Source organism: Streptomyces sp. NPDC020780 (assembly GCF_044334475.1).
GTDB lineage: Bacteria > Actinomycetota > Actinomycetes > Streptomycetales > Streptomycetaceae > Streptomyces.
On the sequence record NZ_JBIRTB010000015.1, the window covers coordinates 1 to 57,671 of the forward strand.

At 71.7% G+C, this 57,671-nt stretch carries 48 protein-coding genes and 1 pseudogene (1 of these 49 running past the window's edge); 31 read left to right on the forward strand and 18 right to left on the reverse strand.

Annotated features, from left to right (window positions below):
* Window positions 1–140 precede the first annotated feature (140 nt).
* Both hrpB and ACH4VO_RS25740 read right to left on the reverse strand, forming a co-directional pair.
* Entirely contained in the window at window positions 141–2,687 is a 2,547-nt protein-coding gene (hrpB, locus tag ACH4VO_RS25735) for an ATP-dependent helicase HrpB (protein WP_360997665.1), read from the reverse strand.
* A 59-nt stretch (window positions 2,688–2,746) separates the two neighbouring features.
* Window positions 2,747–3,571, reverse strand: a complete 825-nt coding sequence (locus ACH4VO_RS25740; RefSeq protein ID WP_360997663.1) for a class I SAM-dependent methyltransferase — start codon at window positions 3,569–3,571, stop codon at window positions 2,747–2,749.
* 396 nt (window positions 3,572–3,967) lie between these two features.
* Between ACH4VO_RS25740 and rpsA the strand changes: the two genes are divergently transcribed.
* From rpsA to ACH4VO_RS25760, 4 genes are all read left to right on the forward strand, one after another.
* Window positions 3,968–5,482, forward strand: a complete 1,515-nt coding sequence (gene rpsA, locus ACH4VO_RS25745) for a 30S ribosomal protein S1 (RefSeq protein WP_014045325.1) — start codon at window positions 3,968–3,970, stop codon at window positions 5,480–5,482.
* Window positions 5,483–6,208: 726 nt separating this feature from the next.
* A complete protein-coding gene (locus ACH4VO_RS25750; RefSeq protein ID WP_360997662.1) occupies window positions 6,209–7,147 on the forward strand; it encodes a PAC2 family protein in 939 nt (312 codons plus the stop codon).
* A gap of 53 nt (window positions 7,148–7,200) precedes the next feature.
* Entirely contained in the window at window positions 7,201–7,803 is a 603-nt protein-coding gene (gene coaE, locus ACH4VO_RS25755) for a dephospho-CoA kinase (RefSeq protein WP_360997660.1), read from the forward strand.
* A 141-nt stretch (window positions 7,804–7,944) separates the two neighbouring features.
* Window positions 7,945–8,328, forward strand: a complete 384-nt coding sequence (locus ACH4VO_RS25760) for a tetratricopeptide repeat protein (protein ID WP_360997658.1) — start codon at window positions 7,945–7,947, stop codon at window positions 8,326–8,328.
* 30 nt (window positions 8,329–8,358) lie between these two features.
* On the opposite strand, the gene ACH4VO_RS25765 is transcribed toward ACH4VO_RS25760, so the two are convergent.
* Window positions 8,359–8,649 carry a DUF6343 family protein gene (locus ACH4VO_RS25765; protein WP_360997668.1) on the reverse strand — a complete coding sequence of 97 codons (291 nt, stop codon included), beginning with the start codon at window positions 8,647–8,649 and terminating at the stop codon, window positions 8,359–8,361.
* Window positions 8,650–9,070: 421 nt separating this feature from the next.
* Window positions 9,071–9,436 carry a hypothetical protein gene (locus ACH4VO_RS25770; protein WP_360997657.1) on the reverse strand — a complete coding sequence of 122 codons (366 nt, stop codon included), beginning with the start codon at window positions 9,434–9,436 and terminating at the stop codon, window positions 9,071–9,073.
* A gap of 218 nt (window positions 9,437–9,654) precedes the next feature.
* On the opposite strand from ACH4VO_RS25770, the gene ACH4VO_RS25775 reads away from it, so the two are divergent.
* The 3 genes from ACH4VO_RS25775 to ACH4VO_RS25785 all read left to right on the forward strand — a co-directional run bounded on the left by ACH4VO_RS25775 (window position 9,655) and on the right by ACH4VO_RS25785 (window position 15,152).
* Window positions 9,655–10,758: an SPFH domain-containing protein gene (locus ACH4VO_RS25775; RefSeq protein ID WP_360997655.1), complete on the forward strand. Its 1,104-nt coding sequence runs from the start codon at window positions 9,655–9,657 to the stop codon at window positions 10,756–10,758.
* A 147-nt stretch (window positions 10,759–10,905) separates the two neighbouring features.
* On the forward strand, window positions 10,906–13,872 hold the full coding sequence (locus tag ACH4VO_RS25780) for a DEAD/DEAH box helicase (RefSeq protein ID WP_360997653.1): 2,967 nt from the start codon (window positions 10,906–10,908) through the stop codon (window positions 13,870–13,872).
* Window positions 13,869–15,152: an SWIM zinc finger family protein gene (locus ACH4VO_RS25785; RefSeq protein ID WP_360997651.1), complete on the forward strand. Its 1,284-nt coding sequence runs from the start codon at window positions 13,869–13,871 to the stop codon at window positions 15,150–15,152. The genes ACH4VO_RS25780 and ACH4VO_RS25785 overlap by 4 nt, the downstream gene beginning before the upstream one ends.
* A 7-nt stretch (window positions 15,153–15,159) precedes the next feature.
* On the opposite strand, the gene ACH4VO_RS25790 is transcribed toward ACH4VO_RS25785, so the two are convergent.
* Entirely contained in the window at window positions 15,160–15,468 is a 309-nt protein-coding gene (locus tag ACH4VO_RS25790; RefSeq protein WP_360997650.1) for a hypothetical protein, read from the reverse strand.
* Between the two features lie 457 nt (window positions 15,469–15,925).
* Window positions 15,926–17,137, reverse strand: a complete 1,212-nt coding sequence (locus ACH4VO_RS25795; protein ID WP_360997649.1) for a pyridoxal phosphate-dependent aminotransferase — start codon at window positions 17,135–17,137, stop codon at window positions 15,926–15,928.
* A gap of 86 nt (window positions 17,138–17,223) precedes the next feature.
* On the opposite strand from ACH4VO_RS25795, the gene ACH4VO_RS25800 reads away from it, so the two are divergent.
* The 3 genes from ACH4VO_RS25800 (at window position 17,224) to ACH4VO_RS25810 (ending at window position 19,707) form a co-directional block, all read left to right on the forward strand.
* Window positions 17,224–17,907, forward strand: a complete 684-nt coding sequence (locus ACH4VO_RS25800; protein WP_360997647.1) for a helix-turn-helix domain-containing protein — start codon at window positions 17,224–17,226, stop codon at window positions 17,905–17,907.
* 68 nt (window positions 17,908–17,975) lie between these two features.
* A complete protein-coding gene (locus tag ACH4VO_RS25805) occupies window positions 17,976–18,470 on the forward strand; it encodes a cupin domain-containing protein (RefSeq protein WP_360997666.1) in 495 nt (164 codons plus the stop codon).
* A 595-nt stretch (window positions 18,471–19,065) separates the two neighbouring features.
* Window positions 19,066–19,707, forward strand: a complete 642-nt coding sequence (locus ACH4VO_RS25810) for a uridine kinase (protein ID WP_360997645.1) — start codon at window positions 19,066–19,068, stop codon at window positions 19,705–19,707.
* A 202-nt stretch (window positions 19,708–19,909) separates the two neighbouring features.
* Here the strand turns inward: ACH4VO_RS25810 and ACH4VO_RS25815 are convergent.
* The 4 genes and pseudogenes from ACH4VO_RS25815 to ACH4VO_RS25830 all read right to left on the reverse strand — a co-directional run.
* Window positions 19,910–20,098: pseudogene (locus ACH4VO_RS25815) on the reverse strand (pseudouridine-5'-phosphate glycosidase); the annotation flags it as partial.
* A gap of 61 nt (window positions 20,099–20,159) precedes the next feature.
* Window positions 20,160–21,437 carry an MFS transporter gene (locus ACH4VO_RS25820; RefSeq protein ID WP_360997643.1) on the reverse strand — a complete coding sequence of 426 codons (1,278 nt, stop codon included), beginning with the start codon at window positions 21,435–21,437 and terminating at the stop codon, window positions 20,160–20,162.
* Between the two features lie 122 nt (window positions 21,438–21,559).
* On the reverse strand, window positions 21,560–22,105 hold the full coding sequence (locus tag ACH4VO_RS25825) for a methylated-DNA--[protein]-cysteine S-methyltransferase (RefSeq protein WP_360997641.1): 546 nt from the start codon (window positions 22,103–22,105) through the stop codon (window positions 21,560–21,562).
* A gap of 157 nt (window positions 22,106–22,262) precedes the next feature.
* Window positions 22,263–23,135 carry a glycerophosphodiester phosphodiesterase family protein gene (locus ACH4VO_RS25830; RefSeq protein ID WP_360997640.1) on the reverse strand — a complete coding sequence of 291 codons (873 nt, stop codon included), beginning with the start codon at window positions 23,133–23,135 and terminating at the stop codon, window positions 22,263–22,265.
* Window positions 23,136–23,347: 212 nt separating this feature from the next.
* On the opposite strand from ACH4VO_RS25830, the gene ACH4VO_RS25835 reads away from it, so the two are divergent.
* The 5 genes from ACH4VO_RS25835 (at window position 23,348) to ACH4VO_RS25855 (ending at window position 30,545) form a co-directional block, all read left to right on the forward strand.
* Window positions 23,348–24,217: an MHYT domain-containing protein gene (locus ACH4VO_RS25835; protein ID WP_360997638.1), complete on the forward strand. Its 870-nt coding sequence runs from the start codon at window positions 23,348–23,350 to the stop codon at window positions 24,215–24,217.
* Between the two features lie 39 nt (window positions 24,218–24,256).
* A complete protein-coding gene (uvrB, locus tag ACH4VO_RS25840) occupies window positions 24,257–26,416 on the forward strand; it encodes an excinuclease ABC subunit UvrB (RefSeq protein ID WP_360997637.1) in 2,160 nt (719 codons plus the stop codon).
* 131 nt (window positions 26,417–26,547) lie between these two features.
* The gene (locus ACH4VO_RS25845; RefSeq protein ID WP_104789925.1) at window positions 26,548–27,126 is read left to right on the forward strand and encodes a TerD family protein; all 579 of its coding nucleotides are present in this window, start codon (window positions 26,548–26,550) and stop codon (window positions 27,124–27,126) included.
* 132 nt (window positions 27,127–27,258) lie between these two features.
* The gene (locus tag ACH4VO_RS25850; RefSeq protein ID WP_360997635.1) at window positions 27,259–29,211 is read left to right on the forward strand and encodes a TerD family protein; all 1,953 of its coding nucleotides are present in this window, start codon (window positions 27,259–27,261) and stop codon (window positions 29,209–29,211) included.
* Between the two features lie 317 nt (window positions 29,212–29,528).
* Window positions 29,529–30,545, forward strand: a complete 1,017-nt coding sequence (locus tag ACH4VO_RS25855; RefSeq protein WP_360997633.1) for a TerC family protein — start codon at window positions 29,529–29,531, stop codon at window positions 30,543–30,545.
* A 136-nt stretch (window positions 30,546–30,681) separates the two neighbouring features.
* Here the strand turns inward: ACH4VO_RS25855 and ACH4VO_RS25860 are convergent, their stop codons facing one another.
* Both ACH4VO_RS25860 and ACH4VO_RS25865 read right to left on the reverse strand, forming a co-directional pair.
* Window positions 30,682–31,338 (reverse strand): MBL fold metallo-hydrolase, encoded by a 657-nt coding sequence (locus ACH4VO_RS25860; protein ID WP_360997631.1) that lies wholly within the window; start codon window positions 31,336–31,338, stop codon window positions 30,682–30,684.
* A gap of 10 nt (window positions 31,339–31,348) precedes the next feature.
* Window positions 31,349–32,038 (reverse strand): maleylpyruvate isomerase family mycothiol-dependent enzyme, encoded by a 690-nt coding sequence (locus ACH4VO_RS25865; RefSeq protein ID WP_360997629.1) that lies wholly within the window; start codon window positions 32,036–32,038, stop codon window positions 31,349–31,351.
* 174 nt (window positions 32,039–32,212) lie between these two features.
* On the opposite strand from ACH4VO_RS25865, the gene uvrA reads away from it, so the two are divergent.
* The 14 genes from uvrA (at window position 32,213) to ACH4VO_RS25935 (ending at window position 49,006) form a co-directional block, all read left to right on the forward strand.
* Window positions 32,213–35,230 (forward strand): excinuclease ABC subunit UvrA, encoded by a 3,018-nt coding sequence (gene uvrA, locus ACH4VO_RS25870; protein ID WP_360997627.1) that lies wholly within the window; start codon window positions 32,213–32,215, stop codon window positions 35,228–35,230.
* 585 nt (window positions 35,231–35,815) lie between these two features.
* Window positions 35,816–36,244: a Rieske (2Fe-2S) protein gene (locus ACH4VO_RS25875; RefSeq protein WP_360997625.1), complete on the forward strand. Its 429-nt coding sequence runs from the start codon at window positions 35,816–35,818 to the stop codon at window positions 36,242–36,244.
* Between the two features lie 106 nt (window positions 36,245–36,350).
* Window positions 36,351–38,522, forward strand: coding sequence for an excinuclease ABC subunit UvrC (gene uvrC, locus ACH4VO_RS25880; RefSeq protein ID WP_360997623.1), 2,172 nt, complete (start codon window positions 36,351–36,353; stop codon window positions 38,520–38,522).
* Window positions 38,519–39,607, forward strand: coding sequence for an RNase adapter RapZ (rapZ, locus tag ACH4VO_RS25885; RefSeq protein WP_360997621.1), 1,089 nt, complete (start codon window positions 38,519–38,521; stop codon window positions 39,605–39,607). The genes uvrC and rapZ overlap by 4 nt, the downstream gene beginning before the upstream one ends.
* Window positions 39,604–40,638: a uridine diphosphate-N-acetylglucosamine-binding protein YvcK gene (gene yvcK / locus ACH4VO_RS25890; RefSeq protein WP_360997619.1), complete on the forward strand. Its 1,035-nt coding sequence runs from the start codon at window positions 39,604–39,606 to the stop codon at window positions 40,636–40,638. Before rapZ ends, yvcK begins: the two co-directional genes overlap by 4 nt.
* A complete protein-coding gene (gene whiA / locus ACH4VO_RS25895; protein WP_069172156.1) occupies window positions 40,629–41,618 on the forward strand; it encodes a DNA-binding protein WhiA in 990 nt (329 codons plus the stop codon). The genes yvcK and whiA overlap by 10 nt, the downstream gene beginning before the upstream one ends.
* A gap of 651 nt (window positions 41,619–42,269) precedes the next feature.
* On the forward strand, window positions 42,270–43,280 hold the full coding sequence (gene gap, locus ACH4VO_RS25900; RefSeq protein ID WP_360997617.1) for a type I glyceraldehyde-3-phosphate dehydrogenase: 1,011 nt from the start codon (window positions 42,270–42,272) through the stop codon (window positions 43,278–43,280).
* 112 nt (window positions 43,281–43,392) lie between these two features.
* Window positions 43,393–44,604: a phosphoglycerate kinase gene (locus ACH4VO_RS25905; protein ID WP_360997615.1), complete on the forward strand. Its 1,212-nt coding sequence runs from the start codon at window positions 43,393–43,395 to the stop codon at window positions 44,602–44,604.
* Window positions 44,605–44,610: 6 nt separating this feature from the next.
* A complete protein-coding gene (tpiA, locus tag ACH4VO_RS25910) occupies window positions 44,611–45,387 on the forward strand; it encodes a triose-phosphate isomerase (RefSeq protein WP_360997614.1) in 777 nt (258 codons plus the stop codon).
* Window positions 45,388–45,500: 113 nt separating this feature from the next.
* On the forward strand, window positions 45,501–45,737 hold the full coding sequence (secG, locus tag ACH4VO_RS25915) for a preprotein translocase subunit SecG (RefSeq protein ID WP_307127593.1): 237 nt from the start codon (window positions 45,501–45,503) through the stop codon (window positions 45,735–45,737).
* Window positions 45,738–45,846: 109 nt separating this feature from the next.
* Entirely contained in the window at window positions 45,847–46,182 is a 336-nt protein-coding gene (locus ACH4VO_RS25920) for an RNA polymerase-binding protein RbpA (RefSeq protein WP_073747820.1), read from the forward strand.
* Window positions 46,183–46,335: 153 nt separating this feature from the next.
* Entirely contained in the window at window positions 46,336–47,988 is a 1,653-nt protein-coding gene (pgi, locus tag ACH4VO_RS25925; protein WP_360997611.1) for a glucose-6-phosphate isomerase, read from the forward strand.
* Window positions 47,989–48,349: 361 nt separating this feature from the next.
* Window positions 48,350–48,478: a hypothetical protein gene (locus tag ACH4VO_RS25930; RefSeq protein ID WP_360997609.1), complete on the forward strand. Its 129-nt coding sequence runs from the start codon at window positions 48,350–48,352 to the stop codon at window positions 48,476–48,478.
* Window positions 48,479–48,562: 84 nt separating this feature from the next.
* Entirely contained in the window at window positions 48,563–49,006 is a 444-nt protein-coding gene (locus ACH4VO_RS25935) for a PPOX class F420-dependent oxidoreductase (RefSeq protein WP_360997607.1), read from the forward strand.
* Between the two features lie 141 nt (window positions 49,007–49,147).
* Here the strand turns inward: ACH4VO_RS25935 and pgl are convergent, their stop codons facing one another.
* From pgl to tkt, 5 genes are read right to left on the reverse strand one after another with little or no spacing between them, the layout of a single operon-like run.
* Entirely contained in the window at window positions 49,148–49,930 is a 783-nt protein-coding gene (pgl, locus tag ACH4VO_RS25940; RefSeq protein WP_360997605.1) for a 6-phosphogluconolactonase, read from the reverse strand.
* On the reverse strand, window positions 49,927–50,958 hold the full coding sequence (opcA, locus tag ACH4VO_RS25945; RefSeq protein ID WP_360997603.1) for a glucose-6-phosphate dehydrogenase assembly protein OpcA: 1,032 nt from the start codon (window positions 50,956–50,958) through the stop codon (window positions 49,927–49,929). Before opcA ends, pgl begins: the two co-directional genes overlap by 4 nt.
* Window positions 50,955–52,487: a glucose-6-phosphate dehydrogenase gene (zwf, locus tag ACH4VO_RS25950; protein WP_360997601.1), complete on the reverse strand. Its 1,533-nt coding sequence runs from the start codon at window positions 52,485–52,487 to the stop codon at window positions 50,955–50,957. Before zwf ends, opcA begins: the two co-directional genes overlap by 4 nt.
* A 5-nt stretch (window positions 52,488–52,492) precedes the next feature.
* Complete coding sequence (gene tal, locus ACH4VO_RS25955) at window positions 52,493–53,611, reverse strand: transaldolase (protein WP_360997599.1); 1,119 nt, start codon at window positions 53,609–53,611, stop codon at window positions 52,493–52,495.
* Between the two features lie 34 nt (window positions 53,612–53,645).
* Window positions 53,646–55,733: a transketolase gene (tkt, locus tag ACH4VO_RS25960; protein WP_360997597.1), complete on the reverse strand. Its 2,088-nt coding sequence runs from the start codon at window positions 55,731–55,733 to the stop codon at window positions 53,646–53,648.
* A 286-nt stretch (window positions 55,734–56,019) separates the two neighbouring features.
* Here tkt and ACH4VO_RS25965 point away from each other — a divergent pair, with 286 nt between their 5' ends.
* Both ACH4VO_RS25965 and ACH4VO_RS25970 read left to right on the forward strand, forming a co-directional pair.
* Entirely contained in the window at window positions 56,020–56,973 is a 954-nt protein-coding gene (locus ACH4VO_RS25965) for a heme o synthase (protein ID WP_360997595.1), read from the forward strand.
* A 97-nt stretch (window positions 56,974–57,070) separates the two neighbouring features.
* The gene (locus tag ACH4VO_RS25970; protein WP_360997593.1) at window positions 57,071–57,439 is read left to right on the forward strand and encodes a hypothetical protein; all 369 of its coding nucleotides are present in this window, start codon (window positions 57,071–57,073) and stop codon (window positions 57,437–57,439) included.
* Between the two features lie 99 nt (window positions 57,440–57,538).
* Here the strand turns inward: ACH4VO_RS25970 and ACH4VO_RS25975 are convergent, their stop codons facing one another.
* Window positions 57,539–57,671, reverse strand: partial view of a COX15/CtaA family protein gene (locus ACH4VO_RS25975; protein ID WP_360997591.1) — the end only. It continues 884 nt past the right edge of the window; 133 of the gene's 1,017 nt are visible here — the last part of the coding sequence; its start codon lies off the right edge, out of view — the gene reads right to left on this strand; its stop codon occupies window positions 57,539–57,541.

Below are 57,671 nucleotides of genomic sequence, written 5' to 3' on the forward strand. Positions count from 1 at the left end.
GCAGTGGCTGCACACCTACAATCACCACCGCGGACACACCGCGCTGAAAGGCCAACCACCCGCCAGCCGCGTCCCCAACCTCACGGGTCAATACACCTAGGGCGGGTTGCGGCCGGCGGACACCGGCCGCAACCCGCCCGTCATCCGCGGCGCAGCCGCGCGGAGGTGAAGCGGGTCGCCGCCACCGTCGCGGGGTCCTCGGGCCACGGGTGCTTCGGATACCGGCCGCGCAGCTCCGCCCGTACGGCCTTGTACCCGTCCTGCCAGAACGACGCCAGGTCCGCCGTCACCGCGGCGGGGCGCCCGGCGGGGGACAGCAGGTGGACCAGTACGGGCACCCCCGCGACCCGGGGGGTCTCCCGGAGCCCGAAGAGTTCCTGGAGCTTCACCGCGAGGACGGGCTGCTCACCGCCGTACTCCACCCGGACCTTGGAGCCGCTCGGTACCTCGATGCGCTCCGGGGCGAGCTCGTCCAGCCGGGCGGCGTCGCCCGTCGACCACGGCAGCAGCCGCCGCAGTGCCTGTCCGGCGTCGATCCGCGCCAGGTCCGTACGGCGCCGGGCCCGCGACAGTTCCGGTTCCAGCCACTCCTCGGTGCGCGCAGACAGTGCGGCGTCCGACACGTCCGGCCACGGCGCCCCCAGGACCCGGTGCAGGAAGGCGAGCCGCAGCCGCAACTGCTCGCTGTCCCGGGTCCAGCGCAGCAGCCCGAGGCCCTCGCGCCGCAGGCCCTCCAGCAGTGCCTCACGCACCAGGCCGGGTGCCGGCTGCCGCAGCGCGCGTGCCGACAGTTCGACGGCGCCCAGCCGTTCCACGGAACGCGCCACCACGTCACCGTCCACCCAGCGGACCTCCTCACCCGAGAACTCCAGATGCCCGGCCGCCAGCCGTGCCGTGTCCTCGTCGATGACCGCCGCCAGCCGCACCCGGGCCGAGGCGGCGTGCGCCGGACGGTCGGCGACCGCGACGGCCAGCCACGGGGCGCTGCGCAGCCCCGACCCGTCCCCGGGCTCGGCGCCGGTGCCCGACGCCATGAGGAAGGCGCCGCCGCCCCGGGCCCGTGCCACCCGCTCCGGGAACGCGAGGGCGGCGACCAGACCGGCGGCCGCGTCGTCCGTGCCGGCCCCGGAACCGCCGGTTCCCTGCCCGGAGCCCTTCTCCCGGGCGGCGCTCTCGCGGGGCGCTGCGTCGCGGGCGGACGAGAGCCTGCGGACCTCCTGCCGCCACTGTGCGGCGTAGGCGTCCCCGCCCCGCCGGGCGGTACGTAGCGCGGCCGCCAGGTCGTCCCCGTAGGCCCGCGGCGGTTCCTCGCTCAGCAGCGCCACCACCTCAGCGGCCCGCCGGGCGCCGACCTCCTGGGCGCCGTCCAGCAGGGCGCGCGCGAGGCGGGGGTGCAGTCCGAGGCGGGACATCCGTGTCCCCCGGCCGGTCACCCGCCCTGCCGCGTCCACCGCGCCGACCGCCGTCAGCACCTCGCGGGCGGCGGCCATGGCCCCGGCCGGCGGGGGATCGAGCAGCGCCAGGCCGGAGGCGTCCGGATCGCCCCAGCAGGCCGCCTGCAGCGCGAACGCCGTCAGGTCGGCCACCCTGATCTCCGGGGACGGGAAACGGGCGAGCCGGCCGTCCTCGGCCTGCTCCCAGCAGCGGTACACCGTGCCCGGCGCCTCACGCCCCGCCCGGCCCGCGCGCTGGCGCCCCGCCGCCTGCGACGCCCGAACGGTCGTGAGCGCGCTCAGCCCCCGGGCGTGATCGGTACGCGGCTCCCTGGCCAGCCCCGAGTCGACGACGACCCGCACGCCGGGCACCGTCAGGGACGATTCGGCCACGGAGGTCGCCAGGACCACCCGGCGCCCCCGTGAGGACCCGGCCAGCACCGCGTCCTGGACGGCCGCCGGGGCGCGTCCGTGGACCTGGAGCACCTCGGCGGCCACCCCGTCCAGCTGCCCGGCCACCCGGCCGATCTCGCCGACGCCCGGCAGGAAGCAGAGCACGTCACCGTCCCGCTCGGCGAGCGCCCGGCGCACCACGGCGGCCACGTGCGTGAGCAGCGCCGGATCGACGCGCATCCCGTGCGGCGCCCGTACGGGGACGGCCGGCGGGGCCCACACCACCTCCACCGGATGGGACACCCCCCGTGCCTCGACGACGGGCGCGTCGCCCAGCAGCCGTGCCCAGCCCTCGGCGTCCGTCGTCGCCGACGCCGCGACGAGCCGCAGGTCCGGCCTGATCGCCGCCCGCACGTCCAGGAGGAAGGCGGAGACCGTGTCGGCGTCCAGGTGGCGCTCGTGGCACTCGTCGATGATCACCACGTCGACGCCGGTCAGCTCCTGGTCGCGCTGCAGCCGCTGGAGCAGGACACCGGTGGTCACGACCTCCACCACCGTCCCGGGCCCCACCAGGCGTTCCCCGCGCACGGTGAAGCCGACGCGTGCGCCGGGCCGCTCGCCGAGCAGCCACGCCATCCGCCGGGCCGCCGCCCGGGCCGCGATGCGCCGCGGCTCGGCGACGAGCACGCGGCGCACCGGGCCGCCGCCGGTCAGTCCGCCGAGCACCAGGGGCACGAGGGTCGTCTTGCCGGTGCCGGGCGGCGCGCAGAGGACCGCCACCCCGCGGTCGTCGAGTGCCTGCTCCAGGGCGGGAACAGCGGTGCGTACGGGCAGCTGTTCGAGGGCGTCGGTACGGATCACGCCCCCAGTCTCGTACGCCGGGGCCGGCCCGCGTCGCCGGGCCCGGTCCGGCCGCGGGATCACCAGGTGCGGCGGTCCCGCTCGCAGACGAAGATCGCCGTGCCGGGGATGAGGTTGCCGCGCAGGGGGGACCAGCCGCCCCACTCCTGGTCGTTCCAGACCGGCCACTCCGGCTCCACCAGGTCGAGGAGCCGGAAGCCGCCCGCCACCACGTCGCGCACCCGGTCCCCGAGTGTCCGGTGGTGCTCGACGTACACGGCGTCGCCCCGCTCGTCCTGCTCGACGTACGGCACGCGGTCGAAGTAGGAGGCGGCCACGGAGAGTCCTTCCGGCCCGGGTTCGTCGGGAAAGGCCCAGCGGATCGGGTGGGTCACCGAGAAGACCCAGCGGCCTCCTGGGCGCAGGACCCGGTGCACCTCGCGGAAGACCTGGACGGGGTCGGCGACGAAGGGCACCGCGCCGTAGGCGGAACAGGCCAGGTCGAAGGTGCCGTCCCGGAAGGGCAGCCGTCCGGCGTCGGCCTCCACGAGGGGGACGTCCCCGCCGATGCGCAGGGCGTGCTGGAGCTGGCGGTGGGAGAGGTCCAGGGCGACAGGGCGGGCGCCCCGGCCGGCCAGCCAGCGCGAGCACTGGGCCGCGCCGGCGCCGATCTCCAGCACGCGCCGGTCCTTCAGGGCCTCGGCGGGGCCCAGCAGGGCGGCCTCGGCCTCGTCGAGGCCCTCGGGGCCCCAGACGAAGCGGTCGTCCCCCAGGAAGGCTCCGTGGTCGCTCTGGTACGCGTCGGCGTTCCGGTCCCACCAGCCGCGACTGGCCCGGCTGCTCTCCGCCTCGCCGGCGTCCCGGCGGGTCGCTTCGGGTTCGGGGTCGTAGGTCTCTTGGCTCATCGTGCCCGTCGTTGTAGTTTGCCTTCACCCGCCGTACGGGGGCGCCCCCGGGGTGTACCGGTGAGTACGTCCGCGCGCGCGTCGCCTGTCCGCCGGAACCGATGTGGCCTCGGCGAACGCGAGTTGTGCCGGGATTGGGGCGTTGTGCCCCGGGTGTGCGCCTTCGCGCATTGACCCTGTCCGGCTGCCCCCGTATGCTACAAGTTGCGCTGCGAGCCTGCGCGCCTCAGACCTAGCAGGCCGCGCTCGCGTCTGTTGCATGTCCCCTCGGTTGTCGAGGTGCCTCCCGATCTCCGGGGCGGTGCTTTCCAGGCTGTCCGGCGTCTGCAGAGGCGATACGGGCTTTCGGCGTAGCAGTACCTACGACTCACTGTCCGTACCGGAGCCCTTTCCCACATGACGAGCAGCACCGAGACCACCGCCACCACTCCGCAGGTTGCGGTCAACGACATCGGCGACGCGGACGCGTTCCTCGCGGCGATCGACGAGACGATCAAGTACTTCAACGACGGCGACATCGTTGACGGTGTCATCGTCAAGGTTGACCGGGACGAGGTTCTCCTCGACATCGGTTACAAGACCGAAGGCGTCATCCCGAGCCGCGAGCTCTCGATCAAGCACGACGTCGACCCGAACGAGGTCGTCAAGGTCGGCGACGAGATCGAGGCCCTGGTTCTCCAGAAGGAGGACAAGGAAGGCCGCCTGATCCTCTCGAAGAAGCGCGCTCAGTACGAGCGTGCCTGGGGCACCATCGAGAAGATCAAGGAAGAAGACGGCATCGTCACCGGTACCGTCATCGAGGTCGTCAAGGGTGGTCTCATCCTCGACATCGGCCTCCGCGGCTTCCTCCCGGCGTCGCTCGTCGAGATGCGTCGCGTCCGCGACCTCCAGCCCTACGTGGGCAAGGAGCTCGAGGCCAAGATCATCGAGCTGGACAAGAACCGCAACAACGTGGTCCTGTCCCGCCGTGCCTGGCTCGAGCAGACCCAGTCCGAGGTGCGCCAGACGTTCCTCACCACCCTGCAGAAGGGTCAGGTCCGCTCCGGCGTCGTCTCCTCGATCGTCAACTTCGGTGCCTTCGTGGACCTGGGCGGCGTCGACGGTCTCGTGCACGTCTCCGAGCTCTCCTGGAAGCACATCGACCACCCCTCCGAGGTTGTCGAGGTCGGCCAGGAAGTCACCGTCGAGGTCCTCGACGTGGACATGGACCGCGAGCGCGTCTCCCTGTCGCTCAAGGCGACGCAGGAAGACCCGTGGCAGCAGTTCGCCCGCACGCACCAGATCGGGCAGGTCGTTCCCGGTAAGGTCACCAAGCTCGTTCCCTTCGGTGCGTTCGTGCGCGTCGACGAGGGCATCGAGGGCCTGGTCCACATCTCCGAGCTGGCCGAGCGCCACGTGGAGATCCCGGAGCAGGTCGTCCAGGTCAACGACGAGATCTTCGTCAAGGTCATCGACATCGACCTCGAGCGCCGTCGCATCAGCCTCTCGCTGAAGCAGGCCAACGAGGCCTTCGGCGGCGACCCGGCCTCGGTCGAGTTCGACCCGACGCTGTACGGCATGGCCGCGTCGTACGACGACCAGGGCAACTACATCTACCCCGAGGGCTTCGACCCCGAGACCAACGACTGGCTCGAGGGCTTCGAGGCGCAGCGCGAGGTCTGGGAGACCCAGTACGCCGAGGCGCAGCAGCGCTTCGAGCAGCACCAGGCCCAGGTCATCAAGTCCCGCGAGGCCGACGAGGCCGCTGCGGCCGAGGGCGCTGCGGCCCCGGCCGGCGGCAACGCCCCGGCTGCCTCCGGCGGCAGCGGTGGCGGCTCGTACTCCTCGGAGTCGGCGGACAACTCCGGCGCCCTGGCGTCGGACGAGGCCCTGGCCGCGCTGCGCGAGAAGCTGGCCGGCGGCCAGAGCTGACGCTCTGATCCCGGTCGCTCATCGGCTGCGGTAGCTGGAGAGCTGTAGGTGAGGCCCGCTCCCTTCGGGGGGCGGGCCTCACTCGTGTGGTGCGGCGGTCGTCGTCCGTCGGAGACCTTGTGCCCTGGGCGGGAGCGGGTGGTCGGTCGTCTCAGGGGCGTGGCGATGTCGGTCGGCCCTTGCCGCCGGTGCCCGTCCTGCTCGTTGTGGACGGTGGTGGGCAGTCGGGGCCCGGTCCGTCCGGGACGAATGCGGCGTGCCGGGGTGGAGCCGGCAGCGCCGGTCAGTTCCGGGGCGCTGCCGCGGAAGCTGACGGCCCGTAACGCTCGTGCCGGGATTCCCGGCGACCGCGGAACCGCAGGGGGGAGCCAAGGCCATGGCATGTACGTCCGGCAGCTCACGCACCTCGCAGGCCCCTCCCCAGGCGGCCGGTGCCCCCCACCCGGCTCCCTACCCCGCACCTGGAGACGGCCTGGCACTTCCTCGCCGGGGCCCGGCCGCACCGGCCTTCGCAGCGGTCCGCGCACCGCTCAACAGGCCGCCGGACATGTCCACTTCGCCGGTGACCGCCGCCGCACCGACGCCCGGCAGCACGGCGCCCTCATTCCGCCGCAAGGCGGTCACCGCGCACACCCGCTCCCCGGGCGAGACCGAAAGCGGCGCGGGCGGGAATGCGGGCGCCGCGCGGGGTGTTCTTGCCGGGGAACACGAGGAGGAGCGGTAACCGTGCCTGATCCGCAGAGTTTGTACGAATGGGAGCCGAAGGGCCTGGCCGTCGTCGACATGGCGCTCGCCCAGGAGTCGGCCGGCCTGGTCATGCTCTACCACTTCGACGGATACATCGACGCGGGTGAGACCGGCGAGCAGATCGTCGACGGCCTGCTCGAGACGCTGCCGCACCAGATCGTGGCCCGCTTCGACCACGACCGGCTCGTCGACTACCGAGCGCGCCGCCCGCTGCTGACCTTCCGGCGCGACCGCTGGACGGCCTTCGAGGCCCCCACGCTGGACGTGCGGGTGGTGCAGGACGCCACCGGCGCGCCCTTCCTGTTGCTGTCGGGGCCCGAGCCCGACGTGGAGTGGGAGCGATTCGCCGCCGCCGTCGAGGAGATCGTCGAGCGGCTCGGCGTCCGCCTCGCGGTCAACTTCCACGGCATTCCGATGGGAGTCCCGCACACCCGCCCGGTCGGTCTCACCCCGCACGGCAACCGCACCGACCTCATGCCCGGGCACCGCAGTCCGTTCGACGAGGCGCAGGTCCCCGGTTCAGCGGAGGCGCTCGTCGAGTACCGGCTGATGGAGTCCGGTCACGACGTTCTGGGCGTCGCCGCCCACGTGCCGCACTACGTCGCCCGGTCCGCCTACCCGGACGCCGCGCTCACCGCGCTCGAGGCGATCACCGCGGCGACGGGTCTCGTCCTGCCGACGGTGGCGCACACGCTGCGCACGGAGGCGCACCGGACCCAGACCGAGATCGACCGGCAGGTCGGCCAGGGCGACGAGGAGCTCGTCGCACTCGTCGAAGGTCTGGAGCACCAGTACGACGCGGTCGCGGGATCCGAGACGCGCGGGAACCTCGTCGCGGAACCCTCCGACCTCCCCTCGGCCGACGAGATCGGCCTCGAGTTCGAACGCTTCCTGGCCGAACGGGAGGGTGACTCCTGAGCGTTCGCCGACGGCCACGCCGCGGGCCACAGGGCAGCCGTTAGGCTCGTCGCATGCTGAAAGTGGGCCTGACCGGCGGCATCGGCGCCGGCAAGAGCGAAGTGTCGCGGCTGCTCGCGGGCTACGGAGCCGTGGTGGTCGACGCCGACAGGATCGCGCGCGAGGTCGTCGAGCCCGGTACCCCTGGGCTCGCCCGCGTCGTGGAGACCTTCGGCCCCGGCGTGCTGGCGGCCGACGGCACGCTGGACCGGCCGGCGCTCGGCGCGATCGTCTTCGCCGACCCGGACCGCCTGGCGGCGCTCAACGCCATCGTCCACCCGCTCGTCGCCGCCCGCTCCGCCGAGCAGGAGAAGGCGGCGGGCCCGGACGCGGTCGTCGTCCACGACGTCCCCCTGCTCACGGAGAACGGCCTCGCTCCCCTCTACGACGTGGTGGTCGTCGTGGACGCCGCACCCGGGACCCAGCTCGACCGGCTCGTACGGCTCCGAGGCATGACCCGGTCCGACGCCCGCGCGAGGATGGCGGCGCAGGCCGCACGGGAGCAGCGGCTTGCCGTCGCCGACCTGGTCATCGACAACGACGGGCCCCTGGAGGAGCTGGAACCGCAGGTCCGCGCGGTCTGGGCGGAGCTGAAGGCGCGTGCCGCCGCACGCTGAGGCGCGGCTCGGGGCGGGTCCCGCCGCCTGACGAGGGCGCGGCCGGGAGCCTGTGCCGTCGTCCGCCCAGGTGCGGCCGGTCCGGAATACCGGCAGCCCGCCGCATGTTGAGGAGCGGAAGGCAAGGGGAAGGATGTGACTGTGCCTGAGAGCAACCCGGAGACCCATGTCATCGATTTCCGAGCGGCGGAGCAGCTGCTCGCCGCGCGCGACCCGCGGGGCGCGGTCAAGCTGCTCGACTCCGTGATAGCCGCCCACCCGGAGAACACGGCCGCTCGCCTCCTGCGCGCGCGGGCCTTCTTCGCGGCGGCGCAACTGCGCCCGGCGGAGCTGGAGTTCGAGCTGGTCCTGGAGAGGGAACCGGACAACGCCTTCGCGCACTTCGCCCTGGCCCGCACCTTTCAGCGCGCCGGCCGCCCGGAGCAGGCGACCCGGCACTTCCGGCTGGCCGCCGCACTGGACCCGAACCCGGAGTACCTGCGGGCGGCCCGCTTCGACGACCGTCCTGAGGACGACCGCCCCTGACGGGGGTCCCGGCGGCCGCGCTCCCCGCGGTCAGCGGTGCTTCGAGGCGCGCTCGTCGCTCAGGGCCGCCGTGTCGGGTTCGTACGGTGGTACGTCCCGTCCCGGCTGGTAGTGCGGACCCTGGCGGATGTGGCGGACGACGAGGCAGCAGTCCGTGACCGTGACCACCAGCAGTACGGCGCAGGCGGCGGCCCAGCCGGGACGTCCCGTCACCAGGAAGGCGGCCAGGCCGAACGCCGCCCAGACCATGCCCCACAGGCTCAGCCAGAACCGCATCCGCAGGGGACTGCGTGCAGTGGCCGGTTCACTTCCGGTACGCATCGCCATCGCCTCTCTCCTCCTCCCAGGATGACCCCTCGGTGCGACGCAGGGAAGCCCTGCCGAGCCCGGAAGGAAGTCGGGCAGGGCAGGGCGGTACGGCGTGGGGTGACGACTCCTGGCGCGGGGGTGTCCCCGCGGGGCCGGGGTCCCCGGCACCTTGCCGGGCGGCCCGGCCGGGGACGCGCTCGGCGAACCGGCGGAGTTCCTCCCGCTCCCTGCATCCGCCGCACCCACGGGAGCAAGGGCTGCGCGGACTCGGCGCGGATCCGGACCCGGGGCGTCGGACGGCTCACGGATCCGCCCCCCGGGGTGGAGCTCTACACAGCCGCAGGAGCCGGTCAGGGCCCGCGCCCGGCCCACCCGGTATCGGCGGCGCGGAGCCCGGAGTGGTGGGGAGAGCAGGGCGGCCGGGGCTCCGCGGTCAGTGGATGAACCGGTAGCTGCGCCACGGCAGGGTGCGAGGGGCCGTGACATCGGTGACCGTGGTGGGCACATAGGTGGTCCCGCCGCCGGTGCAGTCGGGCGTGCGGTACAGGATCATGTCGATGAGGGTCCCGTTGGCGACCGCCTGCGCCCCGGCGGGCGCCATGCGATGGCAACCCTTCACCGACGGGCTGTGCACGCTCACGACCATGTCGCGCCCCGTGGTGTAGGTGACCGGCCCGACGGCGGTGCGGCCCAGGCCCGAGCAGCCCGAGACGGTGAGGGTGAGCAGTGCGGCGCCGACGGCGACGCCCGCGCGGCGCCGGCGGAGGTCGGTGGGGAGGGCTGTCGCGGTGACGGACATGGCGGGGTCCTCGTCTGCTCGTCCGGCTCATCGGTACGTCCCAGAGACGTGCTGGCGCTGGCCACCCTGCCCGGTCCCGGCGAGCCCGGCATCCGGTGCGCGGCCGGCCGGGCCACGGGCACCCGGACAGAGGTTCGACGGGTGCGCAAAGCGGGCTTATCGTGGTAAATGGCGCTCGGGCGGACGCTCGGACGCACTGTCTGAGGCAGGGGGCCGTGATGGTCCAGGTGCTTGTGATCGCAATCGTGGCGGTCTGTGCGGTCGCCGCGCTCTATGCCATGTCGGCCGCGCGGGTCGTCAAGCAGTACGAGCGGGGAGTGGTCTTCCGGCTCGGCCGGCTGCATGAGCGGGTGCGCGCCCCGGGTTTCACCGTGATCGTTCCGGGCGTGGACCGCCTGCGCAAGGTGAACATGCAGATCGTGACGATGCCCGTCCCCGCGCAGGACGGGATCACCAGGGACAACGTGACGGTGCGCGTGGACGCGGTCATCTACTTCAAGGTGGTGGATCCGGCAAGCGCCGTGATCGCCGTGGAGGACTACAGGTTCGCCGTCTCGCAGATGGCGCAGACGTCCCTTCGGTCGATCATCGGTAAGAGCGATCTGGACGATCTGCTGTCGAACCGGGAGAAGCTCAACCAAGGGCTGGAACTGATGATCGACAGTCCGGCGGTCGGCTGGGGTGTGCAGATCGACCGCGTGGAGATCAAGGACGTGTCACTGCCCGAGACCATGAAGCGCTCGATGGCCCGGCAGGCCGAGGCCGACCGGGAGCGGCGCGCGCGGGTCATCAACGCCGACGCGGAACTCCAGGCGTCGAAGAAGCTCGCCCAGGCGGCCCATGAGATGTCGGCCCAGCCGGCGGCCCTGCAACTGCGCCTGCTGCAGACCATCGTGGCCGTCGCGGCGGAGAAGAACTCCACCCTGGTGCTGCCGTTCCCCGTCGAACTGCTCCGCTTCCTGGAGCGGGCACAGTCGGCCCGGGCACCGCAGGATGCGGACGGGGTCGGGACGCAGAACGACAAGCCGGAGCAGCCGGCGGCGGGGCCGGACCCGGCGGAGGCACCGGGCACCGAGCCGGCCCTGCCCGACGGGCACACGCCGGACCGGCTCACGCCGGATCCCCTCACCGATCCGCTCGCCCACGATCCGGCGGGCACGCAGACCACGCTGCCCGATCCGCTCGCCCCCGATCCGATACTGCCGGACCCGGGGCTGCCCGACCCGCCACCCCCCGCCTCGCCGCCCGACCGGGCCGCTGCCGACGGGGATCGCACCGGTCGGACCGACGGCTCAGGCCCGGAGCCGTACACCCCGGGCTGAGTTCCGTGCGCAGGACCGTGCCGAGGGCCCGCTCCGCCCGCTCCCAGCTGTGCGAACACGGCCGGGGCGGGCGTTGTCGTACCCCCCGCCTAGACTTCCCGGAACAGCGGGAACACGACCGTGGCGAGGCGCGGGAGGGCGGTGGACATGGCACAGCGGCGGCATGACGAGTCCGTCGACGCGCTCCTGCGGTGCGCGGCGGTCTTCCTGCCGGCGGAGCTTCCCAGGGACGGCCGCGTGGCCTTCTGGGACCCCGAGGGGACGGTCGGCCTCCCGGGGGCCGACGGGCCGTTGACCGGGCTGCCGCCGGGCGCGAAGCCGTATCCGGCGCCGTCGCGCGAGGGCGGGGGAGCCGTCCCTGCCGTCAGCGAGCTGACGGTCCTTGTGCGCGACGGCGTGGACGGTGCCCGGCACCGCACGGTGCCCGCCGTGCTGCTCCCCGTCGCGGACGCCGTGCCCCTGCTCGCCGGAGCCCGGCACCGGGCCGTGGCCCACCCTGCCACCCGCGCCTGGGGCGCCGCCACGCTGCACGCGCTCACCCTGGTGGCGCGCGGCAGGCTGCTGCCCGGGCTCACCTCCGACGACCACGACGCCTGGCGGGCCGGACCCCGCGACGCCGAGGACATCGCCCACCTGAGAGCGGTCGCCGCCTCGATGCCGCCGGAGGGGCACGCGGTCCCGCTGGACGGCACGCCCCTGCGGGTCCCCGAGCCCCGGGCCCTGCTCGGCGCCTTCCTCGACGCCGTCGCCGACACCCTGCCCCGTACACCCGCCGCCGCCCACGCGATGGGGGCGCCCTTCGCCGCGCTCGAGGCACAGCACCTGCCGGGGGCCCGTGCCTGGGCCGTCGAGGTTGCCGCGGGACTCGACGCGGGAGTGCGTGTCTCGCTCCGGCTCGACCTGTCCGCGTACGACCTCTTCGAGGCCTCCGGTCCCCCCGCGCGGACGGAGGCGGACGCGGCCACGAAGGCCGAAGCGGAGACGCACGGGTCGCCGCCCGCCGCCCGCCACGCGGCCGCCGCGGTCACCCAGGTGCACAGCCTGGCCGACCCGACCTACGTCACCGACGCGGCCACGCTCTGGGGCGGCGGAGCCGGCGAGCCGTTCGGGCCGAGAGCCAGGATCGACGCCGTGCTGGCGCTGCGCCGCGCCGCCCGCGTCTGGCCTCCGCTGGAGAGGCTGCTCGACCAGCCCGTCCCCGACGTGCTCGCCCTCACCGAGGACGAGCTGTACGAACTGCTCGGCCAGGCCGGAGCCCGGCTCGCGGAGGCGGGGGTCGCGGTCCACTGGCCGAGGGAGCTCGCCCGCTCGCTGACCGCCGCGGCCGTCGTCCGCCCGGCCCCGGGATCGGCCACCGACGGCACGTCCTTCTTCGACGCGGAGCAGCTCTTCGCGTTCGACTGGCAGCTCTCCCTCGGGGACGAGCGGCTCACCGAGGCGGAGATGGACACACTGGCCGAGGCCCACCGGCCGGTGGTGCGGCTGCGTGACCAGTGGGTGGTCGTCGACCCCGACCTCGTACGCAAGGCCCGCAAACGGGAACTCGGCCTGCTCGACCCGGTCGACGCCCTCGCCGTCGCCCTGACCGGCAGCGCCGAGATCGACGGCGAACAGGTCGAGGCCGTGCCCGTCGGCGCCCTCGCAGCGCTCCGCGCCCGCGTCCTGGACGAGGACGCCACCCTCCCGCCGCCCCCGGGACTCGACGCCACCCTGCGCGACTACCAACTGCGGGGGCTGGCCTGGCTGGACCGGATGACCTCGCTGGGCCTCGGCGGCTGCCTCGCCGACGACATGGGCCTGGGCAAGACCATCACCGTCATCGCGCTCCACCTGCACCGCGCCCACGCCGCGCCCACCCTGGTGGTCTGCCCCGCCTCGCTCCTCGGCAACTGGCACCGCGAGATCAACCGCTTCGCGCCCGGTGTCCCGGTGCGCCGCTTCCACGGCACCGACCGCTCCCTCACCGACCCGGACGGCGGCTTCGTCCTCACGACGTACGGCACGATGCGCTCCAGCGCGGAGCAGCTCGCCGCCCACACCTGGGGACTCGTCGTCGCCGACGAAGCCCAGCACGTGAAGAATCCGCACTCCTCCACGGCCAGGGCGTTGCGAACCATCCCGGCCCCGGCCCGCGTCGCGCTCACCGGCACCCCCGTCGAGAACAACCTCTCCGAGCTGTGGGCGCTGCTGGACTGGACCACGCCGGGACTGCTCGGCCCCCTGAAGGCGTTCCGGGCCCGGCACGCCCGGACCGTGGAGAACACGGGCACCGCGGCCGGCCTGGGCAACGAGGAAGCGGTCGAGCGGCTGTCCCGGCTGGTCCGCCCCTTCCTGCTGCGCCGCAGGAAGTCCGACCCGGGCATCGCGCCGGAGCTGCCGCCCAAGACCGTCACCGATCATCCCGTCTTCCTGACCCGGGAGCAGGCCACGCTCTACGAGGCCGCCGTCCGCGAGACGATGGCGTTCATCGAGCAGTCCGAAGGCATCACCCGCCGGGGCCTGATCATGAAGCTGCTGGGCTCGCTCAAGCAGATCTGCAACCATCCGGCGCAGTACCTGAAGGAGGAGCCGACCCGGCTCACCGGACGCTCGGGGAAGCTCGCCCTGCTCGACGAGCTCCTCGACACGATCCTGTCCGAGGACGGCTCCGTCCTGATCTTCACCCAGTACGTGTCGATGGCCCGGCTGCTCTCCGCCCACCTGGCCTCGCGCGCCATCCCCTCCCAACTGCTGCACGGCGGTACGCCGGTGGCCGAACGGGAGCACATGGTGGACCGTTTCCAGTCCGCGCAGGTCCCTGTCTTCCTGCTCTCCCTCAAGGCGGCGGGCACCGGCCTGAACCTCACCCGGGCCGCCCACGTCGTCCATTACGACCGCTGGTGGAACCCGGCGGTCGAGGAACAGGCCACCGACCGCGCGTACCGCATCGGCCAGACCCAGCCCGTGCAGGTGCACCGGCTGATCGCGGAGGGAACGGTCGAGGACCGGATCGGCGAGCTGCTGGAATCCAAGCGGGCGCTGGCCGACGCGGTGCTCGGTTCCGGCGAGACCGCCCTGACCGAGCTCAGCGACCGCGACCTCGCCGACCTCGTGTCGCTGCGGAGGACCTCGTGAGCCCCGCCGCGGGCTCCCGCCCCGCGGCCCGGCCCGGCCCCGACGACCTGCGGCGCACCTTCGAGGCGGTGCCCGCCCGGGCCTCGGACACCGGTGGGCCCTTCGCGGACAGCTGGTGGGGCCGGGCCTGGGTGGACGCCCTGGAGACCCTGTCCATGGACGAGGGGCGGCTGGCACGCGGGCGTACGTACGCCGACGGCGGCCACGTCGCCGCGATCACCGTCACCCCCGGCCGGGTCATCGCCTACGTCCACGGCAGCCGCCCCCGCCCCTACCGGGCGGAGCTGCGGCTGCGTACGTTCTCCGCCGCCGACTGGGACACGTTCCTGGACGCCGTCGCCGCCCGGCCCGGGCACCTGTCCGCGCTGCTCGACAAGGAGATGCCGCACTCCCTGGTCGACACGGCGGGGGAGGCCGGGATACGGCTGCTGCCCGCCGCCGGCGACCTCGATCCCGACTGCTCCTGCCCGGATCGCGGGTGGCCCTGCAAACACGTCGCGGCGCTCTGTTACCAGACGGCACGGCTCCTGGACAGCGACCCGTTCGTCCTGCTGCTGATGCGCGGCCGGGGCGAGCGGGAACTCCTCGACGAGCTGGGCCGCCGCAATGCCGAGCACTCCGCCCGCGAGCGCCCCGCCGTCCCCGCCATGCCGTCCGTCGAGGCCGGGGAGGCCCTGGCCGACCGCTTCCTCCCACCGCTCCCCGCGCCTCTGCCGGTGCCGCCGCACCCCGGTGGGCCGCCGCCGTACCCGGAGCTGCCCGGCGCCAGGGACGCGCTGTCCCTGGACCACCTCGCCGCGGACGCCGCGGCCCGGGCCCACGCGCTCCTGACCACGGGTGAGGATCCGCTCGCCGGGCTCACCACCTGGCAGGACGCGGTGCGCATCGCGGCCTTGCGGCCCACGGCGGGACTCACCGCCACGACCCGGGCCCTCTACCGCGAGCTGGCCTTCGCCACCGGCCGCAGCACCACCGACCTGGCCCGCGCGGTCGCCGCCTGGCGGCAGGGCGGGGCGGAGGGTCTGGCCGTCCTGGAGACGCCGTGGGATCCACCGGCGGGCCCGTTCGACCGGGCGCGCCCCGCCCTGGCGGCGGCGGGCTTCCCGCGGTTCCAGCCCCGGCGCAACCACCTGACCAACGCCGCCGGAACCCTTCAGCTGCGCTTCGGCCACGACCACCGTTGGTACGGCTACGAATCGGACCCGGGCGAGGACGACTGGTGGCCCCGCGCCGCCCCGGACACCGACCCCGTGGGCGCCCTCAGCGCCCTGCGTGGCTGACGGCCGCTCAGCCGAACGCGTAGACGAGCACCACGATCAGCAGGAGGGCGCACAGCGGCAGCATCACCCGGCGGGCCTTGCTGAACGACTCGTTCTCCTGCTGGGTGAGTCCGCGGTCGGCGCCGTGAACGGCCGCCAGATGCTCCCCGGCCATGTCGATGATCCTCTGCCTGGTCAGCAGGGAGGGCGCCCAGTCGCAGTGCGTACAGACGAGGAAGTCCCGGTAGGGGTCGTACCGGAAGTCGCGCTCGATGTTCACCGTGAAGACCGCGTCACCGGGCCCGAGGGCGGTGAAGTGGCGTATCGGCGTACCCATGTCGATGGCTCCCTGCTCGTGACCGGTGCGCGGGCGCTGTCCGGCGGAACCGTACCGAACGCGCGGAGGAAGGCGCCGGCCACCCGCGCGGTGAAACGTGCCGGCGACGGTGCGCGGGGCACCACCGAGCGGACCCGGAGCGTACCGGCCGTCAGGTCCAGAGAGAGCAGAGGGCCCGCGTCAGCGCGGAGTTCGCCGTCCACGGCCGCCCGGCCGAAGACCCTGCGCCGCCCCTTCTAGGCCGAGGCCGCCCGGCCCGGCGCAGGCCTCACGGCGCCCACTGCGTCAGCGCTCCGGCGGAGGCCCCGACGCCCTGCGTGCGGGGCAGTGGGCGGCGCGCTGCTGCCGGTGTGACCGAAGCGGTCCCGGCCCCGTCGCCGGCGGGACCGCTGCCACGGTCCGCTCGGGCAGCCGGGGGAGGCCGGTCATGCGCGGGGGAGCCGGCGGCTGGGGCAGGTCACTGTCGGTATCCGCTCAGGAAGCGGCCGATACGGCTGATCGCCGCGTCCAGATCGTCGGCCTGCGGCAGTGTGAGGATGCGGAAGTGGTCCGGGCGCGGCCAGTTGAAGCCGGTGCCCTGCACCACCTGGATCTTCTCGCGCAGCAGCAGGTCGAGGACGAACCGCTCGTCGTCGGCGATGGGGTGCACCTTCGGGTCGATGCGGGGGAACGCGTACAGCGCGCCCTTCGGCTTCACGCACGACACGCCGGGGATCTCGTTCAGCCGCTCCCAGGCCCGGTTGCGCTGCTCGTGGAGCCTGCCGCCGGGGGCGACCAGTTCCCGGATCGACTGCCGGCCGCCGAGGGCCGCCTGGATCGCGTACTGCGCGGGGGTGTTGGGGCACAGCCGCATGGAGGCGAGCGTGGTGAGCCCCTCCAGGTAGTTGCGGGCGTGCTGCTGGGGGCCCGAGACGACCAGCCAGCCCGAACGGAACCCCGCGACCCGGTATGTCTTGGACAGTCCGCTGAAGGTGAGGCAGAGGAGGTCGGGAGCCAGGACCGCCACGCTGTGGTGCTCGGCGTCGTCGTAGAGGATCTGGTCGTAGATCTCGTCGGCGAACACCATCAGCCCGTGCCGGCGCGCCAGGTCGAGCATGCCCTCGAGGATCTCGCGCGGGTAGACGGCGCCCGTCGGGTTGTTCGGGTTGATGATCACCATGGCCCGGGTGCGGTCGGTGATCTTCGAGGCCATGTCGGCGAGGTCCGGGTTCCAGTCCGCGGCCTCGTCGCAGGTGTAGTGCACGGCCTTGCCGCCCGCGAGCGTGGTGACGGCGGTCCACAGGGGGTAGTCGGGGCTCGGGATCAGGACCTCGTCCCCGTCCTCCAGCAGTGCCTGGACGGCCATGGAGATCAGCTCGGAGACGCCGTTGCCGAGGAAGACGTCGTCGACGTCGACATCGGTCAGGCCCATCGCCTGGTACCGCTGTGCCACGGCGCGGCGCGCGGAGAGGATGCCGCGCGAATCGGTGTAGCCGTGTGCCGTGGGAAGCATCCGGATCATGTCCTGGACGATCTCCTCCGGGGCCTCGAAACCGAAGAGCGCCGGATTGCCCGTGTTGAGGCGGAGCACGCTGTGGCCCGCCTCCTCCAAGGCGTCGGCCTGTTCGATGACCGGCCCCCGGATCTCGTAACAGACCTCGTTGAGCTTGCTGGACTGCCGGAACTCCATGTGGTGCCTCCCCGACCCGAATTGCGATACTTGGTTTTACCAAGCTGGAGCTTGGAAAGTCCAACAACATGTCTAGACTGCGTCGTATGCCCCGTCAGCAGCAGCCAGCAGCGCGTCCCGTCCGCCGCCGCAGTTACGACCAGTTCTGTGCCACCGCCAGGGCCCTCGACTCCGTCGGCGACCGGTGGACGCTGCTGATCGTGCGCGAACTGCTGGCCGGGCCGCGCCGCTACACCGACCTGCACGCCGATCTTCCGGGGGTCAGCACGGACGTACTGGCCTCCCGGCTCAAGGACATGGAGCAGGGCGGCCTCGCCGTACGCCGCCGATTGCCGCCCCCGGCCTCCGCCGTCGTGTACGAACTGACCGAACACGGCCGCGGGCTGCTCCCGGTCCTCACCGCGCTCGCCGGATGGGGGGCTCCCGCCCTGACCGGGCGTCGTCCCACGGACGCGGTGCGGGCCCACTGGTTCGCTCTGCCCCTGCTCCGCGCCCTGGACGGCCTCACGCACGCCGGGGTCATCGAAGTGCGCCTGGAGGAAGGTGAGTTCCACTTCCGTGCGGGCGCCGACGAGACAGCGGGCGACGCCTACGGATACGGCCCCGCCGAGCATCCGGACGCCTGCCTCGTCATGGACGCGGACCTCTGCCTGGCGCTCGGGCGCGGCGAGCTGACACCTGCGCAGGCCGTCGAGGAGGGCAGGGCGGAGGTGCTGGGCGACGGGCCGCTCGCCACCGAACTCCGCGGCGGCCGTCCCGCGCGCCCCTGACGCCCACGGTCCAACTCACGCGTACGGTAGGGCCGTTGGTTTGTCGCAGGATGTCGAAGGAGTCGCACATGTGGTTCGGCGGCACGGTCGGTTCGAAGAAGCAGGGACTCCTGCGCAAGGTCGTACTCGTGGGCGTCGGCGTGATGGCGCTCGGCTTCCTCCCGGCCGCGGCGGTCGCCACACCCGGCAGCGGTGTGAGCGGCACCGTCGTCGCCGAGGGCACCTCCGCGGGCAAGCTCAAGGTGAAGACCCCTCAGGGACGCACGGACGTGACCTTCCGGACGATCACCGTCGCCCCGGGCGGCTCCACCGGCTGGCACACCCACCGCGGGCAGCTGATCGCCGTGGTCAAGTCCGGGACGCTCACCCGGACCCTCGGTGACTGCTCGGTCGAGGTGACACCCGCCGGGACGTCGTTCATCGAGCCGTCCGGTGTCCGGCACCGGCACATCGGGCGCAACCTCGGTACGGAACCCGTCGTGCTGTGGGTGACCTATCTGCTCCCCGAGGGCAGCGCCCTCTCCGACGACGCCGAAGCGGTGGACTGCCCGGTACCGAACTAGGGCGTGTATCGAAAGTCCCGCCTGCCCGGCGGCGCCCGGCACGCACACTCGCCGCGTTGTCGGGATCGCCCCGATACATCCAGTATCGGGGCGCCCCTCCGCCTTGCGATCGCACGCACCGGACACCGCCGAGCCTGCCCTTCGGGCAGACGGCGCTACTTTCGACACACGCCCTAGCCGGTTCAGCGCCTCAGCCGGCGGGCGTGTCGCCGTCGGCGCCGAGCCCGGTGACGACCGGGCCGTCGCGGGAGGTGAGCACTTCGCCCACCCCGCCGCCGGTCCGGTCGCGGTAGGCCATCACCGGCGCCCCGCACCCGCCCGCACGTCCGCCACCTCGCACTCGGGTCCGGGATCTTCGTCAGCCCGGTCGCGCGGTCGCCCGGTACGCGCGCAGGGCGGCCCTGCCGTGCCCGGTGCGGCCGGATCCGCCCGTCAGCCTCGAAACCACGGGCGAACCGGCGCCCACGTCGCCGTGGTGGTGGGCCAGGAGGCGATCCGACGCACGGGAAGCCCAGCCGTCCTGCCATCGGCAGCGAACCGGCGGCGAAAGCAAGGCCCGTACCGTCCATGACGCGCCCGGGGGCATGATGGGCGGGTGCGACTCGAACCGATCACCTGGGAACGGCTGGCCCGGTCCCTGGCCGTGCACACCGACGGTCTGCGGCCCGCCGACGGCGGCCCCTGGCTGAAGGTCGGCGTCGACGGCGCTCCGGCCGCCCGCCCGGGGGACCGGGCCGAGCTGGTCGCCGAGGCGCTGCGGGCCCGGGGCCGCGCCGTGCTCACGGTCTCCACCGGTGGCTTCCTGCGTCCGGCTAGTCTGCGCTACGAGTACGGCAGGAAGGACCCCGACTCGTACGCCGACAGCTGGTTCGACACCGGCGCGCTGTGGCGCGAGGTGTTCCGCCCGCTGGAGCCGGGCGGCAGCGGGCGGATCCTGCCCGACCTCTGGGACCCGGTGACCGACCGGGCGACGCGGAGCCCCTACCGCACGCTGCCCGAGGGCGGGGTGCTGATCCTGCACGGGCCGCTGCTCCTCGGACACTGGTTCCCCTTCGATCTCTGCGTCCACATCGGCCTCTCACCCGGTGCGCTGCGACGGCGTACCGAGGAGGGCGAGCGATGGACCCTGCCCGCCTTCGCGCGGTACGAGGACGAGGTGGCGCCCGCCGAGCGCGCGGACGTGGTCGTCCGGGCCGACGACCCGAACCACCCGGCCTGGACCGGCCTGGGTACCTGACGGCGCCTGGGTACCTGACGGCTTCCCCCGGACCCGGTCGGCTCGGCCCGCCGGCACCCCGGCCCGGAAGCACCGGGCCGAGGTCAGGGCGGCCCGGCTTCCGCATCGCCGGATCCCGGCGCCCTGCTCCGTCTGCCAAGCGGTCAGGTCCGCCCGCACCCGGCCTTCCAGGAAGGCGATCGTGGCGGTACGGCCCCGTCCTGCGCACGAGCTCCTTCGGCTCGCGCGCGACCGCCGGACTGCGGGGACGCGGCAGGCCGTGAGAGATGACCCTCGACTCCGGGGCGACGACGGGCCGGCGCCGTGCCAGGGCGTCCTGGACCTCGCCGGCCGCCACGGGAGAGCGGCGGCCGGTGTCCCGAGGGGCCGGTGCCGAAGGGTTCGAGGGCATGCCCCGTCCCTGTCGCGGGCACGGTGGCCGCAGACCCGGACGGCCGCATCCCCTCGCCGGGTCAGGCCTTTCCGGACGCCACGGGCTGCCGGGAGACCGCCCGGCGCAGGGCCAGGGCCGCCATCGGCAGCAGCAGGCAGGCGGCCACGGCGTTCAGCCAGCCGTACCCGAGCCGGGAGACGATCACCCCGGCGACCGCGCCTCCGACCCCCGCCGCCGTGTTCATCGTCAGGTCGGACAAACCCTGTACGGCGGCGCGGGCGGGCTGCGGGACGGAGTCCGTGAGCAGCGCCGAACCCGCGACCAGGCCGGCCGACCAGCCCAGACCGAGGACGAACAGGCCCGCGGCGGTCCGGCCGTGCCCGCCGCCGGAGGTGCCGGCCAGCACTGCGGCACCGCACAGCAGGCCGGCGGCGAGGCCGATGACCGACAGCCGCCCGAACCGGTCCGCGAGCCGCCCCATCACGGGGGAGAAGGCGTACATCCCGGCGATATGCCCGCTGATGACCAGGCCGATGAGCTCGATGTCCGCGCCGTGGTGGCCCAGGTGGACCGGGGTCATGACCATGATCGAGACCATGGCGGTGTGGCACACGGCGACGGTCACCAGCGCCAGCCGGGCCATCGGGGAGGCGCGCACCGCCGCGACGCCCGCCCGCAGGGAACGGTGCTCGGCGCCGGAGCTCTGCGGGGCGAGGGCGCGGGCGGTGAGCAGCGGGTCGGGGCGCAGGAACACGGCGACCAGGAGGCCGGTGAGCAGGAAGATCGCCGCGGCCCAGGCGAACGGGCCCGCCATCTCGGGCACCGAGGTCCCCCGGAAGACACGGCCCGCGGGGGCCGCGACGTTGGGGCCGAGCACCGAACCGATGGTCGTCGCCCAGATGACGGTGGAGATCGCCCGTGCGCGGCGCTCCGGCGGGGCCAGGTCGGCCGCGGCGAACCTGGCCTGGAGATTGGCCGAGGAGCCGGCGCCGAAGCCTGCCATACCGAGGAGGAGCAGCGGGAAGCTGCCCACCATGGTCGCGGCCACGACGAGCGACGCTCCGGCCGCCCCGACGAGATAGCCGAGGACGAGCCCGGGGCGCCGGCCGCGCGAGGCCATCAACGCGGCGAGCGGCAGCGACAGCAGGGCCGTACCGGCCACCGACGCCGTGGGGGCGAGCCCGGACAGGGCCTCGGAGCCGCTCACCTCCGCCGCGAGGACCGGGGCCAGGGCGATGCCGACGGCCACGCCGAGACCGCCGAGTATCTGGCCGACGACGAGGACGGCGGAGATCCTGCGCTGCAGCGCGGGCAGGTCGGCGTCCGTGATCCGGGGGGCGGGAAAGGCTGTCGTCACCGCCGCAGTCTCCCAGGTCGCACGCCCGTGCGAAACCGGGTAACGGGGCGTGCCTGGGAGCGGCGGCCGTCGGAGCGCAGCGGCACGTCTCGGACAGGGGCCGCCCCGGAGTGCGGGCGGCCTCAGAACAGCGGCTGGGGGAGTATCCCCTCGAGCGCCAGCAACCGGCGCTTCGTCTCCAGGCCCCCGCCGAACCCGCCCAGCCCCCCGCCGCTCTCCACCACCCGGTGGCACGGCACCACGACCGGCAGCGGATTGGAGCCCATGGCCGCCCCCACCGCCTGGGCGGCCCCCGGCTGCCCCACCCGCCCCGCCAGCTCCCCGTAACCGACGACCGTCCCGTACGGCACGCCGGCCGCCAGCTCGCGGAGCACCTCGCGGTGGAAGCCTGAGGACAGCGACCAGTCCAGGTCCAGCGAGAACTCCCGCAGACCGCCAGCGAAGTACGCCGCCAGCTGGCGCACCGGCTCGGCGAGCCGGGCGGAGCCGGGTGCCCGCACGGGCTCCGCGCCCAGTCGCCCCCGCAGCCGGCCGAGCGCCTGGTCCCGGACCGCGGGACGCGCGTGGAAGACGACACTCACCAGGCCCGTGGCGGTCGCCGCCAGCAGGAGCGGCCCGATGCCGCTCTCCACGACGGACCACTCCACACCCTGTTCCACGTTGTCCATGCGACCACCGTACGGCCGGGCACCGACATCGACGCCGCTCCCCGGGGTCCGGTGGCCGGGTACGGGACGGGCCCGGCGGTCACGCCCGGCGCCGCGACTCCGCGGGCCCCGGGCGCGGGTGCCTCGCGCCCGGCCCCGGCAGGTCCGCGCCGTGCCGTCAGCGGGTGGCCTCCCGCACGACGTCGGGGTAGTTCGTGATGATGCCGTCGACGCCGTAGCCGGCGACCTCCGCCGCCTTGGCGGCGTCGTTGACCGTCCAGGTGTTGACCCGGAGCGGCTTCCCGTGGGCGCCCTTCAGCTTGTGGACCGAGGCGACGTACGCGGCGCCGATCGTCCCGTACGAGGGATTGATCTGGTCGGTGAACGCCGCGTACGACGGAAGATCGGCCACCGCGGGGGTGCCGAGGAAGCCCGTGACGACGTCGGGACGCTGCGTGTGGACGGTTTTCACACTCTCTGCACCGAAGCTCTGGACGACCAGCCGGTGCTTGACGTGCTCGCGGTCGAGCCACCCCTCCTTGCGCAGGATCCGCAGGGTCTCCTTCTCGATCCCCGGGTAGATCTCCGGGCTCTTGATCTCCAGGAGCAGCTTCTGGCGGTTGCGCTCCACGCGGTGCAGGTACTGGGTGAGCGTCGGCACCCGGGCGCCCGCGTACCGGGCGCCGAACCAGCTGCCCGCGTCGAGCTTCGCGATCTCGGCCGCGGTGAAGTCCTTGACCGCCCAGGGGGCACGGCCGGGGAAGACCTCCTCCGCGTCCGTGGTCCGCTTCAGGCTGGTGTCGTGCACCACGACCAGCACACCGTCCTTGGTGAGCTGTACGTCGTTCTCCACCCACGCGATGCCGAGGTCGTCGGCCGCGTCCACGGCCGCCAGGGTGTTCTCCGGGGCGTAGGCGGAGGCCCCGCGGTGGGCGAAGACCACCGGGGCGTGGCGGGCGTCCGAGGCCTGCGCCTGAGCGGCGGGCAGCAGGACGCAACCGCCGAGCAGGGCGGCGACGGCGGTGGACGCGCTTGCTGTGCGTACGGACACGTGTACTCCTTGCGTCGGGATGCGGCACGGAGAGCGTCGCAGCCGATTCCCAACGGGCGACAGGGTGCTGGTGGCCAAGATGTGAACGGATTGTCGGGTACCCGATTACCGGGCGGTATGCGGGCGGCTAAGATGCCGCTCTTATGTTTGCCTGGCGGGCTTCGCCCTTTAGGGTCACCCCGAACCCGGGCTTCCGCGAAGGGCGTACGAGCATGCAGGGCACAGTTGACGGATTCGGCTACGGCCTGATGACTCCGGTCGTGGCGTTCCTCATGGCATGCCTCGGAGCGGCTCTCGGGCTGCGGTGCACCACCCGGTCGCTGCGCGCGGACCGCTCCCGCAGAGCCGGCTGGCTGGCCCTGGGCGCGCTCTCCATAGGTTCCGGCATCTGGACGATGCACTTCGTCGCGATGCTGGGCTTCACGGTCCAGGAAGCGCCGGTGACCTACGACAGGCCGCTCATCTTCGCCGGCCTCGCCGTGGCCATCGTCATGGTCGGCATCGGCATCTTCCTGGTCGGCTACCAGGGCGCCACTCCCATGGCCCTGGTCACCGGCGGGACGATCACCGGTCTGGGTGTCGCCTCGATGCACTACCTCGGTATGGCCGGAATGCGGTTCGACGGGAAGTTCGCCTACGACACGCTCACCGTCTCCCTCTCCGTCGTCATCGCCGTCGTGGCGTCCACCGCCGCCCTGTGGGCGGCGGTCTCCATCCACGGCTTCCTGCCCAGCCTCGGCGCCGGCGTGGTCATGGGCGTCGCGGTGAGCGGGATGCACTACACGGGGATGGCCGCCCTCCGGGTGCATCTGCACCCCGGCGCCGTGACCGCGACGGCCGGTGACACCCCGACCTCGCTGCTCCTTCCGATGATGATCGGTCCGGGGTGTTTCCTGCTCCTGGCCGGGGTGATCGTGATGATCGACCCGCTGGTGGTGACGGGGACGCCCGAGGGCCGGGTCCGCACCCCGGGGCGCGGGTTGCCGGCCGGCCGCCGGGTCGCCGCCATCCCCGTCCAGCGGCGGCGCACGCCCTACGCGTCCGCCGCCCGCAGAAGCGGCGGGCAGCTGCGGAACCGCTGATCCGGCGCCGTTGTCGGTGGCGGGTCGTACGGTGGTTGCATGCGGCCCGTTTCGAAGATCGAACGTTCGGTGGCGCCTTTCGAGGTCGTCAGTCCCTACCAGCCCAGCGGTGACCAGCCCGCGGCCATCGCCGAGCTGGACCGGCGTATCCGCGCCGGCGAGAAGGACGTCGTCCTGCTGGGGGCGACCGGCACGGGCAAGTCGGCGACGACGGCCTGGATGATCGAGAAGCTGCAGCGCCCGACCCTCGTGATGGCGCCGAACAAGACCCTCGCCGCCCAGCTGGCCAACGAGTTCCGCGAACTCCTGCCGAACAACGCCGTCGAGTACTTCGTCTCGTACTACGACTACTACCAGCCCGAGGCGTACGTCCCCCAGTCGGACACCTACATCGAGAAGGACTCCTCGATCAACGAGGAGGTAGAGCGGCTGCGGCACTCAGCCACGAATTCGCTGCTCACCCGCCGCGACGTCGTCGTGGTCGCCTCCGTCTCCTGCATCTACGGCCTCGGCACGCCCCAGGAGTACGTGGACCGGATGGTTCAGCTCAAGGTCGGCGACGAGGTCGACCGCGACCAGTTGCTGCGCCGCTTCGTCGAGATCCAGTACACGCGGAACGACCTCGCGTTCACCCGGGGCACCTTCCGGGTCCGTGGCGACACCATCGAGATCTTCCCGGTCTACGAGGAGCTCGCGGTCCGCATCGAGATGTTCGGTGACGAGATCGAGGCGCTGTCCACACTGCACCCCCTCACCGGCGAGGTCATCAGCGAGGACCGCTCGCTCCACGTCTTCCCCGCCAGCCACTACGTGGCGGGACCCGAGCGCATGGAGAAGGCCGTCGGAGGCATCGAGACGGAGCTGGAGCAGCGCCTCGCCGAGCTGGAGAAGCAGGGCAAGATGCTGGAGGCCCAGCGCCTGCGCATGCGCACCACGTACGACATCGAGATGCTCCGCCAGATCGGAACCTGCTCCGGCGTCGAGAACTACTCGATGCACTTCGACGGCCGTGCGCCCGGCACCGCGCCCAACACCCTCCTCGACTACTTCCCCGAGGACTTCCTGCTCGTCCTGGACGAGTCCCACGTCACCGTGCCGCAGATCGGCGCGATGTACGAGGGCGACGCCTCCCGCAAGCGGACCCTCGTCGACCACGGCTTCCGGCTGCCCTCCGCCCTGGACAACCGCCCGCTGAAGTGGGAGGAGTTCCTGGGCCGGATCAACCAGACCGTCTACCTCTCCGCCACGCCGGGGAAGTACGAGCTCTCGCGCGGCGACGGCTACGTCGAGCAGATCATCCGGCCCACCGGACTCGTCGACCCGGAAGTCGTCGTCAAGCCCACCGAGGGCCAGATCGACGACCTGGTGCACGAGATCCGCAAGCGGACCGAGCGGGACGAGCGGGTCCTGGTCACCACCCTCACGAAGAAGATGTCCGAGGACCTCACGGACTACTTCCTCGAGCTCGGCATCCAGGTGCGCTACCTGCACAGCGACGTCGACACCCTGCGCCGCATCGAGCTCCTGCGCGAACTGCGCTCGGGGGAGTACGACGTCCTGGTCGGCATCAACCTGCTGCGCGAGGGCCTCGACCTGCCCGAGGTGTCGCTGGTGGCCATCCTCGACGCGGACAAGCAGGGCTTCCTGCGGTCGGGCACCTCGCTGATCCAGACCATCGGACGTGCCGCCCGTAACGTCTCGGGCCAGGTCCATATGTACGCGGACAAGATCACCCCGGCGATGGCGCAGGCCATCGACGAGACCAACCGGCGACGCGAGAAGCAGATCGCGTACAACACCGAGCGCGGACTCGATCCCCAGCCGCTGCGCAAGAAGATCAACGACATCGTCGCCACCATCGCCCGCGAGGAGGTGGACACCGAGCAACTGCTCGGCACCGGCTACCGCCAAGGGAAGATCGCCAAGGCCCCGGTGCCCACGCTCGGAGGCAAGTCCGCGGCCGGCGGGAAGACCGCGGGCGGCGGGAAGGCCACGGTCCCCGGCGGGAGGTCCCGGGCGGACGGCGCGGCCGTCACCGACCGGCCCGCAGCGGAACTCGCCGGGATCATCGAGGAGATGACGGACCGGATGCGGGCGGCCGCCGCCGACCTGCAGTTCGAGGTGGCCGCCCGGCTGCGCGACGAGGTGGGCGAACTGAAGAAGGAGCTGCGGCAGATGAGGGAGGCGGGTCTGGCCTGACCCGTGGGGCCCGCAGTGTTGCAGGACCGACACAAATACGGTCCACCCCTGCGTGCGGCCTTCGAGGACTGCGTAGGGTGCGGGGAACCGCACAAGGACGGTTGCGGGGCACAGCGGAGAGGGGACAGCGCGTGACGGTCAACATGACCAAGGGCCAGGCCATCAGCCTGCAGAAGAGCGACGGGGGGACCCTGACCGCGGTACGGATGGGGCTCGGCTGGCAGGCGGCCCCGCGCCGCGGACTGTTCGGCTCGCGTACCCGGGAGATCGACCTGGACGCCTCGGCGGTGCTCTTCGCCGACAAGCAGCCCGTGGACGTCGTGTTCTTCCGTCATCTCGTCAGTGACGACGGCTCGGTCAAGCACACCGGCGACAACCTCGTCGGCGGCGCCGGCTCGGGAGGTGACGACGAGGCGATCCTGGTCGACCTGCAGCGGGTCCCGGTCCACATCGACCAGATCGTCTTCACGGTGAACTCGTTCACCGGCCAGACGTTCCAGGAGGTCCAGAACGCCTTCTGCCGCATCGTCGACGAGACCAACGGCCAGGAACTCGCCCGCTACACGCTCGACGGCGGCGGCCAGTACACGGCGCAGATCATGGCGAAGGTGCACCGCGCGGGCAGCGGCTGGCAGATGACCGCCCTCGGCAACCCGGCCAACGGCCGGACGTTCCAGGACCTGATGCCGGCGATCCTGCCGCACCTGTAGGCACGGTCCGGAGCCGGTCCGCACGGACAGGACCGGCCCGCACATCTGTGACGAGCAGCTCCCGGAGGCGCCCGCCGCCGGGAGCTGCGCCCATGGCAGGGCGATGGCGACGAACGGTGAGGGGACAGGGCGATGACGGCCGAGCTGGTCCGGGGGCAGAACCACACCTTGCCCCGGACCCGACTGGAGATCAGGGTCTCGGCGGGCTCGCCCGTCGTGGCCGGCGCCACGCTCGCGGACGAGCGGGGCACCGTGCGCGGCGGCGATTGGATCGCCCACCCGGGAGCGCACCGGCTGCCCGGGCTGGAAGTGTCCCGGCAGGCCGCGGCCGACCACCGGCTGGCCGTGGACCTGGACGCCCTGCCGGACGCGGTGCACCGCGTCACGGTGCTGCTGGCCCTGCCCGTCGGGCCGGGGCGGCCCACCACGTTCGGCGGGGTCGCCGCGCCCTTCGTCGCCGTCACCGGACTCGACGGCATCGAGATCGCGACGTTCACCCTCACCGGCCTGGACACCGAGTCCGCGGTGACGGCCCTGGAGCTGTACCGCCGCCAAGGCCTGTGGAAGGTCCGTGCCGTCGGCCAGGGATACGCCGCCGGGCTCGCCGGAATGCTCGCCGACCAGGGCGTGGCCCGGGCCGCGGAACTGGCCGGGACGATCCAGGAGGCCGTCGCTTCCGGGCTCGCCCGCTCCGTGGCACCCCCACCGCCGCGCACCCCGGACGGGGAGCGCGTACGCCGTCCCGCGGGGTCGGCTCCGTCCGCGGGCGGCGGACAGCCGCCGGCCCCCGTGACGCCCGTCCCGCCCACCGGGCCGCTCACCGGGCCGGCCGCGCCGCCGTCCGCGGATCTGACGGCGGGCGGCCCCGTCAACTACGCGCACCCCCGGAGACAGACCTCCGCCCCGCCTCCGCCACCTCCGGCCGCCCCGCCCGCGGCCCCCGGCCGGCCTGTCGGCCCCGTCGCCGGCGACGCGACCGGCTGGTCCATGGAGGAGCGTCTGTACAACCAGATCTGGGGCATGTTCGAGGACCTGGCCCGGGCCGTCGCCGCGTACCGCAGCGCCGTCGACTTCGCCGAGTCGAGGATGGACCAGGAGCTCGACCGGACGCTCTCCGACCCGCGAAACCGCATCGGCGGTGCGGGCGACCGCGCCAGGGAGGCGGCCAGGATCAAGCGCGACGAACTGACCACCCGGGCGCGTGAGGCCCTCGACCGCGACCTCGCCCAGCTGACCGCCGAATCCGAGGTGGTGGAGCCCGCACTGCCCGCCGCGTACGCAGGCTGGGACAATCCCGTCTGGCACGCCTACCGGGTGCCTATGGAGACTCCCATGGCGCTGCGCCTCGGTGACGTCCACCTCCCCGAGAGCACCGGCCTGCGCATCCCGCTCCTGGTACGGCTGCCGCTGGAGCGCGGGCTGTGGATCGACAGCGGCCGTACGTCCGGTGAGGCCGCCGCGCCCGCGGGCGGGGACCAGCTGCGCCGCGCGGCCACGGACACCGCGGTCGCGGTGGCCGCGCGGCTCCTGGCCGTCCACCCGGCCGGCGATTTCTCCGTGCACGTCATCGACCCGGCGGGGTCCGCCGCCGCGTCCCTCCAACCCCTCCTCACGTCCGGCGTGCTCGGCGCCCCGCCCGCGGCCGGGGCCGCAGGAGTGACCTCGGTCCTCGCCCACCTGACCCGGCGCGTCGATCTGGTGCAGATGGCGCTCAGGGCGGGGGCTGCGGACTCGCTGCCGCCGGATCTGGACACGGGCCGGCAGCTGCTGATCGTCAACGACTTCCCGCACGGTTTCGACGACCGGGCTGTCACCCAGCTGCGTTACCTCGCCGACGAGGGGCCGACGGTGGGCGTGCACCTGCTGATGGTCGCCGACCGGGAGGACGCCCGTGCCTACGGACCGGTGCTCGACCCGCTGTGGCGCTCCCTGCTGCGGATCACGCCCGTGGCCGACGACCACCTCGCCGACCCGTGGGTGGGCCACGCCTGGACGTACGAGCCGCTGAGGGTGCCGCAGGGCAGCCGCGTCCTGGAACAGGTGCTCGCGCTCGTGGCCGACGCACGGCGGGGCGACCACCGCTGAGCGGTACGGCCGAAGATTCCTCTCGGCCGGTCCATCAGCTCCCCGGCCACTCACTCTTCACCCCGGTGCGCAGGGTCACCGAAACCGCTGCGACCTGGAGCTTTGGTGTTTCTTTGCCTGGCTCTTTACCTTTTCTTGGTACTTCCTGTACTGTTCTTCATGCGGAGGGGAGTACTCCCGATCGCGGCGTTCCCGTCAGTACGGACTGTGACCGGTCCCGGGGCGCCGGCCCGGCGCGCAGCCCGCGCACCCGGGTGGAAGAGACCTCCGGCAGCGACGACGCTGATCTATAGCCGTAGCGAACTGCCGGAGGCGCAGTGGACGTTTCATGGACTCTCTGGGTGCTGACCGTTGTCGGTCTGGCAGCCCTGATCGCCGTCGACTTCTTCATCGGGCGCAAGCCCCATGACGTGTCGACCAAGGAAGCCGGAATCTGGACCGTCGTCTGGATCGCGCTGGCCGTCCTCTTCGGGCTGGGCCTGCTGGTCTTCGGCGAGAGCCAGGCTTCGGGCGAGTTCTTCGCCGGATTCATCACCGAGAAGTCGCTCAGTGTCGACAACCTCTTCGTCTTCGTCCTGATCATGGCGAAGTTCGCGGTGCCCTCCCACCTTCAGCAGCGGGTGCTGCTCATCGGTGTGCTGATAGCGCTGGTGCTGCGGGCGATCTTCATCGCCGCCGGTGCGGCCGTCATCGCCAACTTCTCGTGGATCTTCTACATCTTCGGCGCGTTCCTGATCTACACCGCCTGGAAGCTGATCCAGGAGGCGCGGGCCGACGAGGAGGAAGAGGAGTTCGAGGAGAACCGCCTCCTCAAGTCGATCGAACACCGCTTCGGTGTCGCCGACCGGTACCACGGTACGAAGCTCTTCATCAGGAACAACGGCAAGCGTGTCCTGACCCCGTTGATGGTGGTCATGCTGGCCATCGGCACCACCGATGTGCTCTTCGCGCTGGACTCCATCCCCGCGATCTTCGGCCTGACCCAGGACCCGTACATCGTCTTCACCGCCAACGCGTTCGCCCTGATGGGGCTGCGGCAGCTGTACTTCCTCATCGGCGGTCTGCTGAAGAAGCTGGTCCACCTCAGCTACGGGCTGTCGGTGATCCTCGGCTTCATCGGCGTCAAGCTGGTGCTGCACGCTCTCCACGAGTCCGGGGTGCACGTGCCCGAGATCTCCATCCCGTTCTCGCTCTCCTTCATCTGCGGCGTTCTGGTGGTCACCACGATCACCAGCCTGATCGCCAACAAGAAGCAGGCGACGGCGGAGGCCGGGGCGGCGGACACGGACCCGGCCGCGGACGCGGAGAGCGAGACGGCCGGCATCGAGAAGTAGCCGAGCGGTCCGCGGCGGACGGAACGGAAGCCGCACCGCGCAGGGGGAACAGCGGACGGACCGGCGGGCGAGGCCACAAGGCCCCGCCTGCCGGTCCGTCCGTCTCCGGTCCGCAGGAACGCGGCCGACGGTGCGGTCACCAGCCCCGCTCACGCCATTCGGGCAGGTGCGGGCGCTCGTCACCGAGCGTCGTGTCGTGTCCGTGGCCCGGGTAGACCCAGGTCTCGTCCGGCAGACGATCGAAGAGCTTGGTCTCCACGTCGTGGAGCAGCCGTGCGAACGCCTCCGGGTCCTTGTGCGTGTTGCCGAGGCCCCCGGGGAAGAGGCAGTCGCCGGTGAACACGTGCGGCGCCCCGTGCGGGTCGTCGTAGACCAGGGCGATCGAGCCCGGGGTGTGCCCGGTCAGATGCCGGGCGGTCAGCGTGACCCGGCCCACCCGGATCGTGTCCTCGTCCTGGACGAGCACGTCCGTCGGGACGGGGATGCCCTCCGCGTCGTACGCGCCGGCGTAGGTGCGCGCGCCGGTGGCCGCCACCACCTCACCCAGGGCCTGCCAGTGGTCACCGTGCCGGTGCGTGGTGACGACGGAGGCGATGCCGTCCTCGCCGATCAGCCGGAGCAGCGTCCCCGCCTCGGCGGCCGCGTCGATCAGGAGCTGCTCGCCGGTGGCCCGGCAGCGCAGCAGATAAGCGTTGTTGTTCATCGCGCCGACAGCGACCTTGGAGATCATCAGATCCGTCAGCTCGTGGGTGTGCGCAGGCCCGCCGACCTTGACCGCTCCGCTGTACGTCATGCGTCTCAGCCTATAGCGGGGGCAGGACGGGCAGGTCGCCGCCGTCGACGGTGAGACCGGAGCCGTCGCGGCGCCCGCACAGCCAGCCGAGGATGTCGGCGGCCGGGCCCCGTACGGTGACCGGCCTGCCCTTCGCGCCGCCTCCCGTGGTCCACAGACGCCCGTCCTCGGACGCGGCGGTGGTGGGGACGACGTCGGGGTGCCCGGTGAACCGCTCCGCCAGGAAGTCGTTCTCCCGGGTCACGAACTCCTCCGGCAGGTCCTCCAGCTCGTAACCCACCCCCAGGTCCACGTGGTGCAGCTCGACCTCGATCCAGCGGCGGAACGGCACCCGCGCCGCCGTGTCCGTCACGCCGTTGCGCAGGGTGACGGTGCGGGACGGGTCCGCCGGGGCGGAGGCGGCCGCGAGGAAGCGGTCGCCGCTCCCGCGCAGATCGGCGAGCTGCGCGACCAGGGGGCGGGACGCGTCCCGCTCGATGTCGGCGTCGCGGGTTTCGCTGCTCGCGTACATCGGGCGCCCTTGGAGAACATTTGTGAGCGCGTCGGCGTTACGTGACAGGTGGGCGAGAACATGGCCGCGGCTCCAGCCCGGCAGGCGCGACGGCTGCGACAGCGATCCGTCGTCCAGTTCGCCCGTGGCACCGAGCAGCCGATCGGTCGCTTCCTGTAGGGCTTCCAGGTCGTGCGCATGATCGATCATGACCGGAGCGTAGCCCCCGACACTCATTCGGGTGAAGGAGTCTGCGGCCGTCCGTAAATCGAATGCGCGTGCTATACGCTCGGAGTCGAAAGCTTCGTACATCGCTGTGGCACCCCCCATATCCTGGAACGGGGGCTCAGTTCCCCCGTTCTCTCCAGAAAGGTGCGGACCGGCGTGGCCGACCGTCTCATCGTCCGTGGCGCGCGCGAGCACAACCTGAAGAACGTCTCGCTCGACCTCCCCCGTGACTCCCTCATCGTCTTCACCGGGCTCTCCGGGTCGGGCAAGTCGTCGCTCGCGTTCGACACGATCTTCGCCGAGGGCCAGCGGCGCTACGTGGAGTCGCTCTCCTCGTACGCGCGGCAGTTCCTCGGCCAGATGGACAAGCCGGACGTGGACTTCATCGAAGGCCTCTCGCCCGCCGTCTCCATCGACCAGAAGTCGACCTCGCGCAACCCGCGCTCGACGGTCGGCACCATCACCGAGGTCTACGACTACCTCCGGCTGCTCTTCGCCAGGATCGGTAAACCGCACTGCCCCCAGTGCGGCCGGCCCATCTCCCGCCAGTCACCGCAGGCCGTCGTCGACAGGGTGCTCGGACTGCCCGAGGGCAGCCGCTTCCAGGTGCTCTCCCCCCTGGTGCGCGAGCGCAAGGGCGAGTTCGTCGATCTCTTCGCCGACCTGCAGACCAAGGGATACAGCAGGGCCCGGGTCGACGGCACGACGATCCAGCTCTCCGAGCCGCCCAAGCTGAAGAAGCAGGAGAAGCACACCATCGAGGTGGTCATCGACCGCCTCACGGTGAAGGACAGTGCCAAGCGCCGGCTGACCGACTCGGTCGAGACCGCGCTCGGCCTCTCCGGCGGCATGGTCGTGCTGGACTTCGTCGACCTGGAGGAGGACGACCCCGAGCGTGAGCGGATGTTCTCCGAGCACCTCTACTGCCCGTACGACGACCTGTCCTTCGAGGAGCTGGAGCCGCGCTCCTTCTCCTTCAACTCCCCCTTCGGTGCCTGCCCCGACTGCACCGGCATCGGAACCCGGATGGAGGTCGACCCGGAGCTGATCGTCCCGGACGTGGACAAGTCCCTCGACGAGGGCGCGATCCACCCCTGGTCGCACGGTCACACCAAGGAGTACTTCGGCCGCCAGATCGGCGCGCTCGCCGACGCCCTCGGGTTCCGTACGGACATCCCCTGGGCCGGGCTGCCGCAGCGCGCCAAGAAGGCACTGCTGCACGGCCACAAGATCCAGACCGAGGTGCGCTACCGCAACCGGTACGGGCGCGAGCGCGCCTACACCACCCCCTCGTTCGAGGGTGCCGTGCAGTTCGTCAAGCGGCGCCACTCCGAGGCGGAGAGCGACTCCAGCCGGGAGCGCTTCGAGGGCTACATGCGCGAGGTGCCCTGCCCCACCTGCGAAGGCACCCGGCTCAAGCCGATCGTCCTCGCGGTCACGGTGATGGAGAGGTCCATCGCAGAGGTCGCCGCGATGTCGATCAGCGAGTGCGCCGAATTCCTCGGCAGGCTCACGCTGAACTCCCGGGACAAGAAGATCGCCGAGCGGGTCCTGAAGGAGGTCAACGAACGGCTGAAGTTCCTCGTCGACGTAGGCCTCGACTACCTCTCGCTCAACCGCGCCGCGGGCACCCTCTCCGGAGGCGAGGCCCAGCGCATCCGGCTCGCCACCCAGATCGGCTCCGGACTCGTCGGCGTGCTCTACGTGCTGGACGAGCCGTCCATCGGGCTCCACCAGCGTGACAACCACCGGCTGATCGAGACACTGGTCCGGCTCCGGGACATGGGTAACACGCTCATCGTCGTCGAGCACGACGAGGACACGATCAAGGTCGCCGACTGGGTGGTCGACATCGGCCCCGGCGCCGGGGAGCACGGCGGCAAGGTCGTCCACTCCGGGTCGCTCGAGGAACTGCTGGCCAACAAGGAGTCGATCACCGGGCAGTACCTGTCCGGCAAGAAGTCCATCGCGATGCCGGACGTCCGGCGGCCGATCGACCCCGCCCGCCTGCTGACGGTCCACGGTGCCCGGGAGAACAACCTCCAGGACATCGACGTCTCCTTCCCCCTCGGCGTCCTCACCGCGGTCACCGGTGTCTCGGGTTCCGGGAAGTCGACCCTGGTCAACGACATCCTCTACACCCACCTCGCGCGTGAACTCAACGGCGCCAAGTCGGTTCCGGGCCGTCACACGCGGGTCGACGGGGACGACCTCGTCGACAAGGTGGTCCACGTGGACCAGTCGCCGATCGGCCGGACGCCCCGCTCCAACCCGGCCACGTACACCGGGGTCTTCGACCACGTCCGCAGGCTGTTCGCCGAGACGATGGAGGCGAAGGTGCGCGGTTACCTGCCGGGCCGCTTCTCCTTCAACGTCAAGGGCGGACGCTGCGAGAACTGCTCCGGTGACGGCACGATCAAGATCGAGATGAACTTCCTGCCCGACGTGTACGTCCCGTGCGAGGTCTGTCACGGAGCGCGGTACAACCGCGAGACGCTGGAGGTCCACTACAAGGGCAAGTCCATCGCCGAGGTGCTGGACATGCCGATCGAGGAGGGCCTGGAGTTCTTCGAGGCCGTCCCGACGATCGCCAGGCACCTGCGCACACTCAACGAGGTGGGCCTCGGCTACGTCAGGCTCGGCCAGTCCGCGCCGACGCTCTCCGGCGGCGAGGCGCAGCGGGTGAAGCTGGCGAGCGAGCTGCAGAGGCGCTCCACCGGCCGCACGGTCTACGTCCTGGACGAGCCGACGACCGGGCTGCACTTCGAGGACATCAGCAAGCTCATCACGGTGCTGTCGGGCCTGGTCGACAAGGGCAACACGGTGATCGTCATCGAGCACAACCTCGATGTCATCAAGACGGCCGACTGGGTCGTCGACATGGGCCCGGAGGGGGGCAGCGGCGGCGGCCTGGTCATCGCCGAAGGCACCCCGGAGCACGTCGCGTCGGTGCCCGCGAGCCACACCGGGAAGTTCCTCCAGGACGTCCTGGGCGCGGACCGGATCAACGAGGCCGCGGTGCCGGCGGCCCGCAAGCCCGTCCGCAGGGCGTCCACGAAGAAGGCGGTCGCCGCCCAGGAGGTGTCGGCCCGCAGGTCGGCCACGGCGAAGACCACCAAGGCGGCGCCCGAGCGGTCCGCGGCCAAGAAGGCCACCCGGGCCCGGAAGGCCTGACAACCGTCCGGACGGTCGCCCCGGGTGTCCCGGTGCTCCGGCCACTCGGCGACCGGCGTCCCGATGCCTTGGCGCCCCGGAGACCCCGTGCCCCGTACGGCAGAGGCGGCCCTCACCCCCGAGGGCCGCCTCCCGCGCGCCCGCCCCCGAGGCCCGGGGCCGGGTTCCGCGTAGCCGCTCACGGCGTCCGGGGCCGTGTCCCGCGTACCTGTCCACAGTGCCTGGGGAGCCACGGTGCCTGGGGAGCGTCTCCCGCGGAGCCGTTCACGGTGCCGGGAAGCGCCCTTCGCCTACCCGTTGACACGCGGGGTGAGGGTCGCCATGCGCGCGCCCGCTCACGCGGCCCGGTGGCCGCTCCCGCGGGCCGCTCCGGCTGGTGCCGGACAGTGACCCGCGTTCCGGCGCGGACCGGCGGACGCTCCGGGCCGGCGCGAATTGTCCGGGGCCGGTCGCGGGCGGGCGTTCTCCGTCGGTATCGTCAGGTCCGTCGCCGACGCCTTCCGGTGCGGCCCGTGCCCCGAGATCCCGGGCGCCCGGTCCCGCCGGGTGCGGCGCACCTCTGTCCCGCCGACCAGTGGAGACCGTATGTCCGGCCTGCCCGCCCCCCGCCGAACCGTATTGAAGGGCGCCGCTCTCGCCGGCGCCGCCGGGCTGGGTGTGGCCGCCTGCTCGACCGAGTCCAAGCTGGGCCACGCCCAGACGCCGACGCCCACCGCACCCGTCGAGCTCGGCGCCGCCGACGAGGTACCCGTCGGCGGCGCGAAGCTCTACCGCGAGCAGCGGCTCGTCGTGAGCTGCCCGGCCGAGGGCCGCTACCAGGCCTTCAGTGCGCAGTGCACCCACGCGGGCTGCCTCCTGGACAAGGTCGAGGGCACCGAAGGCAACTGTCCCTGCCACGGAAGCCGGTTCGACATGACGACCGGCAAGGCGGTGCGGGGCCCGGCCACGGTGCCGCTGCCCGCCGTCCCGGTGCGGGTCGAGGGTGGAAAGCTCATCGCGGGCCCCGAGGCCTGACCGGCTGGGTCCGCCAGCGGCGGGACGCCGCGGAACGGCCCTCGCGCCGGTGCCGGGGACCGCCGGGAGTCCCGCTCTGTCACTGCCCGCACGTAGGGTGTGAGACATGGCAGACCCCTCCAGCTACCGCCCCAAGCCGGGACAGATCCCCGACTCCCCGGGGGTCTACAAGTTCCGCGACGAGCACCGCCGGGTGATCTACGTCGGGAAGGCCAAGAACCTGCGCCAGCGCCTGGCCAACTACTTCCAGGACCTGGCGGGCCTCCACCCGCGCACCCGCACGATGGTCACCACGGCCGCCTCCGTGGAGTGGACCGTCGTCTCCACCGAGGTCGAGGCGCTCCAGCTGGAGTACACCTGGATCAAGGAGTTCGACCCCCGCTTCAACGTCAAGTACCGCGACGACAAGAGCTACCCCTACCTCGCGGTCACGCTCGACGAGGAGTTCCCCCGCGTCCAGGTCATGCGCGGTGCCAAGCGCAAGGGCGTGCGCTACTTCGGTCCGTACGGGCATGCCTGGGCGATTCGCGAGACCGTCGACCTGATGCTCCGGGTCTTCCCCGTGCGTACGTGCTCCGCCGGTGTGTTCAAGAACGCCGCGCGGACCGGCCGCCCCTGTCTCCTCGGTTACATCGGCAAGTGCTCCGCCCCGTGCGTCGGCCGGGTCACCCCCGAGGAACACCGGGATCTCGCCGACGACTTCTGCGACTTCATGGCAGGCCGCACGGGGACGTACATCCGCCGCCTGGAGAAGGAGATGGCACAGGCGGCCGAGGAGATGGAGTACGAGCGGGCGGCCCGTCTGCGCGACGACGCGGAGGCGCTGAGGCGGGCCATGGAGAAGAGTGCCGTGGTCCTCGCCGACGCCACCGACGCCGACCTGATCGCCGTGGCCGAGGACGAACTCGAAGCCGCCGTGCAGATCTTCCACGTCCGCGGCGGACGCGTCCGCGGCCAGCGCGGCTGGGTCACCGACAAGGTCGAGGCGGTCGACACGGCGGGCCTGGTCGAGCACGCGCTCCAGCAGCTGTACGGGGAGGAGTCGGGCGACTCCGTCCCGAAGGAGGTCCTGGTCCCCGCCCTTCCCGAGGACCCCGACGCCGTCTCCCAGTGGCTCGCCGGCCGGCGTGGTTCCCAGGTCAGCCTGCGGATCCCGCAGCGGGGCGACAAGAAGGACCTGATGGGCACGGTCCAGCGCAACGCCCAGCAGGCCCTGGGGCTGCACAAGACGAAGCGCGCCTCCGACCTCACGACCCGTTCCCGTGCTCTGGAGGAGATCGCCGAGGCCCTCGGCCTGGACACCGCACCCCTGCGTGTCGAGTGCTTCGACATCTCGCACCTGCAGGGCGACGACGTCGTCGCCTCCATGGTGGTCTTCGAGGACGGGCTCGCCCGCAAGAGCGAGTACCGGCGCTTCCAGATCAAGGGCTTCGAGGGCCAGGACGACGTCCGGTCGATGCACGAGGTCATCGGCCGCCGCTTCAAGCGCTACCTCCAGGAGAAGGAGCGCACGGGGGAGTGGGACGCGACCCCGGCCGCCTCAGGCCCGGTCCCCGCGCCGGAAGCGGCCCGGCCCGCGCCGGGAGCCACCGTGGCCGCGCCGGAGGCCACCGTGCCCGCGCCGCAGGGGACCGGGACCGCCCCCGGACGGTGGCCCGCACCCGTGGAGCCCGCCGCCGCGCGGTCCGGGCCTGGGGAGCCCGCCGCCGCACCGGTCACGGAATCGCGCGAGGAGCCCCGCGAGGACGACGGACGCCCCAGGCGCTTCGCCTACCCGCCGCAGCTCGTCGTCGTCGACGGCGGGCAGCCCCAGGTCGCCGCCGCCAAGCGGGCCCTGGACGAACTGGGCATCGACGACATCGCTGTCTGCGGTCTGGCCAAGCGACTCGAGGAGGTCTGGCTGCCCGATGACGACGACCCCGTGGTCCTGCCCCGTTCCAGCGAGGGCCTCTACCTCCTCCAGCGGATCAGGGACGAGGCCCACCGCTTCGCCATCACCTACCAGCGGGCCAAGCGCGCCAAGCGGATCCGCAGCAGCCCCCTGGACGCCGTCGCCGGCCTCGGTGACACCCGCAAGCAGGCGCTGATCAAGCATTTCGGCTCCGTCAAGAAGCTGCGGCAGGCGACAATCGACGAGATCTGCGAGGTTCCGGGGATAGGACGCAGGACGGCGGAATCGGTTGCCGCCGCCTTCGCCACGGCCGCCCCGGCCGCACCTGCCGTGAACACGGCCACAGGAGAGATCATCGAAGAGGACGACGGGGGCAGTACGACATGAGCGAGCACGCACAGGAACGCGAGAACGAACGCGACGCCGAGCGCCGGAACGGGCCCGACGACCACCGTGACGACGGGCGCGGGAACGGCCGTGACGAAGAGCGCCGCCACGGCGACGCCCCGTCCGGGAACGACGACCACACGCACGACCGCACCGACCGAGCAGACGGAGCAGCACACGTGAGTACGGGCAGCACCAAGGAGAAGGCCGAGGCCGCCGCGCCCGCCATCCCCGAACTGGTGATCATCTCCGGCATGTCGGGCGCGGGGCGCAGCACGGCCGCCAAGTGCCTGGAGGACCTGGGCTGGTTCGTCGTCGACAACCTGCCGCCCGCGCTGATCCCCACCATGGTGGAGCTCGGCGCCCGGTCCCAGGGCAACGTGGCCCGGATCGCCGTCGTCGTCGACGTACGGGGTCGCCGCTTCTTCGACAACCTCCGGGAGTCCCTCGCGGACCTGGAGGACAAGCACGTCACCCGGCGAATCGTCTTCCTGGAGTCCTCCGACGACGCCCTCGTACGCCGTTTCGAGTCCGTCCGCCGCCCGCACCCCCTCCAGGGCGACGGGCGCATCGTCGACGGCATCGCGGCCGAGCGCGACCTGCTGCGCGAGCTGCGAGGCGACGCCGACCTGGTCATCGACACCTCCAGCCTCAACGTGCACGAGCTGCGGGCCAAGATGGACGCCCAGTTCGCCGGTGACGAGGAGCCGGAGCTGCGGGCGACGGTCATGTCGTTCGGCTTCAAGTACGGGCTGCCGGTCGACGCCGACCTCGTCGTGGACTGCCGGTTCCTGCCCAACCCGCACTGGGTCCCCGAGCTGCGGCCCTTCACCGGGCTCAACGAGGAGGTGTCCGCGTACGTCTTCGACCAGCCGGGTGCCAAGGAGTTCCTCAACCAGTACACCGAGCTGCTGCAGCTGATCGCCGCCGGATACCGCCGGGAGGGCAAGCGCTACGTGACCATCGCAGTCGGCTGCACGGGCGGCAAGCACCGCTCCGTCGCCATGTCGGAGAAGCTGGCCACCCGGCTTGCCACGGAAGGCATCGAGACCGTACTCGTCCACCGGGACATGGGGCGCGAGTGACCAGTCGCAACCTGCGCCTGCGTCGGCTGAGCAGGGCCACGGCCGCACTCTCCGGGCGCAAGCGCGGCACCCAGCCCAAGGTCGTCGCCCTCGGCGGCGGCATGGGCCTGTCCGCGTCGCTCACGGCGCTGCGCCGGATCACCGGGGACCTCACGGCCGTGGTCACCGTCGCCGACGACGGCGGCTCCAGCGGCCGGCTCCGGGAGGAGCTCGGCGTCCTGCCCCCCGGCGACCTGCGCAAAGCGCTGGCCGCACTCTGCGGCGACGACGAGTGGGGCCAGACCTGGGCCCGGGTCATCCAGCACCGCTTCGAGTCCAAGGGCGATCTGCACGAGCACGCGGTGGGCAATCTGCTCATCGTCGCGCTCTGGGAGCAGCTCGGCGACCACGTCCAGGCCCTCGACCTCGTCGGCAGGCTGCTCGGCGCGCACGGCAGGGTGCTGCCGATGTCCGCCGTGCCGCTCGAGCTCCAGGCCCTCGTTCGCGGCCACGACCCCGAGCGTCCGGACGACATGGCCACCGTGCGCGGGCAGGCGACGGTGGCCCTCACCCCCGGCGAGGTGCAGTCCGTCCACCTCGTCCCCACCGATCCTCCGGCGGTCCCGGAGGCGGTCGCCGCCGTCCTGGACGCCGACTGGGTGGTCCTCGGCCCGGGCTCCTGGTTCTCCTCCGTGATCCCGCACCTGCTGGTGCCCGATCTGCTCGACGCGCTGGTCGCCACGAAGGCCCGTAAGGTCCTCTCGCTCAACCTCGCACCGCAGCCCGGCGAAACAGAAGGCTTCTCACCGCAGCGTCATTTGGAGGTTTTGGGGCGACACGCCCCTAAACTCGCCATGGACGTGGTGCTGGCCGACGAGGCCGCCGTGCCTGACCGCGAGTCCCTCGCCGACGCCGCCAAGCGGCTCGGAGCCGCGGTCGAGCTGGCCCCTGTGGCCTCACCCGACGGCGTTCCGATTCACGATCCGGAGCTGTTGGCCGCCGCGTACGACCGTATTTTTCGGATGCATGGAAGGATCGGCCCATGGCGATGACGCCAGCGGTGAAGGACGAAATCTCTCGGCTTCCCGTCACCCGGACCTGCTGCAGGAAAGCAGAGGTCTCGGCGATTCTTCGGTTCGCGGGCGGGCTGCACCTGGTGAGCGGCCGGATTGTGATCGAGGCCGAGCTGGACACGGGGAACGCGGCACGCCGGCTCAAGCGGGACATCCTGGAGATCTTCGGGCACAGCTCGGAGCTGATCGTGATGGCCCCCGGTGGACTGCGCCGCGGCTCGCGCTTCGTGGTGCGTGTGGTGGCGGGCGGCGACCAGCTGGCCCGCCAGACCGGCTTGGTCGACGGCCGCGGCCGGCCCATCCGCGGGCTGCCCCCGCAGGTGGTCTCCGGGGCCACCTGCGACGCCGAGGCGGCCTGGCGGGGCGCCTTCCTGGCCCACGGCTCGCTGACCGAGCCCGGACGCTCGTCCTCTCTGGAGGTGACCTGCCCCGGCCCGGAGGCCGCGCTCGCCCTGGTCGGCGCCGCCCGCCGGCTGTCCATCGCGGCCAAGGCCCGCGAGGTGCGCGGGGTCGACCGGGTCGTCGTCCGTGACGGTGACGCGATCGGCGCGCTGCTGACCCGGCTCGGCGCGCACGACGCGGTACTGGCCTGGGAGGAGCGCCGGATGCGGCGCGAGGTCCGTGCCACCGCGAACCGGCTGGCCAACTTCGACGACGCCAACCTCCGCCGCTCGGCCCGGGCCGCGGTCGCTGCGGGCGCCCGTGTGGGGCGCGCTCTGGAGATCCTCGGTGAGGAGGTCCCGGAGCACCTGGCGGCGGCCGGCAGGCTGCGGATGGAGCACAAGCAGGCCTCCCTGGAGGAGCTGGGCGCGCTCGCCGACCCGCCGCTGACCAAGGACGCCGTCGCGGGCCGGATCCGGCGCCTGCTGGCCATGGCCGACAAGCGGGCCCAGGACCTCGGTATCCCGGGCACCGAATCGACCCTCAGCGAGGAACTGGCCGACGGCCTCGTCGGCTGAGGCCACCAGGCGCAGGGCACGGAGGCGTGGGGCCCGGGGCGCGGAGGCGTGAGGCCCGGGCAACGCAGGGCCCTGCGGGCCGATTTCTCCGCCGGGACGGGTTCCATTCCGATTTCCGGCCGAGCATTTTTTCGGAATGGACCGGGCGCACGGACCGGGCGCCCGCCCCGCCGGATTGACTGAGCACCACCCTGCACAATTGAGCGGATTCGGTCGCCGTTCCACTCGCCCGCACATCCGGAAAAGAACACGCGGTCTCGGCGTGTTTATCGATTGAGTACCCCTCCGCACAATTGAGCGAAGCCCCGGCAAGGGGCGGTGGGTGCGGTACGGGCGGGGTGGGTGTGCCCGCGTCGGCGACTCCCCGTGACATCCACCCGGCGGGCTCCACCGAACGCCCCCGCGTCACACGGGGTTGGGGCCCGAGACTCGTTGACGTTCCGTGACCACGGGGTGGGGATAGGGGATTTCCGTCGATCACCACGGCCGGAATCCCCTGCTTCTACTCGGAAGTAAGAGGATCTCCCTTCGCGCACTCCCTCTCGATGTCACCCCGGGGCCTTCGGAGAGGTAGGGTCGGAGGCGGTCGGGGACATCCCTATAAAAACTCGCCGGCATCGAAACCGGCGTTCCTAACGAGGAGATCGGTTCGTGACGATCCGCGTAGGCATCAACGGCTTTGGCCGCATCGGTCGTAACTACTTCCGCGCGCTGCTGGAGCAGGGTGCGGACATCGAGATCGTGGCTGTCAACGACCTGGGTGACACTGCGACCACGGCCCACCTGCTGAAGTACGACACCATCCTGGGTCGCCTCAAAGCAGAGGTGAGCCACACCGCCGACACCATCACCGTGGACGGTCACACCATCAAGGTGCTGTCCGAGCGCAACCCGGCCGACATCCCGTGGGGTGAGCTGGGTGTCGACATCGTCATCGAGTCGACCGGCATCTTCACCAAGAAGGCCGACGCCGAGAAGCACATCGCGGGTGGCGCCAAGAAGGTCCTCATCTCGGCTCCGGCCAAGGACGAGGACATCACCATCGTGATGGGCGTCAACCAGGACAAGTACGACGCGGCGAACCACCACGTCATCTCCAACGCCTCCTGCACCACCAACTGTGTGGCGCCGATGGCCAAGGTTCTCGACGAGAACTTCGGCATCGTCAAGGGCCTGATGACGACGGTCCACGCCTACACCAACGACCAGCGCATCCTGGACTTCCCGCACTCGGACCTGCGCCGCGCCCGCGCCGCCGCCGAGAACATCATCCCGACCACGACGGGCGCCGCCAAGGCGACCGCCCTGGTCCTCCCGCAGCTCAAGGGCAAGCTCGACGGCATCGCGATGCGCGTGCCGGTCCCCACGGGCTCCGCCACCGACCTCGTCGTGACGCTGGCGCGCGAGGTCACCAAGGACGAGGTCAACGCCGCGTTCAAGAAGGCCGCCGACGACGGCGACCTCAAGGGCTTCCTGACGTACACCGAGGACCCGATCGTCTCCTCGGACATCGTCGGCGACCCGTCGTCCTGCACCTTCGACTCCTCCCTGACCATGGTCCAGGAGGGCAACTCGGTGAAGATCCTCGGCTGGTACGACAACGAGTGGGGTTACTCCAACCGCCTCGTCGACCTGACCGTCTTCGTCGGCGGCCAGCTCTGATCCTAGGATCGACAGGCATCCAGGTGTGATGCGAGGGGCTCGGACGGTGCGACGCGGCGCCGTTCGAGCCCCCTCGCATGCTCATCAGTCCTTCCAAGGAGTAGGGGAACAGATGAAGACGATCGACGAACTTCTCGCCGAAGGGGTCGCGGGCAAGCGGGTATTCGTCCGCGCCGACCTCAACGTGCCGCTGGACGGCACCACGATCACCGACGACGGCCGCATCCGCGCCGTCCAGCCGACGGTCGCCCGCCTCGCCGGAGCCGGTGCGCGGGTCGTCGTCGCCTCGCACCTCGGCCGCCCCAAGGGCGCGCCTGACCCGGCCTTCTCGCTGGCTCCCGCCGCCGCGCGCCTCGGTGAACTGCTCGGGGCCGACGTGGCGTTCGCGACGGACACCGTCGGTGACTCCGCCCGCGCCACGGTCGCCGGACTCTCCGACGGCCAGGTCGCCGTGATCGAGAACCTCCGCTTCAACGCCGGCGAGACCTCCAAGGACGACGCGGAGCGCGGCGCCTTCGCCGACCGGCTCGCGGAGCTCGCCGACGTGTACGTCGGCGACGGTTTCGGTGCCGTCCACCGCAAGCACGCCTCGGTCTTCGACCTCCCGGCCCGGCTGCCGCACGCGGCCGGCGGCCTGATCGCGACCGAGGTCGGCGTCCTGAAGAAGCTCACCGAGGACGTGCGGCGCCCGTACGCCGTGGTCCTCGGCGGCGCCAAGGTCTCCGACAAGCTCGGGGTCATCGACCACCTCCTGCAGAAGGCCGACCGCATCCTGATCGGCGGCGGCATGGCGTACACCTTCCTCAAGGCCAAGGGCCACGAGGTGGGCATCTCGCTGCTTCAGGAGGACCAGGTCCCGGCCGTCCAGGAGTACCTCAAGCGGGCCGAGGAGCTCGGCGTGGAGTTCGTGCTCCCCGTCGACGTCCTGGTCGCCCACGAGTTCCCCGACCTGAAGACCAAGGCGCCCGCCCACCCGGCCACGGTCGCCGCCGACGCCATCCCGGCCGACCAGGAGGGCCTGGACATCGGGCCGGAGACGCGCAAGCTGTACGCGGCGAAGCTCGCCGACGCGGCCACGGTCTTCTGGAACGGCCCGATGGGCGTGTTCGAGCACCCCGACTACGCCGAGGGCACCAAGGCCCTCGCGCAGGCCCTCGTCGACTCGCCGGCCTTCAGCGTCGTCGGCGGCGGGGACTCCGCGGCCGCCGTCCGCATCCTGGGCTTCGACGACAACGCATTCGGCCACATCTCGACCGGTGGCGGCGCCAGCCTCGAATACCTCGAGGGCAAGACGCTTCCCGGACTCGCCGCACTGGAGGACTGACCCCTGATGAGCACCCGCACCCCGCTGATGGCGGGCAACTGGAAGATGAACCTCAACCACCTCGAGGCCATCGCCCACGTCCAGAAGCTCGCCTTCGCCCTGACCGACAAGGACTACGACGCCGTAGAGGTCGCCGTCCTGCCCCCCTTCACGGACCTGCGGACCGTGCAGACCCTGGTCGACGGCGACAAGCTGAAGATCAAGTACGGCGCCCAGGACATCTCGGCGCAGGACTCCGGCGCCTACACCGGTGAGATCTCCGGCCCCATGCTCGCCAAGCTGAAGTGCACGTTCGTGGCCGTCGGCCACAGCGAGCGCCGCCAGTACCACGGCGAGAACGACGAGATCTGCAACGCCAAGGTGAAGGCCGCGTTCAAGCACGGCCTGACCCCGATCCTCTGCGTCGGAGAGGGCCTGGACATCCGCAAGGCCGGTGACCAGGTTCCCTACACGCTCGCGCAGCTCGACGGTGCCCTGAAGGACATCCCGGCCGAGCAGGCCGAGTCCATCGTGATCGCCTACGAGCCGGTCTGGGCCATCGGGACCGGCGAGGTCGCCACCCCCGAGGACGCCCAGGAGGTCTGCGGCGCGATCCGCGCCAGGCTCGCCGAGCTGTACGCGCAGGAGCTGGCCGACGCCGTCCGCATCCAGTACGGCGGCTCGGTGAAGTCGGGCAACGTCGCGGCCATCATGGCGCAGCCCGACGTGGACGGAGCCCTGATCGGCGGCGCCGCGCTCGACGCCGACGAGTTCGTCAAGATCGTCCGCTTCCGCGACCAGTGAGTATGCGGTAGCGCGGATCCGTCGTACCCTTGCGGGGGCCAGGGGGGTGTCACCCCCGGCCCCCGCTGTTCGTACATGCAGTCCTAGGAATTTCCGGAAAGTAGGGACCAGCCGTGATTTTGGCGTTCGAGATCGCCCTGATCGTCTTCAGCCTGCTGCTGATGCTGCTGGTGCTGATGCACAAGGGGAAGGGCGGCGGCCTCTCCGACATGTTCGGTGGCGGCATGCAGTCCTCCGTGGGCGGCTCCTCGGTCGCCGAACGCAACCTCGACCGCATCACCGTCGTGGTCGGTCTGGGCTGGTTCGCCTGCATCGTCGTCCTCGGTCTGCTCATCAAGCTGGACAGCTGACCCGGCGTCCGCGATTCCCGGTGACGGTGTAACTCCTTTCACTGGACGCGCGTTGGGCCTTACGTAGACTGGGGCATCTTCGAGCACCATCACGCAGGGAGTTACGACCGTGGCAAGTGGCAACGCGATCCGGGGAAGCCGGGTCGGAGCGGGGCCGATGGGGGAGGCCGAGCGGGGCGAGTCCGCTCCGCGCCTGCGCATCTCCTTCTGGTGCTCGAACGGGCACGAGACGCAGCCGAGCTTCGCCCATGACGCGCAGGTACCGGAGACCTGGGACTGCCCGCGCTGCGGTTTCCCGGCCGGGCAGGACCAGGACAACCCGCCGGACCCGCCGCGCACCGAGCCGTACAAGACGCACCTCGCGTACGTACGGGAACGGCGCAGCGACGCGGACGGCGAGGCGATCCTCGCCGAGGCCCTGGCGAAACTCCGCGGCGAGATCTGAGACTTTTCACCGGCCGGTCACCCCCAGGGTGCCCGGCCGGAATCCGTATGCCGTCCACCAGCTCGCCGGTGCGCCGCCGCACCCTCCGGATCAATTAGGTTGGGAGGGCAGCGGGGAAGGTTGCAGGTACGAGAGAAGTGGGCGATTTCCGGGATGAACGCACAAGGCCGAACCAAGCTCAGCCGGCTGCCCGAGTGGGCGGCTCTCGGCAAGCACCGTGAGGAGTTCGGGGGGACGGGTCTGCGGCAGCTGTTCGCGGACGCTCCGGACCGGGGGGAGCGGTACACGCTCCGGGTCGGCGACCTCCACATCGACTATTCCAAGCACCTCGTCACCGACGAGACGCTGCGCCTGCTGCGCGACCTCGCCGCCGCCACGGACGTGGCCGGGCTGCGGGACGCCATGTTCCGCGGCGAGAAGATCAACACGACCGAGGACCGCGCCGTCCTGCATACCGCGCTCCGCGCCCCGCGTGACGCCGTGATCGAGGTCGACGGCGAGAACGTGGTGCCGGCCGTGCACGCCGTCCTCGACCGGATGGCCGCCTTCGCGGACCGGATCCGGGCGGGCGAGTGGACCGGGCACACCGGCAAGCCGGTCAAGAACATCGTCAACATCGGTATCGGCGGCTCCGACCTCGGACCCGCCATGGCGTACGAGGTGCTGCGCTCCTTCACGGACCGCTCGCTGACCGTCCGCTTCGTCTCGAACGTGGACGGCGCCGACCTCCACGAGGCGGTGCAGGGTCTGGACCCGGCCGAGACGCTCTTCATCGTCGCCTCCAAGACGTTCACGACGATCGAGACCATCACCAACGCCACCTCCGCCCGCGACTGGCTGCTGACCGAGCTGAAGGCCGGTCAGGACGCCGTCGCCCAGCACTTCGTGGCGCTGTCGACCAACGCGGAGAAGGTCGCCGACTTCGGTATCGACACGGCCAACATGTTCGAGTTCTGGGACTGGGTCGGGGGCCGGTACTCCTACGACTCCGCGATCGGCCTCTCGCTGATGATCGCCATCGGCCCCGGCCGGTTCCGCGAGATGCTCGACGGCTTCCACCTCGTCGACGAGCACTTCCGCACCGCTCCCGCCGAGGAGAACGCCCCGCTGCTGCTGGGCCTGCTGGGCATCTGGTACGGCCAGTTCTTCGACGCCCAGTCGCACGCGGTGCTGCCCTACAGCCACTATCTGTCCAAGTTCACCGCGTACCTGCAGCAGCTGGACATGGAGTCCAACGGCAAGTCCGTGGACCGGGAAGGCAATCCGGTCGAGTGGGAGACCGGCCCGGTCGTCTGGGGCACCCCCGGGACAAACGGGCAGCACGCCTACTACCAGTTGATCCACCAGGGCACGAAGATCATCCCGGCCGACTTCATCGGTCTCGCCGCGCCGGTGCATGACCTGCTGCCCGGGCTGATCGCCCAGCACGACCTGCTGATGGCCAACTTCTTCGCCCAGACGCAGGCCCTCGCCTTCGGCAGGACGCCCGAGGAGGTCCGCGCGGAGGGCGTGCCCGAGGAACTCGTGGCGCACAAGACGTTCCGCGGCAACCACCCGACGACCACGATCCTCGCCGACCGGCTGACGCCGTCGGTGCTCGGCCAGCTGATCGCGCTGTACGAGCACAAGGTCTTCGTCCAGGGTGCCGTCTGGAACATCGACTCCTTCGACCAGTGGGGCGTGGAGCTCGGCAAGGTCCTCGCCAAGAAGATCGAGCCGGTCCTGACCGACGGCACCGGCGGGGAGGGCCTGGACAGCTCCACCGCCGCGCTCGTGGCGACGTACCGCTCACTGCGCGGCCGCTGAGCCGGTGACGGGGAGGGGACGGCTCCGGCCGCCGGGCCGCGCACCGGAGCGCCGGGCCGTTGGCCGGCGGTGGCCCCCGAAGCGGCCCTGGGTCTTGCGGGCGGGTTCCTCGCCCCGGCCGGAGACCGGCCGCTGATGTCCGCCGCGGAACCGGCGGTCGTGGAGCTGTTCCGCGCAGCCCCCTCCCTCCGGCTCGTCCGCACCCACCGCGGGGAGGTCACCGGGAGGCGGTTCATCCGGGCCCGAGGCCTGTGCCGCCGCCTCCCGCCCTCCCGGCACCGTATCGGCGCGGAGTCGGTGCCGCTCCCTGCCGGGATCGGCCGCCGGCATCTCCTGCCGACGTCGTCCACGGGGCCGACCTGTGCACCACGCGTACGTCGACCTCGGCTACGACGCCCACCGCCGTGTCCCGAAGGAAGCCCCCGGCCGGCTCACTCCCGAAGGGAGCCCGCTCCTCGGTGTCGGCGTCGGCAACGGGACGGAACGGTGATCGAGTTTCGGCCGGGGCGGCTCGCCGTGGCCTGACGGCCCGCACAATCGACGCGTCCGCTCCCGAGCCACCGAAGGACTCACCGTGCCAGACACCCTCGGCCCCGGCCGTCACCTCTCCCTCCTCGCCGACCACAGCCGAGGCGTGCTCGTCACGCTGAAGAAGGACGGCCGGCCGCAGCTCTCCAACGTGGACTTCGCCTACGACGAGGCCACCCGCACGATCCGGTTCTCCACCACGGACGGTCGCGCCAAGATCATCAACCTGCGCCGTGACCCGCGCGTCAGTCTCCACGTCACCACCGAGGACGGTGGCGCCTACGCCGTCTACGAGGGCGAGGCCACCCTTTCCGCAGTCGCCGGCGCACCGGGGGACGAGGCGGTCGAGGAACTGGTCGACGTCTACCGGGCGGTCCAGGGCGAACACCCCGACTGGGACGAGTACCGCGCCGTCATGGTCGAGGACCGGCGGCTGGTGGTCCGGTTCCGGATCGATCACGCCTACGGCTGGATCCCGGACCACGCCTGACCACGCCCGGCCGACGGGGGCGCGGAGCCCTGTGGAGTCCACAGGGACGCACCCCGCCGGCACCCCCGTTCCCGGTGGCGGCAGCAACGCGCCCGGCCCGCTCCGGACGGAGCGGGCCGGGCGCGTGCCTGTCGTACAGGCCTACGCGGACGCCGGCGGATACAGCGCCCGCGGCAGCCGCGAGGCCGCGGCGGCGTCCAGCAGCCACAGGGTGCGGCTGCGGCCGTACGCCCCCGCTGCCGGGGCCTGGATCTCCCCCGCACCGGACAACGCGATCTCCGCCGCCTCCGCCTTGTCCTCACCGGCGGCCAGCAGCCACACCTCACGCGCGGCCCGGACGGCCGGCAGCGTGAGCGTGACCCGGGTGGGCGGCGGCTTGGGCGCGCCGTGCACCCCGACGACGGTGCGCTCGGTCTCCCGCACCGCCGGCAGTTCCGGGAAGAGCGACGCGACGTGGGTGTCCGGGCCGACGCCCAGCATCAGCACGTCGAACGCCGGTACGGCCCCGTGGTCCTCCGGCGCCGCCGCGGCGGCGAGTTCCGCGGCGTAGCCCGCGGCGGCGGCATCCACGTCGCCGCCGTACGGTCCGTCCGAGGCCGGCATCGCGTGCACCCGTGACGGGTCCAGGTCCACCGCGTCGAGCAGGGCCGCGCGGGCCTGCGTCACGTTGCGCTCCGGGTCGCCCTCCGGCAGGAAGCGCTCGTCGCCCCACCACAGGTCGAGCCGCCGCCAGTCGATCGCGTCCCGCGCGGGCGAGGCGGCGAGCGCGGCCAGCAGACCGTTGCCGTTACGCCCGCCGGTGAGCACCACCGAGGCGGAGCCGCGGGCGGACTGCGCGTCCACGATCTTCGTGACCAGCCGGGCCGCCACCGCCTCGGCCATCAGCTCCTTGTCACGGTGGACGACGAGCTGCGGAGCACTCACTTGGGCGCCGCCTTCCTGGCCGCCGCCTTCTTGGCCGCGGGGGCCCCCGCGCCGGCCGGCTCCGACGGCTTCTGACCGGAACCGACGGACGAGGCCTCCGCGGGGCCGCCGAGGCGTTCCACCCCGAACTTCACCGTGGACGCGTAGATGTTGTCCGGGTCCAGACGCCGCAGCTCCTCCGCGAGCAGCTCCGCGGTCTCCCGGCGCTTCAGCGCCACGGCACGGTCGGGCTGGCCCACCATGCAGAGTGTGGCGAGCGCACCGTCGGGCCGGTCCAGCACGATGTCGCCGTTCTTGGTCGCCATCCGGACGGCCGTCAGGCCGGGACCGCCGGACAGGGTGCGCTCCACCGGGACGCCCAGCCGGTCCGCGAGCCACATGGCCAGTAGTTCGCAGCTCGGGTTGTCGGACTCGCCCTCGACCCTGGCCGAGACGACCTGCGCGGGCTGCTGGTCGAGCGCCGCCGCCAGCATCGAGCGCCAGGGCGTGATGCGGGTCCAGGCCAGGTCCGTGTCACCCGGCTGGTACGTGGCCGCGCGCACCGCCAGCTCGTCGAGCGGGCGCTCGGCGGAGTAGGTGTCGGTGATCCGGCGCTGGGCGAGTGCGCCCAGCGGGTCCTTCGCCGGGTCTGCGGGCGCGTCCTCGGGCCACCACACCACCACCGGCGCGTCCGGCAGCAGCAGCGGCAGGACGACCGACTGGGCGTGGTTGGCCAGCTCGCCGTGCAGGCGCAGCACGACGGTCTCGCCGGAGCCCGCGTCGGAACCGACCCGGATCTCGGCGTCGAGCCGTGCTTCGCGCCGTGCGCGCGGCGACCTGCTGGCCCGCTTGATCACCGCGATGATCCGTGACGGGTGCTCGCGGGACGAGTCGCTCGCCGCCCGGAGTGCGTCGTAGGCGTTCTCCTCGTCCGTGACGACGACGAGGGTGAGCACCATGCCGATGGCGGGCGTACCGATGGACCGGCGCGCCGAGATCAGCGTCTGGTTGATCTTGCTGGACGTGGTTTCCGTAAGGTCGATCTTCATGGCCGGCGCCAGCTCCGTCCGTCGCGTGCGAGCATCTCGTCCGCCTCGGCCGGACCCCAGCTGCCGGCCGGGTACTGGGCGGGCTTGCCGTGCTTGTCCCAGTACCTCTCGATCGGGTCGAGGATGCTCCAGGAGAGCTCGACCTCCTGGTGGCGTGGGAAGAGGTTGGCGTCACCGAGCAGGACATCGAGGATGAGCCGCTCGTACGCCTCCGGGCTGGACTCCGTGAAGGACTCGCCGTACGCGAAGTCCATCGTGACGTCCCGTACCTCCATGGAGGTACCGGGCACCTTGGAGCCGAACCGCACCGTGACGCCCTCGTCCGGCTGCACCCGGATGACCAGGGCGTTGCTGCCCAGCTCCTCCGTCGCCCCGGACTCGAAGGGCAGGTAGGGGGCGCGCTTGAAGACGACGGCGATCTCCGTGACACGGCGGCCGAGCCGCTTCCCGGTGCGGAGGTAGAACGGCACGCCCGCCCAGCGGCGGTTGTTGATCGTCAGTTTGATCGCCGCGTAGGTGTCGGTCTTCGACTTGGCGTCGATCCCCTCCTCCTCCAGGTACCCGAGGGCCTCCTCGCCGCCCTGCCACGCGTGCGTGTACTGGCCGCGGACCGTGTGCCTGCCGAGGTCCTCCGGCAGTTCCACGGCGGTGAGCACCTTGAGCTTCTCGGCGACCAGGGCCTTGGGGTGGAAGGAGCCGGGCTCCTCCATCGCCGTCAGCGCCAGCAGCTGGAGCAGGTGGTTCTGGATGACGTCACGCGCGGCGCCGATGCCGTCGTAGTAGCCGGCCCGGCCGCCGATGCCGATGTCCTCCGCCATCGTGATCTGGACGTGGTCGACGTACGACCTGTTCCAGATCGGCTCCCACATCGTGTTGGCGAAGCGCAGCGCCAGGATGTTCTGGACCGTCTCCTTGCCGAGGTAGTGGTCGATGCGGAAGACCTCGTTGGGCGGGAAGACGTCGTGCACGAGCTGGTTGAGCTCCTGCGCGCTCTCCAGGTCGTGGCCGAACGGCTTCTCGATGACCGCCCGTCGCCAGGAATTGTTCTTCTGGTCGGCCAGCCCGTGCTTCTTGAGCTGCTGGACGACCTTGGGGAAGAACTTCGGCGGCACGGACAGGTAGAAGGCGAAGTTGCCGCCCGTGCCCTGCGCCTTGTCGAGCTCCTCGATCGTGGCCCGCAGGGTCTCGAACGCCACGTCGTCGTCGAAGTTGCCCTGGACGAAGCGCATGCCCTGGGCGAGCTGCTGCCAGACCTCCTCCCGGAAGGGCGTGCGCGCGTGCTGCTTGACCGCGTCGTGGACGACCTGCGCGAAGTCCTCGTCCTCCCAGTCGCGGCGCGCGAAGCCGATGAGCGAGAAGCCCGGCGGCAGCAGGCCGCGATTGGCCAGGTCGTAGACAGCAGGCATCAGCTTTTTACGGGACAAATCGCCCGTGACGCCGAAAATCACCAGACCCGACGGTCCCGCGATACGCGGAAGCCGTCGGTCCTGGGCGTCACGGAGCGGGTTGGCTCCGGGAACACCAGACAAAGTGGTCAGCCCTCCGAAGGAGCGAGGCGCTTGAGCTCGGCCTCGGTCGAGTTGAGCAGGTCGTTCCAGGCCGCCTCGAACTTCTCGACGCCCTCGTCCTCCAGTACCTGGACGACTTCGTCGTAGCTGACCCCGAGCCTCTTGATCAGGTCGAGGTCGGCGCGGGCCTGGTCGTAGCCACCGGCGACGGTGTTGCCGGTGATGTCACCGTGGTCGGCCACGGCCTCCAGGGTCGCCTCCGGCATGGTGTTGACCGTGTTCGGGGCGACGAGGTCGTCGACGTACAGGGTGTCCTTGAGGGACGGGTCCTTGACGCCGGTGGAGGCCCACAGCGGACGCTGCTTGTTGGCGTGCGCCTTGTCGAGGGCGGCCCAGCGGTCGCCAGAGAAGAGCTCCTCGTACGCCTCGTAGGCGAGACGCGCGTTGGCGAGGGCGGACTTGCCCTTCGCGGCCTTGGCCTCGTCGCCGCCGACGGCGTCCAGCCGCTTGTCGATCTCGGTGTCCACACGGGACACGAAGAACGAGGCCACCGAGTGGATCTTGGAGAGGTCCAGGCCCGCGGCCTTCGCCTTCTCCAGACCCGCCAGGTAGGCGTCCATGACCTCGCGGTAGCGCTCCAGCGAGAAGATCAGGGTCACGTTGACGCTGATGCCCCGCCCGATCGTCTCCGTGATCGCCGGCAGGCCGGCCTTGGTCGCCGGGATCTTGATGAGCGTGTTCGGCCGGTCCACCAGCCACGCCAGCTGCTTGGCCTCGGCGACCGTGGCCAGGGTGTTGTGGGCCAGACGCGGGTCCACCTCGATGGAGACCCGGCCGTCCTGGCCGTCCGTCGCGTCGAAGACCGGACGCAGGATGTCGGCGGCGTCGCGGACGTCGGCCGTGGTGATCATGCGGATGGCTTCCTCGACGGTGACCTTGCGGGCGGCGAGGTCCGTGAGCTGCTGCTCGTACCCGTCACCGGCGGAGATCGCCTTCTGGAAGATCGACGGGTTCGTCGTGACGCCCACGACGTGGCTCTGGTCGATCAGCTCGGCCAGATTGCCGGACGTGATGCGCTTGCGCGACAGGTCGTCGAGCCAGATCGCCACGCCCTCGTCGGAGAGGCGCTTGAGTGCGTCTGTCATGAGAGTTGCATCTCCTACTAGTCGTATGACGGGGTCAGCGCGCGGCGGCGGCGAGAGATTCCCGCGCGGCTTCGGCCACGTGCCCGGCGGTGAAGCCGAACTCACGGAAGAGGACCTTGGCGTCCGCCGAGGCGCCGAAGTGCTCCAGCGAGACGATCCGGCCCGCGTCACCCACGTAGCGGTACCAGGTCAGGCCGATGCCCGCCTCGACGGCGACCCGGGCCTTCACGGACGGCGGCAGCACGCTGTCCTTGTACGCCTGGTCCTGCTCCTCGAACCACTCGACACACGGCATCGACACCACACGGGTCGGCACACCGGCCGCCTGGAGCTCCTCCCGCGCCTCGACGGCGAGGTGGACCTCGGAGCCCGTGCCGATGAGGACGACCTGCGCCTCGCCGCCCTCGGCCTCGAAGAGCACGTAGCCGCCCTTGGCGGCGTCGTCGTTCGCCTCGTAGGTGGGCACGCCCTGGCGGGTGAGCGCCAGACCGTGCGGGGCGCCCTTGCCGAACTCCTTGGTGTACCGGCGCATGACCTCGCGCCAGGCGATCGCCGTCTCGTTGGCGTCGGCGGGGCGGACGACGTTCAGGCCCGGGATGGCGCGCAGCGAGGCCAGGTGCTCGACCGGCTGGTGCGTCGGACCGTCCTCGCCGAGGCCGATCGAGTCGTGCGTCCACACGTACGTCACCGGCAGGTGCATCAGCGCGGACAGCCGCACGGCGTTGCGCATGTAGTCGGAGAACACCAGGAAGGTGCCGCCGTAGACCCGGGTGTTGCCGTGCAGCGCGATGCCGTTCATGGCCGCGGCCATGGAGTGCTCGCGGATGCCGAAGTGGATCGTCCGGCCGTACGGGTCCGCCTCGGGCAGCGGGTTGCCGACGGGGAGGAACGAGGACGTCTTGTCGATCGTGGTGTTGTTCGAGCCCGCCAGGTCGGCGGAGCCGCCCCACAGCTCGGGTACGACGGCGCCGAGGGCCTGCAGGACCTTGCCCGAGGCCGCGCGGGTGGCGACGGAGTGGCCGGCCTCGAAGACCGGGAGCGCGTCCTCCCAGCCCTCGGGCAGCTCGCCCGCGGCGATCCGGTCGAAGGCGGCGGCACGCTCGGGGTCGGCCGTGCGCCACGCGGCGAAGGACTTGCTCCACTCCGCCTTGGCCTCGCGGCCGCGGTCCAGCGCCTCACGGGTGTGCGCGATGACCTCGTCGGAGACCTCGAAGGTCTTCTCCGGGTCGAAGCCGAGCACGCGCTTGGTGGCCGCGATCTCGTCGTCGCCGAGCGCCGAGCCGTGAGCGGCCTCGGTGTTCTGGGCGTTCGGCGCGGGCCACGCGATGATCGAGCGGGCGGCGATGAAGGACGGGCGCTCCGTCTCGGCCTTGGCTGCCTGCAACGCGCGGTAGAGCCCCTCGGGGTCCAGGTCGCCGCTGGGCAGCTGGTCCACGCGCTGGACGTGCCAGCCGTAGGACTCGTACCGCTTCAGGGTGTCCTCGGAGACCGCGGTCTCCGTGTCGCCCTCGATCGAGATGTGGTTGTCGTCCCACAGGAGCACCAGGTTGCCGAGCTTCTGGTGGCCGGCCAGCGAGGACGCCTCGGCCGAGATGCCCTCCTGGAGGCAGCCGTCACCGGCGATGACCCAGACCATGTGGTCGAACGGTGAGGTGCCGGGAGCCGCGTCCGGGTCGAACAGACCGCGCTCGTAGCGCGAGGCCATCGCCATGCCCACGGCGTTGGCGACACCCTGGCCCAGCGGGCCGGTCGTCGTCTCGACACCGGTGGTGTGGCCGTACTCCGGGTGCCCCGGGGTCTTGGAGCCCCAGGTGCGGAAGGCCTTGAGGTCGTCCAGCTCCAGGCCGTACCCCGCCAGGTAGAGCTGGATGTACAGCGTCAGGCTGGAGTGGCCCGCGGAGAGTACGAACCGGTCGCGGCCGGTCCAGTCCGCGTCCGCCGGGTCGTGGCGCATCACCTTCTGGAAGAGGGTGTACGCGGCAGGGGCCAGGCTCATCGCCGTACCCGGGTGGCCGTTTCCGACCTTCTGTACGGCGTCCGCGGCGAGGACGCGGACGGTGTCCACGGCCCGCTGGTCCAATTCGGTCCACTGGAGGTCTGTGGTGGTCGGCTTGGTGCTCACCCTGAGTCAGGGCTCCTCTCCACTGTCGTAAACCGGTGACTGGTTACCGCACCGGGCATTGCCGAGCCTACCCCCGACGACACGCGGTACTTCTGCCCTTTCCACAGTGCGGGCGACCTGCGGAGTTCGCCTCCCGTATGAGCGCTCCCGTTCACTTCTGCGCCACCCTCAACACGACCCCACCCCCGCGAAGAACGGCGTATGCGCAACGTCTACAGTGGTCTGGTTCGCGCAAGTCTTCACGGGGCCTTCAGGCCCGGAGCTTGCTGGGATTTCTCTGTCAGGGGTGTGCGTGACGGCCGTCGAGTCCCGACCCGCGGGGGTCGCCTTGACTCCGGGCCCGGTGGGTCATCGCCCGTTCGGGGCCCGCGTCAAGGCCTTCGTGGCGCTTACCAAGCCGCGCATCATCGAGCTGCTGCTGATCACCACCGTACCGGTGATGTTCCTGGCCGCTCAGGGCGTGCCCGACCTGTGGCTCGTGGTGACCACCACCATCGGCGGATATCTCTCCGCGGGCGGTGCCAACGCGCTCAACATGTATATCGACCGGGACATCGACGCGCTGATGGACCGCACGTCGCAGCGGCCGCTCGTGACCGGCATGGTGTCCCCGCGCGAGTGCCTGGCGTTCGGAATCGCCCTCGGCGTCATTTCCACCGTCTGGTTCGGACTGCTCGTCAACTGGCTTTCGGCAGCTCTCGCGCTCGGCGCACTTCTGTTCTATGTCGTGATCTACACGATGCTGCTGAAGCGCCGTACCTCGCAGAACATCGTCTGGGGCGGAATCGCGGGCTGTATGCCCGTACTCATCGGCTGGTCCTCGGTGACCAATTCGATGGCGTGGGCCCCGGTCATTCTTTTCGCCGTCATGTTCTTCTGGACCCCGCCGCACTACTGGCCGCTCTCCATGAAGGTGAAGGACGACTACGCCCGGGTCGGCGTCCCGATGCTCCCGGTCGTCGCCTCCAACCGGGTGGTCGCCCGCCAGATCGTCCTCTACAGCTGGGTGATGGTCGCGGTCTCGCTGCTGCTGACACCGCTGGGCTACACCGGGTGGTTCTACACCGCCGTGGCCCTGCTGGCCGGCGGCTTCTGGCTCTGGGAGGCCCATGGCCTGCAGAACCGGGCGAAGGCCGGGGTGACCGGCGCGAAGCTCAAGGAGATGCGGCTGTTCCACTGGTCCATCACCTACGTCTCCTTCCTCTTCGTCGCCGTCGCGGTGGACCCCTTCCTCAGGTAGACAGACCGCACGCGGGCTCCGCCGACGGGCGGGGACGTGGCCGATGCCACGCCCCCGCCCGTCGCCCTGTGACCTACCCGTCGGTAGCATCCTGTTCATGGCAGAGACGGCAGAAACGGCAGAGTCCGCGTCCCCGCAGGACGACGGCAGGAAGGCGGCCCGCGCAGAGCGTAGGGCCGCCAAGCTCGCCAGGGAGATCGGCGCGTTCAGCAAGGCGCACGGCGGCGCCGAGGGGCAGCTCGCTCACCTCGGCCAGATGGGCACCCGCATCGTCCTCGTCGGCGAGGACGGCGGGTGGGGCGACCTGGTCGCCCCCTCGTACGCGGTGGCCGAGAGCGCCGCGCGCAAGGCCGGCCTCACCCTGCACGAGACGTTCGACGGCGAGTTCGCCGCGAAGGTGCGCACCGGCCCGTACGAGTGGTCCCGCATGGCCGGTATCCAGGTGGGCGGCCCTTCCAACGGCTGACCCACCCTCACCTGACACGGCAGAGGGCCTCCGTCACGACCCGCCCCGGGCGGTACGACGGAGGCCCTCTGCCGTGTCAGGAGCCGTGCGGCCCGTTTCTCAGGCGGTCGGCGCGTGCTCCGGCCTCGGCGCGGCCACCGGTACGGGAACGGCCGCCTCCGCCACCGGGCGCTCCCGCAGCGCCAGCAGCACCCGCAGGACCGCGATCCAGACCAGGCACGAGCCCAGCATG

Coding starts and splice junctions, on each gene's coding strand:
- ACH4VO_RS25740 (WP_360997663.1), bottom strand. CDS start 3,571: ATGAGCCAAGAGACCTACGACCCCGAACCCGAAGCGACCCGCCGGGAC.
- rpsA (WP_014045325.1), top strand. CDS start 3,968: ATGACGAGCAGCACCGAGACCACCGCCACCACTCCGCAGGTTGCGGTC.
- coaE (WP_360997660.1), top strand. CDS start 7,201: ATGCTGAAAGTGGGCCTGACCGGCGGCATCGGCGCCGGCAAGAGCGAA.
- ACH4VO_RS25765 (WP_360997668.1), bottom strand. CDS start 8,649: ATGCGTACCGGAAGTGAACCGGCCACTGCACGCAGTCCCCTGCGGATG.
- ACH4VO_RS25770 (WP_360997657.1), bottom strand. CDS start 9,436: ATGTCCGTCACCGCGACAGCCCTCCCCACCGACCTCCGCCGGCGCCGC.
- ACH4VO_RS25775 (WP_360997655.1), top strand. CDS start 9,655: ATGGTCCAGGTGCTTGTGATCGCAATCGTGGCGGTCTGTGCGGTCGCC.
- ACH4VO_RS25780 (WP_360997653.1), top strand. CDS start 10,906: ATGGCACAGCGGCGGCATGACGAGTCCGTCGACGCGCTCCTGCGGTGC.
- ACH4VO_RS25790 (WP_360997650.1), bottom strand. CDS start 15,468: ATGGGTACGCCGATACGCCACTTCACCGCCCTCGGGCCCGGTGACGCG.
- ACH4VO_RS25795 (WP_360997649.1), bottom strand. CDS start 17,137: ATGGAGTTCCGGCAGTCCAGCAAGCTCAACGAGGTCTGTTACGAGATC.
- ACH4VO_RS25800 (WP_360997647.1), top strand. CDS start 17,224: ATGCCCCGTCAGCAGCAGCCAGCAGCGCGTCCCGTCCGCCGCCGCAGT.
- ACH4VO_RS25805 (WP_360997666.1), top strand. CDS start 17,976: ATGTGGTTCGGCGGCACGGTCGGTTCGAAGAAGCAGGGACTCCTGCGC.
- ACH4VO_RS25825 (WP_360997641.1), bottom strand. CDS start 22,105: ATGGACAACGTGGAACAGGGTGTGGAGTGGTCCGTCGTGGAGAGCGGC.
- ACH4VO_RS25835 (WP_360997638.1), top strand. CDS start 23,348: ATGCAGGGCACAGTTGACGGATTCGGCTACGGCCTGATGACTCCGGTC.
- uvrB (WP_360997637.1), top strand. CDS start 24,257: ATGCGGCCCGTTTCGAAGATCGAACGTTCGGTGGCGCCTTTCGAGGTC.
- ACH4VO_RS25850 (WP_360997635.1), top strand. CDS start 27,259: ATGACGGCCGAGCTGGTCCGGGGGCAGAACCACACCTTGCCCCGGACC.
- ACH4VO_RS25860 (WP_360997631.1), bottom strand. CDS start 31,338: ATGACGTACAGCGGAGCGGTCAAGGTCGGCGGGCCTGCGCACACCCAC.
- ACH4VO_RS25865 (WP_360997629.1), bottom strand. CDS start 32,038: ATGATCGATCATGCGCACGACCTGGAAGCCCTACAGGAAGCGACCGAT.
- ACH4VO_RS25875 (WP_360997625.1), top strand. CDS start 35,816: ATGTCCGGCCTGCCCGCCCCCCGCCGAACCGTATTGAAGGGCGCCGCT.
- uvrC (WP_360997623.1), top strand. CDS start 36,351: ATGGCAGACCCCTCCAGCTACCGCCCCAAGCCGGGACAGATCCCCGAC.
- rapZ (WP_360997621.1), top strand. CDS start 38,519: ATGAGCGAGCACGCACAGGAACGCGAGAACGAACGCGACGCCGAGCGC.
- whiA (WP_069172156.1), top strand. CDS start 40,629: ATGGCGATGACGCCAGCGGTGAAGGACGAAATCTCTCGGCTTCCCGTC.
- ACH4VO_RS25905 (WP_360997615.1), top strand. CDS start 43,393: ATGAAGACGATCGACGAACTTCTCGCCGAAGGGGTCGCGGGCAAGCGG.
- tpiA (WP_360997614.1), top strand. CDS start 44,611: ATGAGCACCCGCACCCCGCTGATGGCGGGCAACTGGAAGATGAACCTC.
- pgi (WP_360997611.1), top strand. CDS start 46,336: ATGAACGCACAAGGCCGAACCAAGCTCAGCCGGCTGCCCGAGTGGGCG.
- opcA (WP_360997603.1), bottom strand. CDS start 50,958: ATGAAGATCGACCTTACGGAAACCACGTCCAGCAAGATCAACCAGACG.
- tal (WP_360997599.1), bottom strand. CDS start 53,611: ATGACAGACGCACTCAAGCGCCTCTCCGACGAGGGCGTGGCGATCTGG.
- ACH4VO_RS25970 (WP_360997593.1), top strand. CDS start 57,071: ATGGCAGAGACGGCAGAAACGGCAGAGTCCGCGTCCCCGCAGGACGAC.